The 40,899-nt window shown below is 28.1% G+C and carries 42 protein-coding genes and 1 pseudogene; 42 read left to right on the top strand and 1 reads right to left on the bottom strand.

Annotated elements, in window-relative coordinates; translation table 4 throughout:
• The 40 genes and pseudogenes from JN03_RS09960 to JN03_RS09940 all read left to right on the top strand — a co-directional run.
• Window positions 1-1,353, top strand: a 1,353-nt coding sequence (locus JN03_RS09960) for a leucine-rich repeat protein (RefSeq protein WP_208317695.1), incomplete at its 5' end; no start/stop codon positions are given.
• 237 nt (window positions 1,354-1,590) lie between these two features.
• The gene (locus tag JN03_RS03325) at window positions 1,591-2,346 is read left to right on the top strand and encodes a hypothetical protein (protein WP_134076742.1); all 756 of its coding nucleotides are present in this window, start codon (window positions 1,591-1,593) and stop codon (window positions 2,344-2,346) included.
• 14 nt (window positions 2,347-2,360) lie between these two features.
• Entirely contained in the window at window positions 2,361-5,399 is a 3,039-nt protein-coding gene (locus JN03_RS09955; RefSeq protein WP_134076741.1) for a hypothetical protein, read from the top strand.
• 183 nt (window positions 5,400-5,582) lie between these two features.
• On the top strand, window positions 5,583-6,386 hold the full coding sequence (locus JN03_RS03315) for a hypothetical protein (RefSeq protein ID WP_134076740.1): 804 nt from the start codon (window positions 5,583-5,585) through the stop codon (window positions 6,384-6,386).
• Between the two features lie 12 nt (window positions 6,387-6,398).
• Window positions 6,399-9,464 carry a hypothetical protein gene (locus JN03_RS09950; RefSeq protein WP_036444973.1) on the top strand — a complete coding sequence of 1,022 codons (3,066 nt, stop codon included), beginning with the start codon at window positions 6,399-6,401 and terminating at the stop codon, window positions 9,462-9,464.
• 435 nt (window positions 9,465-9,899) lie between these two features.
• Entirely contained in the window at window positions 9,900-10,703 is an 804-nt protein-coding gene (locus JN03_RS03305) for a hypothetical protein (protein WP_134076739.1), read from the top strand.
• Between the two features lie 14 nt (window positions 10,704-10,717).
• Window positions 10,718-13,774, top strand: coding sequence for a leucine-rich repeat protein (locus JN03_RS03300; protein WP_134076738.1), 3,057 nt, complete (start codon window positions 10,718-10,720; stop codon window positions 13,772-13,774).
• 365 nt (window positions 13,775-14,139) lie between these two features.
• Window positions 14,140-15,573 carry a hypothetical protein gene (locus JN03_RS09945; RefSeq protein WP_134076737.1) on the top strand — a complete coding sequence of 478 codons (1,434 nt, stop codon included), beginning with the start codon at window positions 14,140-14,142 and terminating at the stop codon, window positions 15,571-15,573.
• A 581-nt stretch (window positions 15,574-16,154) separates the two neighbouring features.
• Window positions 16,155-16,466 (top strand): 30S ribosomal protein S10, encoded by a 312-nt coding sequence (rpsJ, locus tag JN03_RS03290; RefSeq protein WP_036440715.1) that lies wholly within the window; start codon window positions 16,155-16,157, stop codon window positions 16,464-16,466.
• Window positions 16,467-16,530: 64 nt separating this feature from the next.
• Entirely contained in the window at window positions 16,531-17,340 is an 810-nt protein-coding gene (gene rplC / locus JN03_RS03285) for a 50S ribosomal protein L3 (protein ID WP_036440719.1), read from the top strand.
• Window positions 17,340-18,128: a 50S ribosomal protein L4 gene (gene rplD, locus JN03_RS03280; protein ID WP_036440722.1), complete on the top strand. Its 789-nt coding sequence runs from the start codon at window positions 17,340-17,342 to the stop codon at window positions 18,126-18,128. The genes rplC and rplD overlap by 1 nt, the downstream gene beginning before the upstream one ends.
• Window positions 18,128-18,745 (top strand): 50S ribosomal protein L23, encoded by a 618-nt coding sequence (rplW, locus tag JN03_RS03275; RefSeq protein ID WP_080697534.1) that lies wholly within the window; start codon window positions 18,128-18,130, stop codon window positions 18,743-18,745. Before rplD ends, rplW begins: the two co-directional genes overlap by 1 nt.
• A 46-nt stretch (window positions 18,746-18,791) precedes the next feature.
• The gene (gene rplB / locus JN03_RS03270) at window positions 18,792-19,637 is read left to right on the top strand and encodes a 50S ribosomal protein L2 (protein WP_134076736.1); all 846 of its coding nucleotides are present in this window, start codon (window positions 18,792-18,794) and stop codon (window positions 19,635-19,637) included.
• Window positions 19,637-19,912: a 30S ribosomal protein S19 gene (gene rpsS / locus JN03_RS03265; RefSeq protein WP_036440728.1), complete on the top strand. Its 276-nt coding sequence runs from the start codon at window positions 19,637-19,639 to the stop codon at window positions 19,910-19,912. Before rplB ends, rpsS begins: the two co-directional genes overlap by 1 nt.
• A pseudogene (gene rplV / locus JN03_RS07845) lies at window positions 19,912-20,265 on the top strand (50S ribosomal protein L22); the annotation flags it as partial. The gene rpsS and the pseudogene rplV, both read left to right, overlap by 1 nt.
• A gap of 308 nt (window positions 20,266-20,573) precedes the next feature.
• The gene (gene rpsC, locus JN03_RS03255; protein ID WP_036443268.1) at window positions 20,574-21,314 is read left to right on the top strand and encodes a 30S ribosomal protein S3; all 741 of its coding nucleotides are present in this window, start codon (window positions 20,574-20,576) and stop codon (window positions 21,312-21,314) included.
• Window positions 21,292-21,744 (top strand): 50S ribosomal protein L16, encoded by a 453-nt coding sequence (gene rplP / locus JN03_RS03250; protein ID WP_036443265.1) that lies wholly within the window; start codon window positions 21,292-21,294, stop codon window positions 21,742-21,744. The genes rpsC and rplP overlap by 23 nt, the downstream gene beginning before the upstream one ends.
• Before the next feature lie 5 nt (window positions 21,745-21,749).
• A complete protein-coding gene (gene rpmC / locus JN03_RS03245) occupies window positions 21,750-22,202 on the top strand; it encodes a 50S ribosomal protein L29 (RefSeq protein ID WP_277870484.1) in 453 nt (150 codons plus the stop codon).
• Window positions 22,203-22,468: 266 nt separating this feature from the next.
• Complete coding sequence (gene rpsQ, locus JN03_RS03240; RefSeq protein ID WP_036440804.1) at window positions 22,469-22,744, top strand: 30S ribosomal protein S17; 276 nt, start codon at window positions 22,469-22,471, stop codon at window positions 22,742-22,744.
• Window positions 22,737-23,105 (top strand): 50S ribosomal protein L14, encoded by a 369-nt coding sequence (gene rplN / locus JN03_RS03235; protein WP_036440740.1) that lies wholly within the window; start codon window positions 22,737-22,739, stop codon window positions 23,103-23,105. The genes rpsQ and rplN overlap by 8 nt, the downstream gene beginning before the upstream one ends.
• 1 nt (window position 23,106) lies before the next feature.
• The gene (gene rplX / locus JN03_RS03230) at window positions 23,107-23,457 is read left to right on the top strand and encodes a 50S ribosomal protein L24 (RefSeq protein WP_036445191.1); all 351 of its coding nucleotides are present in this window, start codon (window positions 23,107-23,109) and stop codon (window positions 23,455-23,457) included.
• Window positions 23,458-23,459: 2 nt separating this feature from the next.
• A complete protein-coding gene (gene rplE, locus JN03_RS03225; protein WP_036440745.1) occupies window positions 23,460-24,014 on the top strand; it encodes a 50S ribosomal protein L5 in 555 nt (184 codons plus the stop codon).
• Window positions 24,015-24,020: 6 nt separating this feature from the next.
• The gene (locus JN03_RS03220; protein WP_036440749.1) at window positions 24,021-24,206 is read left to right on the top strand and encodes a type Z 30S ribosomal protein S14; all 186 of its coding nucleotides are present in this window, start codon (window positions 24,021-24,023) and stop codon (window positions 24,204-24,206) included.
• A gap of 2 nt (window positions 24,207-24,208) precedes the next feature.
• On the top strand, window positions 24,209-24,622 hold the full coding sequence (rpsH, locus tag JN03_RS03215) for a 30S ribosomal protein S8 (protein WP_036440752.1): 414 nt from the start codon (window positions 24,209-24,211) through the stop codon (window positions 24,620-24,622).
• Window positions 24,623-24,631: 9 nt separating this feature from the next.
• A complete protein-coding gene (gene rplF / locus JN03_RS03210; RefSeq protein WP_036440754.1) occupies window positions 24,632-25,171 on the top strand; it encodes a 50S ribosomal protein L6 in 540 nt (179 codons plus the stop codon).
• A gap of 20 nt (window positions 25,172-25,191) precedes the next feature.
• Window positions 25,192-25,539 (top strand): 50S ribosomal protein L18, encoded by a 348-nt coding sequence (rplR, locus tag JN03_RS03205; RefSeq protein ID WP_036440757.1) that lies wholly within the window; start codon window positions 25,192-25,194, stop codon window positions 25,537-25,539.
• Window positions 25,539-26,243, top strand: a complete 705-nt coding sequence (gene rpsE / locus JN03_RS07840; RefSeq protein ID WP_119863832.1) for a 30S ribosomal protein S5 — start codon at window positions 25,539-25,541, stop codon at window positions 26,241-26,243. Before rplR ends, rpsE begins: the two co-directional genes overlap by 1 nt.
• 16 nt (window positions 26,244-26,259) lie before the next feature.
• The gene (gene rplO, locus JN03_RS03195) at window positions 26,260-26,694 is read left to right on the top strand and encodes a 50S ribosomal protein L15 (RefSeq protein ID WP_036440760.1); all 435 of its coding nucleotides are present in this window, start codon (window positions 26,260-26,262) and stop codon (window positions 26,692-26,694) included.
• 77 nt (window positions 26,695-26,771) lie between these two features.
• Window positions 26,772-28,271, top strand: coding sequence for a preprotein translocase subunit SecY (gene secY / locus JN03_RS03190; protein ID WP_051599109.1), 1,500 nt, complete (start codon window positions 26,772-26,774; stop codon window positions 28,269-28,271).
• Entirely contained in the window at window positions 28,265-28,942 is a 678-nt protein-coding gene (locus JN03_RS03185; RefSeq protein ID WP_036440763.1) for an adenylate kinase, read from the top strand. Before secY ends, JN03_RS03185 begins: the two co-directional genes overlap by 7 nt.
• Entirely contained in the window at window positions 28,936-29,688 is a 753-nt protein-coding gene (gene map / locus JN03_RS03180; RefSeq protein ID WP_036440765.1) for a type I methionyl aminopeptidase, read from the top strand. The genes JN03_RS03185 and map overlap by 7 nt, the downstream gene beginning before the upstream one ends.
• Window positions 29,688-29,903 carry a translation initiation factor IF-1 gene (infA, locus tag JN03_RS03175; protein WP_036440769.1) on the top strand — a complete coding sequence of 72 codons (216 nt, stop codon included), beginning with the start codon at window positions 29,688-29,690 and terminating at the stop codon, window positions 29,901-29,903. The genes map and infA overlap by 1 nt, the downstream gene beginning before the upstream one ends.
• Before the next feature lie 17 nt (window positions 29,904-29,920).
• Window positions 29,921-30,034: a 50S ribosomal protein L36 gene (gene rpmJ, locus JN03_RS03170; protein ID WP_080696082.1), complete on the top strand. Its 114-nt coding sequence runs from the start codon at window positions 29,921-29,923 to the stop codon at window positions 30,032-30,034.
• 3 nt (window positions 30,035-30,037) lie between these two features.
• Window positions 30,038-30,412: a 30S ribosomal protein S13 gene (gene rpsM / locus JN03_RS03165; RefSeq protein WP_036445197.1), complete on the top strand. Its 375-nt coding sequence runs from the start codon at window positions 30,038-30,040 to the stop codon at window positions 30,410-30,412.
• Complete coding sequence (gene rpsK, locus JN03_RS03160) at window positions 30,412-30,786, top strand: 30S ribosomal protein S11 (protein WP_036440776.1); 375 nt, start codon at window positions 30,412-30,414, stop codon at window positions 30,784-30,786. The genes rpsM and rpsK overlap by 1 nt, the downstream gene beginning before the upstream one ends.
• 26 nt (window positions 30,787-30,812) lie before the next feature.
• A complete protein-coding gene (locus JN03_RS03155) occupies window positions 30,813-31,826 on the top strand; it encodes a DNA-directed RNA polymerase subunit alpha (RefSeq protein WP_036440780.1) in 1,014 nt (337 codons plus the stop codon).
• 18 nt (window positions 31,827-31,844) lie between these two features.
• Entirely contained in the window at window positions 31,845-32,210 is a 366-nt protein-coding gene (gene rplQ / locus JN03_RS03150) for a 50S ribosomal protein L17 (RefSeq protein WP_036440783.1), read from the top strand.
• Window positions 32,211-32,303: 93 nt separating this feature from the next.
• On the top strand, window positions 32,304-32,498 hold the full coding sequence (gene rpmF / locus JN03_RS03145; RefSeq protein WP_036440786.1) for a 50S ribosomal protein L32: 195 nt from the start codon (window positions 32,304-32,306) through the stop codon (window positions 32,496-32,498).
• A gap of 296 nt (window positions 32,499-32,794) precedes the next feature.
• Window positions 32,795-33,532, top strand: coding sequence for a triose-phosphate isomerase (locus tag JN03_RS03140; RefSeq protein WP_134076734.1), 738 nt, complete (start codon window positions 32,795-32,797; stop codon window positions 33,530-33,532).
• Window positions 33,533-33,992: 460 nt separating this feature from the next.
• The gene (locus tag JN03_RS09940) at window positions 33,993-34,187 is read left to right on the top strand and encodes a putative DNA binding domain-containing protein (protein WP_134076733.1); all 195 of its coding nucleotides are present in this window, start codon (window positions 33,993-33,995) and stop codon (window positions 34,185-34,187) included.
• A gap of 401 nt (window positions 34,188-34,588) precedes the next feature.
• On the opposite strand, the gene JN03_RS09935 is transcribed toward JN03_RS09940, so the two are convergent.
• Window positions 34,589-36,496 carry a transglutaminase-like domain-containing protein gene (locus JN03_RS09935; RefSeq protein ID WP_134076732.1) on the bottom strand — a complete coding sequence of 636 codons (1,908 nt, stop codon included), beginning with the start codon at window positions 36,494-36,496 and terminating at the stop codon, window positions 34,589-34,591.
• A 336-nt stretch (window positions 36,497-36,832) separates the two neighbouring features.
• Here JN03_RS09935 and JN03_RS03125 point away from each other — a divergent pair, with 336 nt between their 5' ends.
• Window positions 36,833-37,636: a hypothetical protein gene (locus tag JN03_RS03125; protein WP_134076731.1), complete on the top strand. Its 804-nt coding sequence runs from the start codon at window positions 36,833-36,835 to the stop codon at window positions 37,634-37,636.
• Window positions 37,637-37,650: 14 nt separating this feature from the next.
• Window positions 37,651-40,668, top strand: a complete 3,018-nt coding sequence (locus JN03_RS09930; RefSeq protein WP_134076730.1) for a leucine-rich repeat protein — start codon at window positions 37,651-37,653, stop codon at window positions 40,666-40,668.
• Window positions 40,669-40,899: the final 231 nt, after the last annotated feature.

The following is a 40,899-nucleotide window of genomic DNA, read 5'->3' as shown; positions in this document are numbered from 1 at the left end:
TTAAATAGTCGAAAAATTCAAGATATATTTGTAGTGCCCGACATAATAGATTCATTTAAAGTTAAAAAAGCAATGAGTCTATATATATATGAAAACTTTTCAAGACATTATTCTATTTATGTTTCCGAAGGCATCGAAGAGGTTGAAAACCTAATTTACACAAATGAATTTGCTACTTCAGATTTACTTGCATTGTCGCTTCCTAAAACTTTAAAGGTTGCAAAAAATGTTATTGTAGGTCAATCTAAAAAATTGCTATATTTAGAAATGCCTTCGAATATTGAACATATAGAAAGTCTGTATGAAAGTTCAAATACTACTTTAGGAGATGAAGAAGTATTTCAAGATTTTGCTTATCACTTCGGTTCTGAAAATTTCTATGGTAAAAGTCTAGACCCCAATGATAAAAAGCATTGAAAAGGTGGCTTTAGAGTCAAATTATATGATTCTCAAAATCCTAATTATGAAATAAAAGAAGAACTCAATAGAACATTTAGCTTCTTAATTAAGAAAAATGGAAATAAATTAGTAAAACTAATTGAAAAGAAAATTACGCCGGATCAATTAAACTTAAATTTAACTCATTATAATATAAACGAAATTGTCACTGGTGCTTTATATGGTTCGAAGGCATCAAAAATTACTTTAGTATCTAATACTATAAGTAATTTAGAAAATTTATTTTCTTTATCTAATAAAAATCTTAAAGAATTGGATTTAAGCGGGGTATTAAAATTTAAACATTTTAATAATTTAGGTCCAAGTTTTAATAATATTGAGAAAATTGTTCTTCCTAATGATATGGGCGAAAAACTTTCATTTGATTTTGCAAATTGAAAAAGTCTTAAAGAAGTTAAATTACCTTCAACGGTAAAAACAATTGCAAGCGGTATGTTTTATGGATGTAATAATCTTGAAAATGTAAATTTCACTGATCTTATAAATCTTGAAAAAATTTTGCATCCATCAGATAAAGAAAATGATAATGAGTTCCCAAAAAATATGCACTTTATTAGTTCTAAAGTAATTAAAAAAATTGATTTATCAGCAACCAAGTTAAGAGCATTATCAGGTTATGCATTTCAAGGAGTAAATGGTTTAGAAGAAATTGTATTGCCTTCTACTCTTCAAAAAGTTGGTAGTTTTATTGCATATAGATCATATTTAGATAAAGGTACCGAGGATGTGAATGATGATGAAATAAGTTTTGGAAATAAAATGTTAACTATAAAAATTAAAGTACATACAAGTAAACCAAGTGGTTGAAGTGATAAATGAATAGGACAATATTGATCTCAAAATGCGCAAACTGGAACAAATACTACAGAAGTGAAAATTGAATGAGCACAATAAATCATTCTATTAAATAGAAAAGATGGCGAAAGTCATCTTTTTTTTAGCCTAAAACTAGTTTTAACAATTTTAATTAAAACATTTATTTCTTAATAAATTAAAATTCAAAATTCACAAAATTTACTTGCTTTAAGCAGAATTTTTTGTTTATTTTTCACTTATTAAGGCGTTTTTTTTTTTTTTTTGTTTTGCAATAAAATTCACCCGAATTTTTACGTAAAATACAAGGAGAAAAAAATGGCTGAGAAAAAGTTTCTATTGAGAGAAACTATCCATCCACAAACAAAACAAACTGTTTATTTAATCTCTGAAGTTGGAGTGCAAGCGAAACCGGTAGTCTTGCCAAACTTACTAGAATCATTAAAACAATTTGTTATGCAAAACGCAAAAGAACCACAAACAATGTTATATTTTTATTTACAAAACAAAGTTTGTGGGATTTTAGACGTTTTAAAATCAAAACAACTTTTGGATAAATTAGTAGCTTTAAAAGTTGATATTAAAACTACCAATATTGAATTTTTGTTGAAAAACAAACTTTTAGAAATTCAAGCGGGTAAAACTGAAGAAATTAAACAAGTTTCAACAGCCGCTGCTATTCAAACACTTGACGATTTGGCTTCAAAAGTAAAAATTGAATTATTTGCTAAAACTAAAAAAGCTAAAGACATTCAAAAAACCGATGTTAAAGGATCCCTAGAAAACTTTAACGGCAAAATTGTGATTGAAAACACTTTAGAAAATGGAAATGATGTTGATGTTTATTATTTCTTAGAACAAGACAAAACCAAATCCCAAATTTTCATTAAAACTATAGGTGGTCTTGGCACACCAACGCAATATTATTCAGAAGCAATTTTGGCTAGTTCTAAAATTTCTGAAATTTTGAAAAACACAGGTTTTGAAGCAACTGAATCTATCAAAATTTCTACTATAAGATACAAAATGCCAAACTTAATTTTTCTAATCTTATCATTTGCGAAAATCTTGTAATTTAAGGAAACTAAATGAAAGAACAAGAACAGAAAAAGTTAAATAATCAAGAAGTAAAACCACAAGCAAATCAAGATAAAGTTAAAACTCAAAATCCCAAAACTAAAGTTATAGTGTGATCTGCCGCAGGTGCTGCAGTAGCTGCTTTATCTTCAGTGGTATCACTTTCAACGGTTTTTTCAAATCAAAGAAAAGTAGCATATTTAGATAAGGTTTTGCAATCTTTAAAAATAGATGTTAAAGATAAAGAAACTAAAACTAAAGATGATATTAAAAATATAGCAGATTTTGTTGCTAGCGGATTAAACAATAAACTTTATGAGTTAATTGTCGAAACTGAAGAAAATGAAGTCAATAAACAACCACTTGATAAAGACAAACCTTATACTACCTTCCGTACGAAATTTGCCATTCGCAACAAATTTACAAAAGCACAATCAAATTATCAAAGTTTTGAATTTAGAAATATAAAACCGCCTAAAGAAAAAGTTGAATTAAATCAATTAGGTAAAGAAAGAGTTGTAGTTAAATTCTTTGATGGTTTTAGGCGTGAATTAAATTTAGCTTCTGAAGCACTAAAACAAGAAAATGGTAAATATAAACATTTTGAAGTTTTTCTAAAAGACAACAATAGTGATGACCTTAAATATGAAATTGTAAATGTTAAAGCTATTGCTGATGATAATAAATCAGAAGCAATTATTTCATATCAATTAAAAGTTAAATCAATTAATGATGATAAATTCACATCAGATGTTTTAGAAGTAAAATTTAATGATTTTGCTAAAACTTCAGAACAATTAACTGAATATTTAAGTCAAGTTACATTTTCTTATGAAAATGCTAATGCAACTTATATTCAAGACGCCATTCAGACCAAAGTTATTGGTAAAAAAGATGGTGACATTTTACCTTCAAACTATGAACTTAGATTTGATGAATTTATAAAAGAAGGTGAACATCCTAAGAAAATTACTGCAAAAGTAAGAATTAGAGATAATGTAAACAACATTATTTCTGACGCTAAGGATATTGAAATTACTGGTTTTAAAAATTATTTAACACCAGAAGAATTAAATAATTATATTGATACAGTTCAATTTGATGTTGATGGTAAAGATTCAAAAACTATTTTGGATATAGCAACTTATTCACAACTTTCTAAAATTAGTTTTGATGAAAGTAAATATGAAGTTGATTTAGATACCCTTATTATCGAAAAATTACATGATTTAGTTTCTTTAAATGTTCATTTTAGAATCAAAGAAAAAAATGGTAAACCAGGAATTTATTCAAAACAAAAAACAATTAAAATCCAAGATTTCAAAATGCCAGAAAAATTAGTTAATGATTTGGCACAACAAGTTTCTTTTGATGTATCTACTAAATCAACCAAAATGGCTCATGAATTTTGAGATAAATTTGACAGTATTGATATAAAAGTGATTGACCCACGTATCGACTTTGTAGATACTCCATCAGTTAAACAAACCGATGCTAATAAAATTACTATTACTTATAAAGTTAAAGATAAGAAAAATCCTTCAACTGTATCACAAGAGTATAGTAAAACTATAGATGGTTTTAAACTTTCAACGGAAAATGAAGTAGATTTTTCTTATGAAATCATTGAACATAATGGACATAAAGCAGCGCTTTTGAATGGTAGAAAAAATTTATATAGATTCAAAATTCCTGCAAAAATCGGTTCATATAAAGTAATTAAAGTTGCTACATTATTTAGCGATGTTAATAGTTCGTACTCAAATTCTCCATTATATGGAGTAATCTTAGAAGAAGGTATTCAAGAAGTAAGTAATTTAATTATTTCTACTGATAATGTCGATAGTGAACAGGCAAGAATAGCGGCAATAAAATTACCTAAGTCAATCAAAAAAATCTCGTCACTTATAAATGGCGATTCGTCAGCGCTTGCATATTTAGAAATGTATGATAATGTTGAAACAATAGAAGGTCAGTTGTTTACTACTTTCTGTAATTATATTGAAAAAAATAAAGAATATAAAGCATCCGATACTAATAATAATTTTTATTATTTTAATTCAATTAATGAATTTTCTACATTTTTTGCAGAACAATCACCAGATGGCGGGAGATCTGGAAAAGGTTCATTTAGAATAGAACTTAAAGATTCGGGTGAATCGAAAAAAATAAAATTAAATAATTCATATATATCTGACTTTTCATTTCTAGAATCTCATAATGGCGAAATTTTATATAAAGTAACTGATAATTATGAGGCAAAACAGGAACTTAATGAAAAGTTAGAATACAAAAAAATTGCAAAAAATGCCTTATCGGGATTAAAAATCCAAAAAATTGATTTGCATCTACCAAAACTAGATAAAGATCAACAAGAAAATTTCATTTTAGAAAAAATGAAAAAATTAGAAGAAATAAAATTAACAAATCACAAATTTGATCAATTCCCAATGTCTAAATTATTGAACGACATTAATTCGCTTAAAGAAATTACATTTCCTAATTTTTCCGATAGTAGTGAAAAGAAAATCATAGATTTTAAATTAATCGGAATATCAGAAAAAGTTTATTTTCCAACTAATGTTGAAGAAATAAAATTTAGAACACTTAGTTATAAAAAAATTATGAATCTTGATAAATTGACAAAATTAAAAATTTTACACGAGCATTCTTTTACCGGTTTCGGTGATAATGCTACACTAGATTTTTCTAATTGCCCTCTTGAAGAAATAAAACGTGCTGCATTTCAATGATCGAACAATAATATTACTATTATTTTGCCTGCAACAGTAAAAAAAGTAGATCCATTCATATTGTTTTATACTGAAAAAAATGGTAAATACAATATCTTAAATAGTCCTTCCCTTTATACAGAACAAGATTTGGAAACTATAGAATTGACTAGCATCACTAATGTTAATATAAAAATTAAGGGTATTGAAACCAAACCTGAAGGTTGAAGTAAATATTGAGTAGGCCAATATTGAAGAGAAGGCAAACCAAATGGGGAAGATGGTGAATTAAAAATAACATGAAATTATAATAGCTAATAGCAAAAAACTTTAAAACAAGAGAAAAGCCCAATGTGACTTTTCTTTTATTTTGCTTTTTCAAAAAAATATGCTTCAAATAAGTTAAATTTTTGCTTATTTTTCACTTATTAAGGCGTTTTTTTTTTTTTGTTTTGCAATACAATTCAAAAGAATTTTACGTAAAAATTTAAGGAGAAAAAAATGGCTGAGAAAAAGTTTCTATTAAGAGAAACTATCCATCCACAAACCAAACAAACTGTTTATTTGATCTCTGAAGTTGGAGTGCAAGCAAAACCGGTAGTCTTGCCAAACTTACTAGAATCATTAAAACAATTTGTTATGCAAAACGCTAAGGCTCCACAAACTATGCTTTATTTTTACTTTCAAAATAAAGTTTGTGGAATATTAGACGTTTTAAAATCAAAACAACTTTTAGACAAATTAGTTGTTTCTAAAGTTGATGTTAAAACTGCAAATATTGAATTTTTATTAAAGAATAAACTTCTAGAAATTCAAGCAGGCAAAACCGAAGAAATTAAGCAAGTTTCAACAGCGGCTGCTGCTCAAACTCTTGACGATTTAGCATTAAAAGTTAAAATTGAACTTTTAGCTAAATCTAAAAAAGCTAAAGACATCCAAAAATCAGATGTTAAAGGAACACTTGAAAACTTTAACGGAAAAATTGTGATTGAAAATACCTTGGAAAACGGAAGCGATGTTGACGTTTATTATTTTCTAGAACAAGACAAAGCAAAATCACAAATCTTTATCAAAACTATTGGTGGAATTGGAACACCAACTCAATATTATTCAGAAGCAATTTTAGCAAGTTCTAAAATTTCTGAAATTCTTAAAAACACAGGTTTTGAAGCAACTGAATCTATCAAAATCTCAACTGTTAGATACAAAATGCCAAAATGAGTATTTGCAGTTATTGGTGTTATTTCAGGACTATTCTTAATCAACTTGATTTTTCTAATTTTATCATTTGCAAAAATTTTGTAAAGGCACTAACTTATGAAAGAGCAAGAACAGAAAAATTTAAATCCACAAGAACCAAAACAGCAAAACCAAGATAAAGTTAAAACACAAAATCCTAAAACTAAAGTTATAGTGTGATCAGCTGCAGGTGCAGCTGCTGCAGCACTTTCTTCAATAGTATCATTTAGTACTATTTTTTCAAGCCAAAGAAAAGTATCTTTTCTTGACAAAGTTTTACAATCAATTAAAATTGATGTAAAAGATAAAGAAACCAAAACTAAAGATGATATTAAAACCATTGCTGATTTTGTTTCATCTGGATTAAATGAAAAATTATATGAACTAATTGTAGAAACTGAAGAAAATCAAGTTAATAAACAACCACTTGATAAAGATAAACCTTATACTACCTTCCGTACTAAGTTTGCTATCCGTAATAAATTTACAAATGCACAATCAAATTATCGTACATTTGAATTTAAAGATATAAAACCTCCAAAAGAAAAAGCAGAACTTGACAAAATTGGTCAAATTTCGGCAAATGAAAAAGATAGAATTAATGATAAAGTTAAAATAGAATTTTTAAACTTTAATAGAAATATTAAACTAGCTTCTGAAGTTGCTGAAAAAGATGAAAATGGTAAGTTTAAATATTTCAATATTTATCTAAAACAAGATAATAATGATGCCCTTCAATATGAAATTGTAAATGTTGATGTAAAATTTGATGATGAAAAATCAACAGCAATTTTTTCTTATCAGTTGAAAGTTAAATCTATTGATGATGATAAATTTACATCTAATGTTTTAGAAGTTAAGTTTGATGATTTTGCTAAAACTTCAACTCAATTAACTGCATATTTAAACGACCTTACATTTTCTTATGAAAATGCAGGACAAACTTTTATTCAAGATGCAATTCAAACAAAAGTTAAAGCCAAAAATAATGGTGTAGAACTTCCAACCAACTATGAACTAGTATTTTCTGAATTTAAAACCGAAGGCGAACATCCTAAAAAAATTGATGCTATAGTTAAATTAAGAGATAACGCAAACAATACTATTTCTGATGCTAGAAGTATTGAAATTACAGGTTTTAAAAAATATCAAACTCCAGAAGAATTAAATACTTATATTAATCAAATAGAGTTAGATGTAGCAAACAAAAGTTCTGAATATATTTCGAATATAAATAACCAAAATCAAATTTTAAGAAAAACGTTTGATAATAGTAAATACGAAATTGATTTAAGTACTTTTGTTATTGAAAAACTTAGTGATTTAGTTTCAATTAATGTTCACTTTAGAATCAAAGAAAAAAATGGCAGACCAGGGATATATTCTGACCAAAAAACTATTAAAATTGATGGCTTTAAAATGCCACAAGAATTAATTGAAAGTTTGGCTCAAAAAGTTAGATTTGATGTAACTGATAAATCAAGCAAAATGGCTTATGATTTATGAGATAAATATAATGAAATTGAAAAATTAGATATTGACCCACGTATTTCTATAGTTGATACACCATCAGTTAAACAAACTGATGCTAATAAAATAACTGTCACATATAAAGTAAAAGATAATAGCGACAATAGAGAATCGAAAACATATAGTAAGGTTATTGAGGGATTTAATACTTCAAGCGAAAACGAATTTGCATATTCATACGAAATAATTGAATATAAAGGCAACAAAGCTGCTTACCTTAATGCAAGAAAGGACTTAAATAGTTTTATAGTTCCTGCTAAGATAGGCAATTACAAAGTAATTAAAGTAGGTAATTTATTTACGAATGTTTTAAGAACGGCTGAAAGAACTATTTATGGTGTTGTTTTAGAAGAAGGCATTGTCGAAGTTAACAATTTAGTTGTTAACACTGAGGATCGTCAATATGCTCAAATAGCTGCTATTAGTCTTCCTAAGACGATTAAAAAAATCACAAATTTAATTTCTGGTATTTCAACTTACTTTGCAAATTTAAAAATGTATGATAATGTTGAAGAGATAAATGGCTTATTCGATGAATATGTAAATAAATTCGGAAAAAGTGATCTATATCAATTAAAACTTCCGGGAGATAATGAATCAATTTATACATTTTGATTTGAAACAAGAACTCATTTCAAAGAATTTTTTGATGTAGAAACATCTGATTCAGGAAGAATGGGGCATGGTTCATTTAAATTACAATTACAAGTATCAGGCGAAACGCCAAAATTAAAAACAAATTTAGGATACAAAGAAAATTATACATTTTTAGAATCTGCAGATAATAAAACACTTTATAAGGCATTTACAAATAAAGAAGCAGATGTCGAAAAATTTGAATCAAAATTGGGATATGAAATTATTGCAAAAAGTGCATTTTCATATTTAGGTGTTAAAGAATTTAATCTTTGAGCACCAAGTATAAATATGCAAAAATTTAATTGATTTTTATTTGAAAAATTACCGAATATAAAAAAGATAAAATTTCAAGAAATTTATATGGAAGACTTAAACTTAAATTGACTTTTTGATGGATTGGAATTAGATGAATTAACATTACCTGATTTTAAAGACGATAATGGAGCAAATATATTAAAACGTACTAATAGTGGGGTTTTAAATGTTTCAACTAAAAAAATCAGATTGCCAAAAAATGTTAAAGATATTCATAAATTTATGAGTTCATTTTCGAAAGTTGAAAATTTAACAGAGCTTACCAAGTTAGAAAATATAAGAAATAGAGCATTCGAAAGTGCTGGAACATTTGAAACAAACGTTTTAGATTTTACGAATTCACCATTAAAACATATTGAATATATGGCATTTTGAAGAAATTTTGAAAATATAACATTACATTTACCTAAAGGTATTAATTATATGAGCAAATTCATTATGTTTGTTGCTGAAAAAAATAATAATTATAATTACATGGGTTCGGATGATGAAAGTTTAAATAATCAAGTTATATTAGATAAATTTAAAAATTGCAAGATAATTATCAACGAACCTAAGAGACCAAGTACTTGAAGCAAATATTTTATGGGACAATATTCATCACAAAGTGATACTGCTACTGGTAAAGTTGGAGAACTTGAAATTCAATGAAAAGGATAATTTCTTTTTCTACAAGAAACAAGACTTGATAAATTACGAATTTCATTTGATGAAAAATATATAAATAACTACAAAGTTAAAATTAAATTTTTATACTTTAAACGCAATATTAACTTAGTTTTTAAACTTGCAGCTAAAGATGAAACCGGTAAATTTAAGTATTTTAATACGAAATTGTATTTAAAAAAATAGTAAAACCAATCTAGATGGCAACATATAAATCGGATGAAATCCTAATTTGTAATAAAAAACACTAAAACAAGAGAAAAGTCGCACTAGACTTTTCTTTTAATTTTGCTTTTTCAAAAAATATGCTTTAAATAAGTGAAATTTTTGCTTATTTTTCACTTATTAAGGCGTTTTTTTTTTTTTTTTGTTTTGCAATACAATTCGAAAGAATTTTACGTAAAAAATTCATAATCTTAAGGAGAAAAAATGGCTGAGAAAAAGTTTCTATTAAGAGAAACTATTCACCCACAAACAAAACAAACTGTTTATTTAATCTCTGAAGTTGGAGTGCAAGCAAAACCGGTAGTCTTGCCAAACTTACTAGAATCATTAAAACAATTTGTTATGCAAAACGCAAAAACCCCACAAACTATGCTTTATTTTTATTTTCAAAATAAAGTTTGTGGGATTTTAAACGTTTTAAAATCAAAACAACTTTTAGACAAATTAGTCGCTTTAAAAGTTGATATTAAAACTACCAATATTGAATTTCTGTTGAAAAACAAACTTCTAGAAATTCAAGCAGGTAAAACTGAAGAAATTAAACAAGTTTCAACAGCCGCTGCTAGTCAAACACTTGACGATTTAGCATTGAAAGTAAAAATTGAACTACTTGCTAAAACTAAAAAAGCTAAAGACATTCAAAAATCTGATGTTAAAGGAACGCTGGAAAATTTTAACGGCAAAATTGTGATTGAAAATACTTTGGAAAATGGAAATGATGTTGATGTTTATTATTTTCTAGAACAAGACAAAACTAAATCGCAAATTTTTATTAAAACCATCGGTGGCATTGGTACACCAACGCAATATTATTCAGAAGCAATTTTAGCAAGTTCTAAGATTTCTGAAATTTTGAAAAATACAGGTTTTGAAGCCACCGAATCAATCAAAATTTCTACTGTTAGATACAAAATGCCAAAATGAGTATTTGCAGTTATTGGTGTTATTTCGGGACTATTTTTAATTAACTTAATTTTTCTAATCTTATCGTTTGCAAAAATCTTGTAATTTAAGGAAACTAAATGAAAGAGCAAGAACAGAAAAAATTAAATAATCAAGAAGCGAAACCACAATCAAATCAAGATAAGGTTAAAACACAAAATCCTAAAACTAAGGTTATAGTGTGATCTACTGCAGGTGCTGCGGCAGCCGCTTTATCTTCAATAATAACACTTACCACGGTTTTTTCAAACCAAAGAAAAGTGTCTTTTCTTGATAAAGTTTTACAGTCTTTGAAAATAGATGTAAAAGATAAAGATACTAAAACTAAAGACGATATTAAAACCATCGCTGATTTTGTTGCTAGCGGATTAAACAATAAACTTTATGAACTAATTGTCGAAACCGAAGAAAATGAAGTTAATAAACAACCTCTTGATAAAGATAAACCTTATACTACCTTCCGTACAAAATTTGCACTTCGCAACAAATTTACAAAAGCACAATCAAATTATCAAAGTTTTGAATTTAGAGATATAAAACCTCCGAAAGAAAAAACTGAACTTGATAAATTAGGTCAAATTTCACTTAACGAAAAAGATAGAATTAACGACAAAGTTAAAATTGAATTTTTAAATTTTAATAGAAATATTAAACTAGCTTCTGAAGTTGCGGCTAAAGATGAAAACGGAAAATTTAAGTATTTCAATATTTATCTAAAACAAGATAATGACGACGCTTTGCAATATGAAATAGTAAATGTAAATGTTGAAACTAATGATGAAACATCGACAGCAATTTTTTCATATCAAATAAAAGTTAAGTCAATAGATGATGATAAATTTACATCAAATGTTTTAAAAATTGAATTTAAAGATTTTGCTAAAACTTCAACTCAATTGACACAATATTTAAATGAACTTACATTTTCTTACGAAAATGTAGAACAAATATTTATTCAAGATGCAGTTCAATCCAAAGTTATAGCTAAAAATAACGGTGTTGATCTTCCTTCAAACTATGAATTAATCTTTACTGAATTTAAAACCGAAGGTGAACATCCTAAGAAAATTAATGCAAAAGTAAGAATTAGAGATAATGTAAACAACATTATTTCTGATGCTAGAGATATTGAAATTACTGGTTTTAAGAAATATTTAACACCAGAAGAATTAGATGCTTATATAGATCAAATCGAACTTGATGTAGAAGACAAAAACAACAAGTTTATTTCTAATATAAACAATCATTCGGAAATTAAAAAATCTAAATTCGATGATGACAAATATGAAATTGATTTAGGTACATTTCTTGTTGAAAAATTAAGTGATTTAGTATCGATAAATGTTCATTTCAGAATTAAAGAAAAAAATGGTAGACCAGGAATTTATTCTAAACAAGCATCAAAAACTATTACCGGCTTTAAAATGCCACAAGAATTAGTTGAAAACTTAGCGCAAAAAGTTGAATTTGATGTAACTAGTAAATCAACTAAAATGGCTTATGAATTTTGGGATAAATTTGATGATATTGATGTCAAAACAAAAGATGAGCGTATTGATTTCATAACTAGTGAAGTTAAGGTTAAGCAAACTGATGCTGATAAAATCACAATTACTTATAAAGTAAAAGATAAAAAAAATGATACAACTTCAAAAGAGTATAGTAAAACAATAGATGGTTTTAAAACGTCAACGGATAATACAACAGATTTTTCATATGAAATTATTGCGCATAATGGACATAAGGTAGCATTTTTAAATGAAAGAAAAAATCTATCACAATATAAAGTTCCTGCAAAAATCGGTTCATATAAAGTAATCAAAGTTGGTACATTATTTAGTGGTGTTAATAGAGCACACTCAAATGGTTCTCCATTATATGGAGTAGTCTTAGAAGAAGGTATTCAAGAAGTAAGCAATTTAATTATTTCTTCAGATTATGGTGAAGAATATGCAAAAATAGCGGCAATAAAATTGCCAAAATCAATTAAGAAAATTACTTCACTTATAAATGGTGATTCTTCGTCACTTGCATATTTAGAAATGTATGATAATGTTGAAACAATTGAAGGACAATTATTTACTACTTTTTGTAATTACAAAAATAAAAATGAAAAATATACAGCAAAAGGTATTGATTATGCTACATATTATTTCAATTTAATTCATGAATTTTCTAGTTTTTTTAATGTAGAAACTCCGGATCACGGAAGATACGGGATGGGTTCATTCAAGTTCAATTTATTAGAATCAAACGAAACCAAGAAATTAAAATTAAACAATAATGCAATAAATGAATTTTCATTTTTAGAATCATTTGACGGTAAGAATTTATATAAAATAGTTGATAATAAAGAATCAATTAAAGATTTTAATGTTCAATTAAATTATGAAACAATTTCTAAAAATGCTTTTTCAGGATTAAATATTGAAAAAATTGATTTACATCTACCTCATCTTGATGGAAATCAACAAAAAAATTTCATTCTAGAAAGAATGAAAAATTTACATGAAATAAAATTAACCCATCATAAATTTGATCAATTTCCAATGTCTAAATTATTAAATGACATTACTTCACTTAAAAATATCACATTTCCTGATTTTTCTAGTGACAGTTCTGCAAATATTTTAGAGTTTAGCTTAAATGGAAAATCTGAAAAAGTTAATTTGCCAACTAATACTAGAGAAATAAAAGCTAGAATAATTGATGCAAATAATATTGAAAATCTTAAGAATTTGACAAAATTAGAAATTTTACATAAAAATTCATTCATTCATTTTAAAAATACTACTCTAGATTTTTCTAATTGTCCTATCAAAGAAATAAAACATGCAGCATTTCATTGATCTACAGAGGGTGTAAGTATTATTTTACCTGGCTCAATAAATAAAGTAGATCCATTTATATTGTATTTTACAGAAAAAAATGAAAAATATTATATCGTAGATAATCCTTTTGATTATGTCGATCATTTATCCCAAATAGAGTTGACTGGTATTACAAATGTTACTATTGAAGTCAAAGGTGTTCAATCAAAACCTAATACTTGAAGCGAGTATTGAGTAGGACAATATTGAAAAGATAATCAAGTAAACGGAATAGAAAATCAATTAAAAATTAAATGAGAACAATAAACTAGGACAAAAGTTAGACTCAATTTGTTCATTCTTGCAAATCTCTCACAACTCGTGAGGGGTTTTTAAATCAAATTTTTTCATAAATCTTTCGTTGTTATATCATTAGATAAATTTTGATGCCTTTCAAAAATATATGTAAATTAAATTTAAAAAACTCGTAATTTTTTTTAATAACAAGTCTATTTTTGTATAGGTCATTAATCCCGCTATTTTTAATAAGAAACATTTTAAAACAAAATTTTTAATCAAAAAATTGTCGTCATACAAAATTTTGAATTATTTTGGTAAATTCTGGGGGGGGGTATTATTTTAACATTTTAACAAATAGATATTTGAAGTAGAAAGTAGAAATTAAAATTTTTATGTTTATTCCTATGTATATTCCTTTTCCTGTTAGGCCTCGGACTCCTAAACCTAAAATGCCAGAATTGGGTTTAACCATTGCATACAAATTAACTTTTAAAACTTATTTAAATTACTTAGATGAATCAATTGACGATAATTTTTTTTATGATAATTTTAATAAATTAATCTTAATTACTAACCCTAGTCAAGCAAATAATTTGGACTGAATAAAAGTACCAAAAAATAAGAAATTTATTTTTTATTTTTTTAATTATTACTATTTAATTAATTTAGATAAAATGCCAGAAAATGAAGAATACTTTTTCTGCAACTTCTTTTGATCTTTTGGATTGAATGACAATGTTGTAACACATATTTGTAATAAAGATTTAAATAGTTGATATGAATATTTTATTCAGGATATTCCATCTTATTATTATATGAATAGAAATACAAATGGAATATTATTTCAAGAATGATTTTACAAATTTATTATTCTTGTACAAAAAAGACGCTATGATTATATTGATTTTTGATTTTATGTTCTTCAAGAAAAATCTCATTTTTTACAACTTAATTTTAATGTACAAGATAAAGATTTTATAAATGCATATCATTTTGAGCGAAATGATATAGAAAAAATAGCAAAAGAAATATTAAAATGCAACGATATAAGTAATTTTGTTTCTAATGATAAAACAATTAATAAAATAATTGAACTATTTGATAATGATTTTTTAAGATATTGCAATAGCTATAAAAATGAGTATTGCGATGATAAATTTTCAATGAATTTTTTTAGCCCATTTTTAAATTGATTTGATCTTACTTTAAAAGAAATAGAAACAAATTGATTTTATTGGTCAAAATACATTCATGAATTATTAATAGATGTATCACAACGTATTTTATTAGAATTATCTAATATCAATAACTGCAAAAATGTTGGAGATGAATATCAAGAACTTAACATATATCTTTTCTACATTTTGTCACTACTTTTTTTATTAAAACAAAATACAAGAGAAGCATTCATTTTTGATTGAAAATTCTTTTTAAATGAATATATTAAATTTGAAATAAATGACTATACAGAAGGCAATTTAGAATTTACTACAATAGAAGAATTTAAAGAAGATGATTATAAAAATGCTAACTTCATATATTTAAATGATGTTGATGATGCAAAAGAAGCGCCAGAAAAATTTATTTTATTTAATAAATCATTATATTCGTTGGAGATTGATGGATTTATAAATAGCGAAGAGTATTATAAAAACAAAAATTATGAAGTAAAAAAAAGAGATTTGAAAAATATCTCTCATTATAAACGTAATTGCTATTTCTATTTAAAGAAAAAACGTCGTGAAAAAATAGCCGTAATTATTATGCTTGTCGTATATTTTATCGTTATGTTAATTGTTCTGCTTGGTGTGTTTCTGTTTATCTAAATTATTTATATAATTTTTATAGGTAAGCATAGAATTTATTTTTAATCTTTTTGTGTTAAATTTAATGCAGAAAAAAAACAAAATTTTTATATTTATATTGAAAATTCCCACATTATCAAAACAAGAAAAATAGGGCTCCAATACCTATATTTCAATTAAAAATATCAAGTAAAAAACTTGCTATTCCTTAAATGAAATATTAAGTAAAAAAACTTGCTATTTTTGTTTTTTTATTAGTTTTTCACTAGTTTTAAATTTTAAAAATAGTACAAAAAAATACCCAAAATTCCACTAATTTTCAATAAAAGAAACTCCTTTAAAACTAGAGTTTCACCCAAAAAATTTTCTTATTCATAGACATAAAATATTTAAAATCTATATACACTATGTGTATATATAAGATTAATAAAATTGCGAAAATTGTGAATTTTTTATTAAATTTTATTTTTTGGTATAATATCTAATGCAACTTGAGACAATGATATATAAGGTTACGGTACACCAAGCTAAGTTGTTCGCCTTGGATACTGAGAACTTATATGGAGTCGGTTCGTAAAAAAATGAACAAGGAGAACACATTTATGAAAATAGAAATTAAATTAAAATCTTTTGACGCTTATTTAATTGATGATGCAGCTAAAAAAGTTGTATTGTTAGCTAAAAGTGAAAAAGCTACAATCAGTGGCCCTATTCCTCTACCTACACATAGAGAAATTATTACTATTCTTAGGTCAGTACACGTTAATAAAAAATCACGTGAACAATTTGAAAGTAGAACTCACAAGCGTTTAATTGTTTTAACAAAAGTTAGTGCAACTCTTGTAGATAAAATGAAAAGATTAGAACTACCCGCTGGTGTTCAAATCAATATAAAATCTGTTAACACCAAGTAGCAGACTTTTTTGTTTTTATAAGAGTATTTTTTAATCTAGAATTTCAAAATCAGAAAGGAACATTATGAAAGGAATCTTAGGAAGAAAAATTGGGATGACTCAACTATTCACACAAAACGGGAATTTAATACCTGTTACCATAGTTGAAGTTAAACCAAATGTTGTTACTAAAGTTCTTAGTCAAGAAAGCGATGGATATGTTGCAGTCCAACTAGCTATTGAAGACAAGAAAAAATCACAAATTAAAAAACCTGAAATTAACCATTTCAAAAAAGCCAATACAACACCTAAGCGCTTCGTTAAGGAAATCCGCAATATGAGTGGATATAACTTAGGTGATACTATTGATGCCTCAATATTTGTAGGAGGAGAAATAGTAGATGTTACAGCAACTTCAAAAGGAAAAGGATTTGCTGGAACCATCAAAAGATATAACCAACATATTGGACCTAAATCACACGGTGGTGGTGGTGGATCTCAACCTATTAGACAAACTGGTTCTATTGGAGATATTATGGGAAACAGAGTATGACCGGGTATGACAATGCCAGGACATATGGGACACGAACAAGTTACTATCCAAAATCTAGAAATTGTAAAAATTGATTTAAGTAAAAATGTAGTTTTAATCAAAGGTTCAATTCCTGGAGCTAAAGGTGCATTTGTAGTTATTAAAAAGGCTAAGAAAACTTCTGTAAAACGTACACCAATTGAACTATTGAATTTAACAGAAGCACTTGCAAAAAATGAATTATTTGAACAAGGTAAAAAATACAATCTTGATTTAAATATGAAAATGTCAGTTGAAGAAATGAAACAAAAACTAGAAGAAGCTCAAGCTAAAGAAGCCGAAGCTGCAAAAGGAGATAAATAATGGCTGAAGAAATGAAAAAAGAAACAAAAAAAGTTTCACCTGCTAAAAAATCTACCTCAACTTCTACTACTAAAAAAACTTCAACAACTACAAAAACTACTTCTAAACCTGCTGCTTCTACTACTAAAAAAGCTTCAACTTCTGCTAAATCAGTTCCAGCTCCTAAAGTAGTAGCCTCAAAACAAGTTAAGAAATTAAACTTTGATACAGAATCACTTCCAAAAAGTGTATTCGGCTTAAAGAAAATTTATGACCAAGCAATCTTTGACACAATTTTGTCAGAACGTGCTTCAAAACACTTTACAACTCATGCAGTTAAAACTCGTGGCGATGTAAGTGGAACTGGTAAAAAACCTTTTAGACAAAAAGGTACAGGTAATGCCCGTGCTGGATCTCTAAGATCACCAATCTATGTAGGTGGTGGTAGAGTATTCGGGCCTAATGTAAATCGTAATTACAATCTAAAAGTAAATAAAAAAGTTAGAAAACTAGCACTACTATCAGCTCTAACTGAACTTGCAAAAGAAAAAGCTGTATTAGTACATGAATACAAAATTGCAAAACCTTCAACTCGTGATCTTCTAATTGAACTTAATAAAAAAGGTTTAGCTACATTAAATAGAGTGCTATTAGTATCATCTGATGAAAATGTTTTTCTATCAGCTAGAAATTTACCAAATGTAGAAGTTATTAAAATAACAAGTCTATCTGTTGAAAAATTACTTGCTGCTGATGTATTAATTCTTACAAAAGAAGATGTTAAATATCTAGAAGGGTTGGCTAAATAATGCGTTTTGAACAAGTTATTAAATATCCACTTATTACTGAAAAATCAGAAATTGCAAGAGAAAAAGGTAATCTATATACTTTTGTAGTTGATAAGAAAAGTAATAAAATCGAAATTAGACAAGCTATTGAATTCATCTTCAACGTTAAAGTTTTAAGTGTAAGAATAGCAAACTATGACAAAAAACCAGCTCAACTTGGAAGATTTAAAGGTTTTAAATCAGCTGTTAAAAAAGCTTATGTTCAATTAGATGAAAAATCACAAATCATTCTTTCAGCTGAACAAGCAGAACAAATTAAAAAAGCTGCTAAGAAATTAGAAAAAGAAACTAAAAAACAAGAAGCTCCAGCTCAATTAACTGAAGCAGAGAAAAAAGCTGCTGAGAAAATTAAAAAAGCAACTGAAGCTAAAGTAGAAACCAAACCTAAAACTGAAGACAAAACTTCAAAAACTACAAAATCTACAAAAACAACTTCACAAACTAAAGAAGTAAAAAAACCAGCAGTTAAATCAGAAGACAAACCTAAAAAAACTGCAACCGCTTCTAAGCCTAAAGCAGAAGCAAAACCAAAGACCACAACTAAAAAAGAAACAAAAAAAGCAACTGCCGATAAATAATTCTTAAAAGAAAACAATATTTTTAAGAAACATATAAGGAGAAACTATGGCAATTAAAAAATTTAAAGCTTATACAAATGGTCGCCGTAATATGTCTTCTCTTGATTATCAAGCAAATTTATCAGGACATAGCCCTGAAAAATCATTATTAGTAAAACTTCCAACACATTCAGGAAGAAATAATCAAGGAAAAATAACCGTTCGTCATCACGGTGGGAGATTAAAAAGATTTTACCGTATCATTGACTTCAAAAGAAACAAAGATGATATCGCTGCAACTGTAAAGACTATTGAATATGATCCTAACCGTTCAGCAAACATCTCACTTGTAGCTTACAAAGACGGTGAAAAAAGATATATTATTAGCCCTAAAGGAATTAAAGTAGGTCAACAAATTATTTCTGGTGAAAATGTTGATATTCAAATTGGAAATAGCTTGCCTATTAAAAACATTCCTGAAGGTACATTTGTTCACAATATTGAACTACAACCTAAACAAGGTGGAATAATCGCTAGATCTGCAGGTTCATCTGCACAAATTCTAGGTAAAGATGAAACTGGAAGATATGTAATCTTGAGACTTAAATCAGGTGAAGTGAGAAAAGTTTTAGGTTTATGTAGAGCAACCGTTGGTGAAGTAGGAAATGAAGAACACTCACTAGTAAATGTAGGTAAAGCCGGAAGAAATAGATTAAAAGGTATTCGTCCTACAGTACGTGGTAGTGCTATGAACCCTAATGACCACCCACATGGTGGTGGTGAAGGACACCAACCTATCGGACGTAAAAGTCCTATGACACCTTGAGGTAAAAAAGCATTGGGTGTTAAAACTAGAAGAACTAAAAAAGCATCAAATCAATTCATCATTAGAAGAAGAAAGGAAAATAAATAATGTCTCGTTCATTAAAAAAAGCTCCATTTGTAGATGATCATTTAATGAAAAAAGTTATGGCTATTGTTGAAGGAAAAAATCCGAAACGCCCAATAAAGACTTGATCGAGAAGATCAACTATTTATCCTGAATTTATTGGACTTACCTTTCAAGTTCATAACGGAAAAACATTTATTGACGTTTTTGTATCAAACGATATGGTTGGACATAAGTTGGGTGAATTTGCACCTACTAGAACATTCAACGGTCACGGAAACGATAAAGGTAAGAAATAATGAAACTAGCACAATTACAAAAATCTGCCACAGCTTCTGTGAAAATGCAAAGAATTAGTCCAAGAAAAGCTAGACTTGTTGCGGATTTAATTCGTTATAGAACTACAATTGATGCAATTAACATTCTAAGAACTACAAACAAAAAAGCTTCTTCTATTCTATTAAAATTACTTAACTCTGCTATTGCTAATGCAACAAACAATGTAGGGTTAGATGCTACAAGATTATTTATTAGTGAAGTTTTGGTTAATGATGGTCCTACACTAAAAAGATACCAACCACATTCACAAGGAAGAGCGTTCTCTATATTAAAAAGAACTTCTAACTTCTACATTAAATTATCTGAACTTGCTACACAAGCTGAATTTGACAAAATGGTAAAAGAAGAAGAAACTTCAAATCAAAAACCTAAAGCAAAACAAGTTTCAAAAACTACTGCAACCAAAACAGAACCTTCAACACCAGCTGCCAAAAAACAAGCTACAAACAAAAAAGCAACTGATGAAAAGAAAACTGAAATAAAAGCATCACCCGCTAAAAAACCTACAACAGTAAAAAAAGCAAGTGAAACCAAACCAAAAGCTGCAATAAAATCAGAAGCTAAACCAAAAACAACAAAATCAACAACAGAAAAATCTACTAAAGAAAAAGGAGGCAAATAATGGGACAAAAAGTTAATCCAAATGGTTTTCGTTATGGTATTACTAAAGAACATAACTCTAAGTGATATGCAGATAAAGCTCAATTTGCTTCTACTTTATTAGAAGACCAAAAAATCTATGATTTCTTTGAAAGAAAAGTAAGAAATTACCAAATTGGTAAAGTTCAAATTAATCGTGACCAAAATAAACATATAACAGTTACTTTATTTACTGCAAAACCTGCATTAGTATTAGGTAATGCTGGTGAAAATATTAAAACCATGACACTTGGTTTAAAAAAATTCATCAGAAACAAAAAAGCAAATATTAACATCGTTGTTCTAGAACTTAAAAAACCTGATTTAAATGCAAGGCTATTAGCTGAAAGTATTGCTGTTAAATTAGAAAACCGTGGGAACTTCCGTTTAGCACAAAAAATGGCTATCCGTGCTGCTTTAAAAGCAGGTGCTAAAGGAATTAAAACTTCTGTATCAGGACGTTTAAATGGTGTTGATATGGCTAGAACCGAAGGATATACTGAAGGTGAAATGAAACTTCATACTCTAAGACAAAGTGTTGACTATGCATTAGCAGAAGCTAAAACTACTTATGGTATTCTAGGAGTTAAAGTATGAGTTTCACTAGGTGAAATCCTTAATGGCAAATCAGAATTAGAATCACTAGTAGTTGATAAAACTGAACGTGCAAAAAGATTTGCAAAAAAAGGTGGTGAAAAGAATGCTGCAACCAAAAAGAACTAAACATAGAAAAATGTTTCGTATTCGTCATGACAAAGTTAAAGCTGCAAAAAACAACACTGTAACTTTTGGCGAATTTGGCTTGAAATCAACTTCATCAGCCTGAATTACAGCAAGACAAATTGAAGCTGCCCGTATTGCAATTACTAGAAAAATGGGACGTGAAGGTAAAGTTATTATTAAAATCTTCCCTCATATGTCTAAAACTTCTAAACCAATTGGTATTCGTATGGGTTCTGGTAAAGGTAGTCCAGAAGAATGACTTGCAGTTGTTAAAGAAGGTACTGTAATGTTCGAAGTATTAGGAAATAATCCTGACATAATGAAAGAAGCATTAAGATTAGGCGGACACAAACTTCCTGTTACTTGAAAAATAGTATCAAAACAAATCGAAGTTTCTTCACAAGCCGCAGAAACTAAGGAAAGTAAATAGGAGATATGGTAATGAAATTTTCAGATTTAATGAAAAAATCAGTTAAAGAACTACAAGATCTATTAGTTGAATACCGTGGTGAATTATTTACTCTTCGTTTTAAAAATGCAACTAGACAACTAGATAAAACCCACAGAATTACCGAAATCAAAAAAGATATTGCACGTACATTAACTGCATTAAACCAAAAAGAAATTAATTCAATTGAAGAATTACTTTCAACTAAAAAACAAGAAACAAAACCAGCTGAAACTTCAAAACCTGAAACTAAAACAGTAGAAACTGCTAAAGCAGAAACTTCAAAACCAGTTCAAGTTAAAGAAGCTAAAACTGAAACCAAAGAAAAACAAGTAAAAGTATCAGAAAAAACAAAAGCAGAAAAACCTGCCGCAACCAAAAAACCAACCTCTAGCAAACCTAAAGCAACTAAAACAACAGTAAAAAAAGGAGATAAATAATGGCTGAAGAACTTAAAAAAGAAACCAAAAAAGCAACTACTGCTAAAAAAGCTGCAGCAACTACTGAAACTGCTAAAAAAGTGGCTAAAAAATCTGCTGCAACTAAAGTTGCAAAAGCTCCTAAAGAAGTTGCTAAAACTCCTGCTAAAAAAGCTGATACTACCACAAAAACTACAACCAAAAAAGAAGTTAAAACTGAAACTAAGACTAAAGAAACTCCTAAAAAAGTTGCAAAAGCTAAAAAATCTGCTTCAGTTCAAACCCCTATTAATAGACCTAACAATAGAAAAATTTTGGTTGGTACAGTAATCAGTATTAAAAATAATAAAACCATTACTGTATTAGTAGAAGAATACAAAAAACACCCACTTTATTCAAAACGTTTCAAAAACTCAAAGAAATTTGCAGTTCATGATGAAAACAACACTGCTAAAGTTGGTGATGTTGTAAAAATTCAAGAAACTAGACCACTTTCAAAAACTAAACATTTTAGACTAGTTGAAATTAGAGAACATGCAATTGGAGGTCAAGAAAATGCTTAGAGAATTTTCAAGATGTAACGTTGCTGACAACTCAGGTGCTAAAGAAATAATGGTTATTAAAAACTTGGGTGGTTCAATTGTTAAAAGTACAAACATTGGGGATGTTGTTATAGTAACAGTTAAAAAAGCTATTCCTAACGGATTTGTTCGTGAAGGACAAGTAGTTAAAGCTGTTATTGTAAGAACTAAAAGAGGAATAATTCGTCCTGATGGTTCAAGAATTAGCTTTGATGACAACGCTGTTGTATTAATCAAAGAAGATGGTTCACTTCGTGGTACTCGGGTATTTGGCCCAGTAGCACGTGAACTACGTGAAAAAGGTTATTTAAAGATTATCTCACTAGCACAGGAGGTACTATAAAATGGCTTTACAAAAAATAAAGAAAAATGATCTTGTGGTAATTTTATCAGGAGAACATAAAGGTAAAGTTGGAGCTGTTTTAGAAGTAAATTCTAAAAACCAAACTGTTGTAGTTAAAGATATCAACAAAAAAACCAAACACCACAAACCTTCACAAGAAAACCAAGAAGGTAAAATTGAAGTTAGAGAATATCCTATTCATATATCAAAAGTTGCTTATATGATTAAAAAAGGAAATGCTCAAAACAAAGGTGCAGTTTCATCAAAAATTGGATGAAAACTAAACGAAAAAACCGGCAAAAAAGAAAGATTTTTGAAGAAAACAAAGAAAGTAGTAGCAGGAGATAAATAGTTATGGCAAAATCAAAAAAATTAGCTTTAGAACTAAAGTATCTAAAAGAAGTTAAACCTGCTTTAATTAAGGAATTTAAATTCTCTTCTTCTATGCAAGTTCCTAGACTTCAAAAAATCGTTATTAATATGACCGCCGGAAATGAAGTGTCAAACTCAAAAGCTATTGAAGAGGTAATGAACGAACTTACTTTAATTACTGGTCAAAAACCTTTTCAAACAAAAGCTAAAAAATCATTGGCTTCATGAAAATTACGTGAAGGTATGCCAATGGGTGGAAAAGTTACACTAAGACGTGCAAGAATGTGATCATTTTTAACCAAGCTTATTGATGTAGCTTTACCTCGTGTTCGTGATTTCAACGGACTAAATCCAAAAAGTTTTGATGGTCATGGTAATATGGCTATCGGTATTAAAGAAGAAATTATCTTTCCAGAAATTAGTTTCGACAAAATCCGTAAATTAAAGGGAATGGACATTATCTTAGTAACCTCAGCAGCAAACGATGCTGAAGCATTAGCTATGCTAAAACTACTAGGAATTCCATTTAGTAAGTAGGTAAATATGGCAAGAAAATCATTAATTGCAAAAGCAAAAAGAGTCCCAAAATTCTCATGTAGAAAATACACAAGATGTGAAATCTGCGGTAGAGTACATGCTGTATTAAGAAAATACAAAATTTGCAGAATCTGTTTTAGAGAATTGGCACACGAAGGAAAAATTCCAGGAATTAAGAAAGCGAGTTGATAGTTATGGCTATTATTATAGATCCAATTGCTGATATGTTCGTGCGTATTAAAAACGCAATTGCACGTAAGTATCACGAAGTATTAGTACCTCATTCAAAAACTAAAATTAAAATTCTTGAAATCTTTAAACAAGAAGGATACATCGTTGATTTTGAAGTTATTATCGACGAAAAAACCAAATTTAAAGAAATCAAAATTAGTTTGAAATACAAGGGACTAAACCAAAATCAATCTGCTATTTCCGGAATCAAACGTGTATCTAAGCCAAGTCTAAAAGTATATGTATCTGCTGCAAATGTACCAAGAGTATTAAGTGGATATGGAACAGCAATAATTTCTACATCAAAAGGGCTACTTACTGATAAACAAGCAAGAAAGGCAAATATTGGTGGCGAAGTGCTAGCCTTTATTTGATAGGTCTTTGCTATGTCTCGTATCGGAAAAAGAATTCTTCAAATCCCAGAAGGTGTGCAAGCAACACTAAATGCTAACACCATTACTATTACTGGAAAATTAGGAACATTACAATACACATTCTCTTCTTTAATTAAAGTCATTATTGAAAATAATGAAATCAAAACCGAAAGATCTAATGAAGAAAAAAGATCTAAACAATTACATGGAACTACCAATGCAATAATCAGTAATATGTTAATTGGAGTTTCACAAGGCTATAAAAAAGAAATTGAAATCAAAGGTGTTGGTTATAAAGCAACATTAAAAGGTAATGAAATTGAAATTATCGCTGGATATTCTCATTCAGTTACCGTTTCAATTCCTCAAAATCTAAAAGTTGAACTTCCAAAACCTACAAATATGATTATTTCAGGTATAGATAAACAAGCTGTAGGTGAATTCGCTGCTAATATTAGAGATATTCGTCGTCCTAGTCCATATTCTGGAAAAGGTATTATGTATAAAGATGAAATTATCCGTCGTAAAGAAGGAAAAACAGCTGCTAAATAGCACTGCATAAAGGAAATTAAATGCAATCAAGAAACGAAAAACGTGTTGCTAAACACCTAAAAATAACTAACAAGCTTTCAAAAGGTACTGCTAAAGTTCCAAGAGTTTGCGTTTTCAAATCATTACATCATTTTTATGCACAAGCTATTAACGACGAAAAACATATTACATTAGCATCATATTCAACTCAAAAATTAGCCAAAAAAGCAAATAATATTGAAGCTGTAAAAGCAGTAGCAAAAGGATTTGCTGATGCATTGAAAAATGCAAAAATTAAACAAATAGTTTTCGATAGATCTGGATATATATATCACGGAAAAGTCAAAGCATTTTGTGAAGTATTAAGAGCAGAAGGGATTAAATTCTAATGGCAGAAGATATTAAGAAAATTTTAGAATCAGCAGAATCAACCAATAAAATTCCTTCTGTTGATGAAAAAAATAAAGCTGATCAAAAAGCTAATCCAACCAAAATAATTGCAGCTACTAAAAAAACAGAACCTGCAAAAAAACAAAGTCAACCTCAACGTAGCACCCCAGTAAAAGCTAACAAAAAACAATTCAGAAAAGCAGAAGGTCAAAATCAAAATGATGAAAATGCTTATGAAGAAAAAGTTATTGATATAGCTAGAGTTACAACTGTTGTTAAAGGTGGAAGAAGATTTTCATTTTCAGCATATGTTGTTGTGGGAAACAAAAGAGGCAAAGTTGGCTTTGGACACGGTAAGGCTAATGAAGTTCAAGATGCAATCAAAAAAGCTGTGAAAGATGCACAAAAAAATATCATCACAGTTCCTATTGTTAAGGGTACAATACCTCATGAAATTAAACAAAAATTCATTGCATCTAAAGTTCAACTTCGTCCAGCACCTAAAGGTGCAGGAATTATTGCTTCTGGAACTGTTCGTTCAGTAGTAGAACTTGCAGGATATACTGATATTTCTACTAAAACTTATGGTTCAAGAACCAAACAAAATATTGTACAAGCTACAATGAATGCACTAAAAGAATTAAAAACAGTTGATGATATCGCTAAATTACGTGACATTGATGTTAAACACTTATTAAAATAATCGGAAGGAAATTATTATGGAATTACATACATTAAAATCAACTCCTGGTTCAAGAAAAGAAAAACATCGTGTTGGTAGAGGACACGCTGCGGGAAAAGGTAAACAAGCTGGACGTGGCCAAAGCGGTCAAACAAAAAGAAGTACTGTTCGTTTAGGTTTTGAGGGTGGTCAAAACCCATTATTCAGAAGAATTCCTAAGCGTGGATTTAATAACGTTAACCACGTAGAATACCAAGTAGTTAATTTAGACGAGCTTGAAAAAGCATATAAAGCTGGTGAAATTGTTTCATATGATTCATTATTAAAAAATGAATTAATTAAAAGAACACTACCTGTAAAAATTCTTGGTCGTGGTAAACTAACAAAGAAACTAACTATTCAAATTCCCGCTATTTCGGAAAGTGCTAAGAAAGCCGTTGAAAAAGCAGGAGGAAAAATAGAGGTTAAATAATGGCGAAGAAAAAAGCTAATAAATTATTTGCTACTGTAGAAAAGCCAGAAAAAGGTCTTTCTCCAGAAAATGCTTCTATGCAAGATTCAGAAGAAGAACTTCAAAAAGCTAAAGTAGAAGAAGCCATTAAAGAAGAGCAAGAAATCGAAAAAATTGATAGAAGAATTTCTATCAATAAGTTTATTAGTGAAAAAACTCGTTCTTGAAAAGATTGATGAGCTAACCACTCACTTTTCAAAAAAATATTATTTACAATCTTTATTTTGACAATTTTTATCGTCGCAGGAACTATTACAATTCCTGGTGTAGATTTAAAAAACAAAGACAAAATTTCATCAGATGGGGATTTTGTTTCAATATTAAACCTAGTAGGTGGTGGTGGACTTAGGAATTTTTCTATAGTAGCACTTGGAATAAGTCCTTTTATATCCGCTAGTTTAGTTATGATGATCTTGCAGACCAAAGCATTTCCTGCAATTCATAGACTGAGTCAATCAGGTCCGCAAGGTAGAATTAAAATAAACTATATCACCTATGCATTTACTATAATATTTTCAATCATACAATCTCTTTTAATAACGCGCGCGCTTGTAGGCGCACAACAAGGGTTTGGGATTAAATTCAATTCCTCTGTAACCCAATTATTTGGAAGTAAAGGCAATACCATTTATGGATATGTGATCCTTCCAATAATACTTATTGGAGGTTCATTCTTCGCTTTGTTTTTAAGTGAACAAATCACAAACAAAGGTGTAGGAAATGGAACAAGTTTATTAATTTTTGTCGGTATTGGAACTAATTTAATTCCTACATTCAGACATGCATTTGAATTCTTTGTTCCTAGTGCTTCAAAAAACTCAATCATCTTAAAAGAAATTATTAATTTTGCAGTTTATTTACTTGGATACTTACTAACTATTTTAATTGTAATTATCTTCACAATTGCAGAACGTCGTATTCCTATACAACAAGTTGGAGCTGGTCTTGCTAAAACCGAAAAAGAATTAAGTTTCTTACCCATTAAGGCAAATCCGGCTGGGATTATGAGTGTAATATTTTCTTTGATGGTACTATCAGTTCCTACAATGATAGCTAATCTAACTGATACTTCAAGTCAATATTATTATTGAGTTTATGCACATTTACAAGTAACAAAACCTTTAGGTTTTATCTTGTTCATCTTAATAACATTTGGCTTAACCATCCTTCTTGGAATTCAACAATCAAGAATAGATAAAATAAGTGAAGATTTCACTAAATCATCAACATACATTCCCGGAATTAAACCAGGTGAAGAAACTGAAGATTATTTACTTGATGTTGTATTAAGACTTTCGTTTTTCTCTTCAATATATTTAATCATCTTGGGTGCTATGCAATATGTTCAACAAATGATGGGAATGCCCGCACAAATTGCATTTGGCGGAACTACTGTAATGATACTTGTATCTACCGCCTATGAAACTATTGAACAAATTAAAGCGAGATATAAGTCACAAGAACTTGCTAGAAAACGTCGTCAAATAAGAGAATTAAAGGAAGTATATGGAGAAGAAGAGGAAGATCTAATATGATAGATAGTTCTAAAGAAAATATAAATTTACTTTTCCTAGGCGCACCAGGCGCTGGAAAAGGTTCACTAGCATCAAAAATGGTGGAAAAATTCGGTTATTATCAAGTTTCAACAGGCGATATGTTCCGTCGTGAAATTCAAAACAAAACCGAATTGGGACTAAAAATTAAAAGCATATTAGATTCAGGGGCATTTGTTGATGATAGTATCACAAATGAACTTGTGCAAAAAACCTTGAAAAATCTAGTTTCTGAGAATAAGAAATTTATATTAGATGGATATCCTCGTACCATTGAACAAGCTAAATTTCTAAAAAACTTAGAAAAAGAAAATATTGTAATTCATAAAGTAATATTGCTAAATATTACTAACGCTCAAATTATTTCACGATTAGATAAACGTAGAATTTGTCCAAAATGTAAAACTATTTACCATATGCAATACAACCCTCCCAAGGATTTAGTGCATTGTGATAATAAAACTTGCAAAGACATTGAAATTATTAAAAGAGCAGATGATGCTCCAGAAATTATTAAAAAACGTTTAGATATATATGAAAAAGAAACTGCACCTTTAATTGATTACTACCGTAAAAGCAACATTTTATGTGAAGTTAATAGCTATAAACCAATCGAAGAAGTTTTAAAAGATGCAGAAGAGGTTTTGAATTGATAAAAATTAAAACCTTAGAAGAAATTGAAAAAATCAAAAAAGCTTGTTCAATCTTGGCAGAAGTAAAAAAAATTGTATATGACTTCATAAGTCCAGGGGTTTCTTTAAAAGAAATAGATAGCGTCGCTTTTAAAGAAATTATTAAAAGACAAGGAAAACCCGCCTTTTTAGGGCAATATGGGTTTCCAAACACTTGCTGCATTTCGGTTAACGAAGAACTAATACATGGCATTCCATCAGATTATGTTGTCAAAAATGGTGACATTGTAAAAATCGATATGGGTGTTATATGAGATGGATATTATTCTGATTCAGCTTTCACTAAAGGTGTAGGTGATATATCCGAACAAGATAAAAAACTCATTCAAGTGGCAAAAGACGCTTTCTATGCAGGATTTAATGCAATCAAAGTTGGTAAAAGAATTGGTGATATATCTTTCGCTATTGGAAGTTATATTAAAAGTCAAGGCTTTTACACACCAGAAGAGTATACGGGACATGGCATAGGAAAAGAACTTCATGAAGATCCTATTGTGGATAATGATGGTGTTCCTGGAACTGGTCCTATTATTCGAAATGGAATGGTGATATGCATTGAACCTATGATTTTACAAAAATCTAAAAATGTAGTTGTCAAAAAAGATCGTTGAACAGTAGTAGATCCTTATGGTCTCAACACTTCGCATTATGAACAAACTGTTTTAATATACGATAACAAAGCATACATTTTAACAGGAGATAATATTTAATGGCAAAAGACGCAATTAAGATGTCTGGCAAAATTACCAAAGTATTTTCTACCAAAGATTACGAAGTTTTATTGGACAACGGGATAACGATAAAAGCTTTCACTTCAGGAAAAATGACACTTCACAATATCAAAATGATTCCTGGAGACGTGGTAGATGTTGAATTAAGTCCATATGATATGTCTAAAGGACGTATTGTTTATCGGCTAAAATAAAGAGAGGAAGAAGAGTAATGAAAGTTAGAGCTTCAATTAAACGCATCTGTAAAGATTGCAAACTAATAAAAAGAAATGGAATAAATAGGATTATTTGCATCAATCCTAAACACAAACAAAGACAAGGATAAGATATGGCTAGAGTTTTAAACATTGAAATTCCTAATAATAAAAGAGTAGTTATATCTTTAACTTATATTTACGGAATTGGAAGAACATTAGCATCAAAAATTTGTCTTGCTGCTAAAGTTGATGAAAGTAAAAGAGTCAAAGATTTAACTGAAGACGAATTAACACGTATTCGTGATGAAGCTAAAAAATACACCACTGAAGGTGATTTAAGACGTGAAGTTAACCTAAACATTAAAAGATTAATGGAAATTAAATCATATCGTGGAATGAGACACCGTAAAGGACTTCCTGTACGTGGTCAATGTACACAAAAGAATGCTAGAACAAGAAAAGGTCCTAGAAAAACTATTGCTGGTAAGAAAGGAAACACTAAATAATGGCAAAGAAAGTAAAAAAGACAATTACCCAAGGTATTGCTCACATTCACTCAACTTATCAAAACACCATCGTTTCTTTTTCTGATGTTAAAGGTAATGTTTTTGCCTGAAGTTCATCAGGTGCTATAGGATATAAAGGAACAAAGAAAAAAACCCCTTATGCAGCAGGACTAGCAGCTGCAGCTGCACTTGAAAAAGCCAAAGAATTCGGCTTAAAAGAAGTTTCAATTTTGGTTAAAGGAGTTGGACCTGGTAAATCAACAGCTCGTAAACAAATTGAAGCTAGTGGGCTTTTAATTAAAGAAATTAAAGACGTAACCCCTATGGCTCACAATGGAACTCGTCCTCCTAAGAAAATCCTTAAGAGACAATAAAAACTGGAAAAGATAACGGTAATAATATGGAAAAATTTGAAAAAATTAAATACCAGGAATTAAAATCAGAACACAAAAGTGAATTTGAAACTGTCTTTTCGGTTGAACCATTAGTTAGAGGTTATGGTATTACATTAGGAACTGTTTTAAGAAGAACACTTCTTTCTTCTATAACTTCTATAGCTCCTTTTGCAATTAAAATTGATGGTATAGAACACGAGTTTCAAACACTAAAAGGTGTTCAAGAAGACGTAGTTAATTTAATTTCAAATATTCGTGCAATTAAATTTACTTATGTACCAAAATTATTCGAAAAAGATAATTTAGTTAAAATTTCATTCAAATCAACTCACACCGGCGAAATTTATGCAAACGATATTACCAACACTAATGGACTTGAAATCGTAAATAAAGATGCATATATTTGTACCATTGCCCAAGACGGACATTTAGAATTTGATTTGTTCTTACGTACTGGACGTGGCTTTATTGATTTTGAAGAAAACAAAAACATTATTCAACAATACGGACCAAAACTTGATAGTAAAATTAAAATTGGACAATATCTTGCAATTGATAGTGACTTTTCTCCAGTAGAAAAAGTAGCAATTACAGTTGAACAATTAAATACAGGGTCAATTATTGAAAATGAAAAATTAAAAATAGCAGTTAAAACTTATGGAACTTTAACTTCAGCTATGGCTATGGAACAAGCTGCAAAAATTATTGTAGCTCACTTCCAAATTATTGGAAACTTTGACGCACTTGAAACAGTAAATATCTTTGAAGTAATTCCAAAAGAAAAAGAAAAAGTAGTAACATCATCTGTTCCAATTGAAAAATTAAATCTAACCATCAGAAGTTTAAATGCTTTAAGAAGAGCAGAATATTCTACAGTTGATGAACTTGCAAAACTAACAGAAGAAGAACTTGGAAATATCAAGAATTTAGGTAAAAAATCAATTGATGACATCATTGAAAAACTTAAAAAATGAAGAGAAAGCCAAGAAGAAAAAACTTCTGAAGAAATTGACAAATAGTATAAGGAGAAAAACGAGATGGCAAATCCTAAACAATTATTTAGAAGAAACAGTGAATGATGAAACCATGTTGAAAGAGCACTTGTAACCGATCTTTTAATCTATGGTGAAATTAAAACTACATTAGAACGTGCTAAAAGAATCAAACCTAAAGCCGAAAAAATGATTACTCTAGGTAAAACTAACACCTTAGCTTCAAGAAGGCAAGCAATTAAGTATTTAATTGATAAGCCTGCAAAAGATGGTAAGAAAACTTCTGTTCAACATTTATTTGATGTTGTTGCACCAAAATACACTGCTCGTAATGGTGGATATACAAGAATTATCAAACTTGTAAATCGCCAAGGCGACAATGCAAAAATGGCAATTATTAAACTTGTTTAATAACCTTCCCTGCCATTATTCAAATTAAACATTTACAACATGCATTTGTTTAATTACTTAATTTAATTAATATTATTAATAAGGAGTTGTGCAATGATTGTACCAAAACGAAAAACATCGAAACAAAGAAAAGCGCTAAGAAGATCTCACCACGCCTTAAAACCCGCTACACTTGCATTATGTAATAACTGCAAACAAGCAATTATTCCTCATACTATATGTGAATTCTGTGGTTTTTACAAAGGTAAAAAAGAAATCAAAGAAGCTATTAACGATAAAATTAAATAATTTTATTCAAAAACCTAACACACAAAATAAAAAAAATAAAAATCCTCGAAATCAAATTAAAAAGAGGATTTTTATTTAATAAAAAATTCCGCAGAAATTTTTATTCATCATTATGTGAAGTAAGTACAAAGTACTCGGATAAGACATTAACTATTGTTAATCCAATAACTTAATATTGAATTAAAAGAATTATAGCACATAATTTTGTTCATTTTCATTTTAAAAGTAAAATTTTCTTTATACTTTTTTATATACCATTATTTGACTAATTACTTTCACACCCTATATGGAGAAATATGAAATATTTTATAGCTAATCTAAAGTCCGAACTTTCTTATCTAGAAACTAAAAAATATCTTACTGATATTGCTAGTTACATTCCGAAAACTACATTGGATTTAGCTTCTACTTACATTGGACTTGCTGTAATGTCTTCAGCACTGCCATTTGCCCTAGATTATTTTTCAAACAACACATTTAAAATAGGCGCTCAAAATGTTTCTTCTTACAATAAAGGTTGTATGGTAGATGAAACCACAGTAACTTCTTTAAAAGAAATGCAAGTTAAATTTACAATCGTGGGTCATTCTTATGTCCGTAAATCAAAATGTGAAAGTAATGAATTAATAAACTCACAAATCCTTTTACTTCAAGAAAACAATATTTTACCAATCTTGTGTATCGGTGAATCTGCACAAGACTGCAACAGCAAAGATAGACTTATGAAATTTTTAACCAAAGAAATTGAAGAATGCACTAAAAATGTTGATTTAAAGTCATTAATAATAGCATATGAACCAATTAGTTATATAGGTACTGGTAAAATACCTAAAATTATGTATTTAGAAGATGCTATTAATTTTATTAAACAAAAAACCAATCATCAAGTGCCAGTTCTATATGGTGGAAGTGTATGCGACAACACTATATCATCATTATTAGAAGTTAAAAATTTAGATGGCTTTTTAATCGGCTATTATTCAATTAATCCTCAAAATTTCATTGATTTAATTAATAAAACTAATTGCAAATAATTTTCAAAGAAAATTAAATAAATAGATAGGTTTCTAGCATGAAATCTATTTTTTTATTTTATTAAAATTACACTGTCCAAAATTCATAGTCAACTTCCAGAATTTTATAAAACATATTTTTAGTTTTTCCTTAAAGACTAATATTTTAAACTAAATAAATCTAATGAATTTATACCATATGCTCACATTGAAGTTATTAGGTAAGTTAGTGGAACAGATAAAATGAAATCAAAAAAATTTGAAGGCCCAGTTTAAGTACAAGTTAAAACACTTAGTGATTATTTTAAGATTATATTATGTTCTCTTATACATTCAGAGCTAATGATAAAATAGAAAATAAAATAGTATATAACTATTCGCTTGCTACATTTGAAGAACTTGCTATGAATGCAATTTACATAAAGAATATCAAATTTATGAATATGTTGATATTCATCAATATAAAGATAGTATTTCATTTGTGAATCATAATTGTTGATTTCCGCTTGTTACCATAGAAGCTTTAAATAAAGAAAGAAGTTTTGATAGAAGAAGATATTTGAATAAAGAATTAAAAGAAATGTTTTTTAAACTTGGTTTTATAGAATCTTATGGTTTGGGAATAAGACGTATAAAAGATGCTCTTACTGCAAATGATTCTTCCTCCAGAGCTTAAATTTATAGGTAGCAATGATGATAATTGCACTAATGCAGTAATGTATATAAATAAAGAATTTGTAAATTTCATCAAAAGAATCGACTTCATAAAGTCAAAATGAAGATATATTTAATAATCAATTTGATAATATAAATTCAAGACAAAAGAAATTCTTCAATTAATTTAAAAAATCCTAATATAGATGCGAAAAGTATGGTTAAAGAATTAAGCATTACTTATTATGGTATTAATCATCATTTAGACATAATAAAAAAAGCAAAAATCATAAAATATAAAGGTTCTAAAAAATTTGGTTATTCAACTATTAAAAGCATAAAAAATAATTTTACTTGCATTAAAAAAACAAATTCTGTCTGATACAAAATTTATTTTTTAGTTTTTTAAATTAGTTAATTAACTTATTTTAAGGGAGTAGGACGATTTACATAAAATTGTTTTAAAACAGGATCTGTTTTATGTGAAGTTTCAAATGGAACTTTATTAACCACATTTTGTAAAAAGTAGCTGTAATAGAAATTAAATGAATCCTTCCCTGCTTCTTCATCACCATCATCTCAAGTTAAATCGAGTGGATATCAAGCACCCTTGCCATCTTTTTCAAGCCAAACTTCATTTCAAGCATGTGCTACTTTATCATCTTCATCTTCAGTAGGCATACCAATACCGCCCATATATCTACTAGGAATACCCAAATAATACATAAATAAAGAAAAAGCACGTGCATATCCATCGCAAACTACTGAACCGCCTGCTATAAGGTTATAAGGATCAGCAAGTGAAAGACCTAATTTATTAACAAAAAGGTTAGTTTCTTTTACTTTTTCTAATTCTTCTTCACTAGCATAATAAAGTTTATATAGAAGATAGTTTCTTACAGCTTCAACTTTAGTTTCATCATCTCATCTATCATCAATTATTTCATTTAAAGTTTTAATAACATATTCATTTAATTCTTTTTGTTTAGTATTTTCGGTTTGTCATTGTTGAGTTTTTACATTTAGTAAAACTTTTCCCGGAGTAGTTTTACTGTCAAGTTCTCAATCACCTAATGTAGTTAAATCAACAAAATAGCCTTCACCAAAAAGGTTATATATTTGACGACCAAGTTCGATTTCAAATACTGATGTGTAGAAATAATCTTCATAGAATTTTTGTTGAGTATATTCAGGTTTTGCAGGATCAGGAGTATATTTAATGCTATTTTCTTCTAAGTGATCTTTTAATCATTTAGGAACATCGGAAGTAAATTTAAAATCTTCTGCATATGTTGCATCTACTTCTATAGTAAAACTTTCGGCTTTATGTTCTTTGAATATTTGTCTAACATTATCTAATTTAGCATCTTGGAGCTTTTGATTAATTTTTAATTTACCAAGACGTTTGTTTTTGGTTTCTTCATCTTTGAAATATTTGTGGGCTGGATCTACTATTAATTTGGTTAAACGAGAAAGAATGTTATTTTGTGTTAAAGTTAAAGAATGGTATTGTTTATCAAATATTCCTTTTTGGATTTCAATTTTATTAGCTAGTTCCTTAGCTATTTCTGATTCCAAACCTTCTTTATTTAATTTATCTAAATCAGTTTTGAATTCATCATTGTACACATCCATTGTGTCTTTTAATTCTTTTACTGCTTCATCATAAATTTTTGCAAAATAAGTTGCATTTGTACCATAAGCGGTCAAAAGAGATGTTAATTTAGTTTCTACAAAAGATTTATAAAGAAGTAAAGTTTCAATTTTTTTATAAAAATAACCAAAAACTTTGTCATATCATTCATCTAATTGTTCTTTGGTTAATTTTATAGATGAAAATTGCTCACGTTTTATAGGTCTATCATAATCTTGACTTAATCCTGTAGTATCAACTACATCGAATTTAATTTCACCAATCGAACTTAAAGAATACATCTTCCCATCTTTATTTATATCATTTCATAAATCTGAATATGAATAAGGTAGATTTTTATCTTTAAATCCATTAACTTCAACACTTATTTGTTCTGATACAATACTCTTTGATTTACTTTTTATTCTAAATTTAACAATAATTGAAGTTTCATCGTCTTTTTTAATTTCAAAACTTTTATCAATAACTTCAAAATCATCATTATTCAAAGTTATTTTAATTTCTTCTTTTTTTAATGTATTTGTAAATTTGTTTTTGTTTTCTACTTCTACTTTTGCATTTTTCAAAACATTTTCCAACAATTTTTTATTATTGCAAGAAACAGAAAATAATGTAGTTCCTAAAAAAGGTAGAATTGAACCCATTAATAGAAACTTCATTTTTTTACTTTTTAACATTTTTCTCCATTTTATTATCAATATGAAATCTAATATTTTTCTATCAAAACAATGTTTTAACTTGAAAATAGATATATAAAATTATATATTTAGTCATATAAATATTGCTAAATTTGTAAAATTGGGCAATTTTATAAGAGTTTTTTTCTACCTTGTTATTTTTTTATTTTTTCCTTCTTCTTTTCTTCTTATGAAGTTTAAAATGATATAAATTCACAAATTTTTCTTTATTTAAGCCAAAAATTTGCTGCAACTGCATTTCGATAGCCTTTTTTTTTTTTTTTTTTTTGCAATAAAATTTGCTCGAATTTTTACGTAAAATACAAGGAGAAAAAAATGGCTGAGAAAAAGTTTCTATTAAGAGAAACTATCCATCCACAAACTAAACAAACTGTTTATTTAATCTCTGAAGTTGGAGTGCAAGCAAAACCGGTAGTCTTGCCAAACTTACTAGAATCACTAAAACAATTTGTTATGCAAAATGCAAAAGAACCACAAACAATGTTATATTTTTACTTCCAAAACAAAGTTTGTGGAATGCTTGATGTTGTAAAATCAAAACAACTTTTAGATAAATTAGTTGCTTTAAAAGTTGACATCAAAACTACAAATATTGAATTTCTAATAAAAAACAAACTTCTAGAAATTCAAGCAGGTAAAACTGAAGAAATTAAACAAGTTTCTACAGCTGCCACTGCTCAAACACTTGACGATTTGGCATTAAAAGTTAAAATTGAACTTTTGGCTAAATCTAAAAAAGCTAAAGACATTCAAAAATCAGATGTTAAAGGAAGTTTGGAGAACTTTAATGGAAAAATTGTGATTGAAAATACATTAGAAAATGGTAGTGATGTTGATGTTTATTATTTCCTAGAACAAGATAAAACTAAATCACAAATTTTCATTAAAACCATAGGTGGGATTGGAACATCTACCCAATACTATTCAGAAGCAATTTTAGCAAGTTCAAAAATTTCAGAAATTCTTAAAAACACAGGTTTTGAAGCTACTGAATCTATCAAAATCTCAACTGTTAGATACAAAATGCCAAAATGAGTATTTGCAGTTATTGGTGTTATTTCAGGACTGTTTTTAATTAATCTAATTTTTCTAATTCTATCATTTGCAAAAATCTTGTAATTTAAGGAAATTAAATGAAAGAGCAAGAACAGAAAAATTTAAACAAGCAAGAGCAAACACCTCAGCAAAATCAAGATAAAGTTAAAACTCAAAATCCTAAAACTAAAGTTATAGTGTGATCAGTTGCGGGTGCAGCTGCTGCAGCACTTTCTTCAGTAGTATCATTTAGTACTATTTTTTCAAACCAAAGAAAAGTATCTTTTCTTGACAAAGTTTTACAATCAATTAAAATTGATGTAAAAGATAAAGAAACTAAAACAAAAGATGATATTAAAACTATTGCTGATTTTGTAGCATCTGGATTAAACAATAAGTTATATGAGCTAATAGTTGAAACAGAAGAAGATCAAGTCAATAAACAACCACTTGATAAAGATAAACCTTATACTACCTTCCGTACTAAGTTTGCACTTCGTAATAAAATTACAAAAGCACAATCTAATTTCATAAGTTTTGAATTCAAAGATATCAAACCTCCAAAAGAAAAAGCCAAATTAAATGAATTAGGCAAAGAAAGAGTTGTAGTTAAATTCTTTGATGGATTTAGACGTGAATTAAATGTAGCTTCTAAAACACTTGAAGAAGAAAATGGCAAATATAAGCACTTTGAAGTTTTTCTAAAAGATAATAATAGTGATGATCTTAAATATGAAATTGTAAATATTAAAGCCATTGCTGATGATAAAAAATCAGAAGCAATTATTTCGTATCAACTAAAAGTTAAATCAATTAATGATGAAAAATTCACATCAGATGTTTTAGAAGTTAAATTCGATGACTTTGCTAAAAATTCAGAGCAATTAACCGAATATTTAAAAACAGTTGAATTTTCTTATGAAAATGCTGATGTAACTTATATTCAAGATGCAATTGAAACTAAAGTTATTGGTAAAAAAGATGGAAATACTTTACCTTCATATTACACACTAATATTTGATGAATTTAAAAAAGAAGGTGAACATCCTAAGAAAATTGATGCAAAAGTAAGAATTAGAGATAATTCTAACAATATTATTTCAGAAGCTAGAGATATCGAAATTACAGGTTTTAAAAAATATTTAACACCAGAAGAATTAAATACTTATATTGATCAAGTTCAGTTTGATGTTGAAAATAAAGCCACACAAGAAATTTCGAATATAACAGCTTATGCACAACTATCAAAAACTAATTTCGATGAGAGTATATACGAAGTAGATTCAAATACTTTCATGATTGAGAAATTGGATGACTTAGTTTCTTTAAACATTCACTTCAGAATTAAAGAAAAATATGGAAAACCAGGAATTTATTCAAAACAAAGAACGATTAAAATTAAAGATTTTAAAATGCCTCAAAAATTAGTCGATGATCTTGCACAACAAGTTTCATTTGATGTATCAACAAAAGCTAGCCATATGGCTTATGATTTTTGAGATAATTTTGATAGTATTGATGTAAAAGTTATTGATGAACGTTGTGAATTTATTCAAGAATCAATTAAAGTTAAACAAACTGATAAAGATAAAATCACTATTACATACAAGATTAAAGATAAGAAAAATGACACAATTTCACAAGAGTATAGCAAAACTATAAATAGTTTTAAAACTTCAACAGATAATATAGCAGATTTTTCATATGAAATTATTGAACATAATGGACATAAAGCGGCATTTTTAAATGATAGAAAGAATTTAACTGTATTCAAAGTGCCGGCGAAAATTGGTTCATTTAAAGTAATAAAAGTTGGTACGCTATTTAGTAATGTTGTTAATAATTCTTCATTATATGGAGTGATTTTAGAAGAAGGAATTCAAGAAGTAAGTAACTTAATTATTTCTACAGATAATATTAATGAATATGCAAGAATTGCTGCTATAAAATTACCTAAAACAATTAAAAAAATCAATTCGCTTATAAATGGTGATTCTTCAGCACTTGCTTATTTGGAAATGTATGATAACGTTGAAACAATCGAAGGTCAATTATTTTCTACTTTCTGCAATTATATAAATAAAAGTGATGATTATAAAGCAGAAGGTACTGATTCTTCTACATACTATTTCAAGTTAATTAACGAATTTCATAATTTCTTTACCGTACTAACAACAGATTTAGGAAGACAAGGAAAAGGTTCATTTAAATTTAATTTATTAGAATCAGGCGAAGCTAATAAAAAATTAAAATTAAATCATGCAAGTGAATTTTCGTTTTTAGAGTCTTCTAATGGTGAAGTTCTATATAAAGCAGTCGATAATAATGAAACAACAATAGATTTTAGCCAACAATTGGGATATAAAAAAATTAACAAGAATGCTTTATCTGGATTAAAAATTCAAAAAATCGATTTACATCTACCAAATCTTGATAAAGATCAACAAAAAAATTTCATTCTGGAAAGAATGAAGAAATTAGAAGAAATCAAATTGACTCATCACAAATTTGATGAATTTCCAATGCGTTTATTATTAAATGACATAACTTCACTTAAAAGTATTATATTTCCTGATTTTTCTAGCGATAGTACAGAAAATATTTTGGATTTTAGTTTAAATGGAAAATCTGAAAAAGTTAATTTGCCAAGCAAAACCAAACAAATAAAAGCTAAAATAATTGAAACAAATAATATTGAAAATCTTAAAGAATTAACACAATTAAAAACTTTGCATCATAATTCATTTAGTAATTTTAAAAATATAACGCTTGATTTTTCTAATTGTCCTATCAAGGAAATAAAACATAGAACATTTCAATGATCTACTAAAGGCGTTACTATTATTTTACCTAGTGGAATAGAAAAAGTAGATCCTTTTGTATTTTACTTTACAGAAAAAAATGATAAATATAATATTTTAGGAAATCCATTCTCTTATTCTGACTCAGAATTAGAACAAATAATATTGACTAATATAGAAAACTCGATTATAAAAGTTAAAAATACCATCTCAAAACCAGATGGTTGAAGTAAATATTGAGTAGGTCAATATTGAAAAGATAGTCAACCCAATGGAATAGATAATGAATTAAAAATTGAGTGAAATTCTAACTAATAAAGACCAGAAATATTAAAACAAGAGAAAAGTCAAATCCGACTTTTCTTTTATTTTGCTTTTTCAAAAAATATGCTTGAAATAAGTTGAATTTTTGCTTATTTTTCACTTATTAAGGCATTTTTTTTTTTTTTTTTTGCAATACAATTTGAAAGAATTTTACGTAAAAATTTAAGGAGAAAAAATGGCTGAGAAAAAGTTTCTATTAAGAGAAACTATCCATCCACAAAC

Origin of the sequence: Metamycoplasma hyosynoviae (assembly GCF_004365165.1) — a bacterium.
In the GTDB taxonomy this organism is placed as follows: Bacteria; Bacillota_I; Bacilli_A; order Mycoplasmatales; family Metamycoplasmataceae; genus Metamycoplasma; species Metamycoplasma hyosynoviae.
The sequence above is the reverse complement of the archived record's forward strand: the minus strand, read 5'-3'. Positions and strand labels throughout refer to the sequence as shown.